General features: G+C 38.0%; 61 protein-coding genes (2 of these 61 running past the window's edge). 46 read left to right on the top strand and 15 right to left on the bottom strand.

Translation table 11 applies throughout. From position 1 onward, the window contains the following. A protein-coding gene (locus NXS11_RS04020; RefSeq protein ID WP_259199161.1) for a Na+/H+ antiporter NhaC family protein crosses the window boundary here: on the top strand, window positions 1–324 show its 3' portion. The gene continues 975 nt to the left of window position 1, outside the view; 324 of the gene's 1,299 nt are visible here — the last part of the coding sequence; the start codon falls outside the window, past its left edge; the stop codon is at window positions 322–324. Window positions 325–406: 82 nt separating this feature from the next. Next, the gene (locus tag NXS11_RS04015; protein ID WP_259199159.1) at window positions 407–913 is read left to right on the top strand and encodes an SRPBCC family protein; all 507 of its coding nucleotides are present in this window, start codon (window positions 407–409) and stop codon (window positions 911–913) included. 36 nt (window positions 914–949) lie between these two features. Here NXS11_RS04015 and NXS11_RS04010 read toward each other — a convergent pair whose 3' ends face one another. Then, window positions 950–1,477 (bottom strand): hypothetical protein, encoded by a 528-nt coding sequence (locus NXS11_RS04010; RefSeq protein WP_259199157.1) that lies wholly within the window; start codon window positions 1,475–1,477, stop codon window positions 950–952. A gap of 215 nt (window positions 1,478–1,692) precedes the next feature. On the opposite strand from NXS11_RS04010, the gene NXS11_RS04005 reads away from it, so the two are divergent. From NXS11_RS04005 to NXS11_RS03985, 5 genes are all read left to right on the top strand, one after another. After that, window positions 1,693–2,643: a bile acid:sodium symporter family protein gene (locus NXS11_RS04005; RefSeq protein ID WP_259199156.1), complete on the top strand. Its 951-nt coding sequence runs from the start codon at window positions 1,693–1,695 to the stop codon at window positions 2,641–2,643. A 281-nt stretch (window positions 2,644–2,924) separates the two neighbouring features. Further along, complete coding sequence (locus NXS11_RS04000) at window positions 2,925–3,197, top strand: hypothetical protein (RefSeq protein ID WP_259199154.1); 273 nt, start codon at window positions 2,925–2,927, stop codon at window positions 3,195–3,197. Between the two features lie 71 nt (window positions 3,198–3,268). Next, window positions 3,269–4,111: a VOC family protein gene (locus NXS11_RS03995; protein ID WP_259199152.1), complete on the top strand. Its 843-nt coding sequence runs from the start codon at window positions 3,269–3,271 to the stop codon at window positions 4,109–4,111. Window positions 4,112–4,546: 435 nt separating this feature from the next. Further along, window positions 4,547–5,191: an HAD family hydrolase gene (locus tag NXS11_RS03990; protein ID WP_259199151.1), complete on the top strand. Its 645-nt coding sequence runs from the start codon at window positions 4,547–4,549 to the stop codon at window positions 5,189–5,191. Further along, complete coding sequence (locus NXS11_RS03985) at window positions 5,188–5,367, top strand: hypothetical protein (RefSeq protein ID WP_259199149.1); 180 nt, start codon at window positions 5,188–5,190, stop codon at window positions 5,365–5,367. The genes NXS11_RS03990 and NXS11_RS03985 overlap by 4 nt, the downstream gene beginning before the upstream one ends. A gap of 55 nt (window positions 5,368–5,422) precedes the next feature. Here the strand turns inward: NXS11_RS03985 and NXS11_RS03980 are convergent, their stop codons facing one another. From NXS11_RS03980 to NXS11_RS03970, 3 genes are read right to left on the bottom strand one after another with little or no spacing between them, the layout of a single operon-like run. After that, window positions 5,423–5,599, bottom strand: a complete 177-nt coding sequence (locus tag NXS11_RS03980; protein WP_259199364.1) for a hypothetical protein — start codon at window positions 5,597–5,599, stop codon at window positions 5,423–5,425. A gap of 1 nt (window position 5,600) precedes the next feature. Then, the gene (locus NXS11_RS03975) at window positions 5,601–5,939 is read right to left on the bottom strand and encodes a hypothetical protein (RefSeq protein ID WP_259199148.1); all 339 of its coding nucleotides are present in this window, start codon (window positions 5,937–5,939) and stop codon (window positions 5,601–5,603) included. A 56-nt stretch (window positions 5,940–5,995) separates the two neighbouring features. After that, the gene (locus NXS11_RS03970) at window positions 5,996–6,850 is read right to left on the bottom strand and encodes a formate/nitrite transporter family protein (protein WP_259199147.1); all 855 of its coding nucleotides are present in this window, start codon (window positions 6,848–6,850) and stop codon (window positions 5,996–5,998) included. A 379-nt stretch (window positions 6,851–7,229) separates the two neighbouring features. Between NXS11_RS03970 and NXS11_RS03965 the strand changes: the two genes are divergently transcribed. Further along, window positions 7,230–8,618, top strand: coding sequence for an amino acid permease (locus NXS11_RS03965; protein ID WP_259199146.1), 1,389 nt, complete (start codon window positions 7,230–7,232; stop codon window positions 8,616–8,618). Window positions 8,619–8,683: 65 nt separating this feature from the next. On the opposite strand, the gene NXS11_RS03960 is transcribed toward NXS11_RS03965, so the two are convergent. Continuing rightward, the gene (locus NXS11_RS03960; protein ID WP_259199144.1) at window positions 8,684–9,028 is read right to left on the bottom strand and encodes a hypothetical protein; all 345 of its coding nucleotides are present in this window, start codon (window positions 9,026–9,028) and stop codon (window positions 8,684–8,686) included. Between the two features lie 135 nt (window positions 9,029–9,163). On the opposite strand from NXS11_RS03960, the gene NXS11_RS03955 reads away from it, so the two are divergent. The 9 genes from NXS11_RS03955 to NXS11_RS03915 all read left to right on the top strand — a co-directional run bounded on the left by NXS11_RS03955 (window position 9,164) and on the right by NXS11_RS03915 (window position 18,976). Next, window positions 9,164–9,910, top strand: coding sequence for a CPBP family intramembrane glutamic endopeptidase (locus NXS11_RS03955; protein ID WP_259199143.1), 747 nt, complete (start codon window positions 9,164–9,166; stop codon window positions 9,908–9,910). Window positions 9,911–10,274: 364 nt separating this feature from the next. Further along, window positions 10,275–10,964: a helix-turn-helix transcriptional regulator gene (locus NXS11_RS03950; RefSeq protein ID WP_259199142.1), complete on the top strand. Its 690-nt coding sequence runs from the start codon at window positions 10,275–10,277 to the stop codon at window positions 10,962–10,964. A 14-nt stretch (window positions 10,965–10,978) separates the two neighbouring features. After that, window positions 10,979–11,770, top strand: coding sequence for an inositol monophosphatase family protein (locus NXS11_RS03945; protein WP_259199358.1), 792 nt, complete (start codon window positions 10,979–10,981; stop codon window positions 11,768–11,770). A gap of 188 nt (window positions 11,771–11,958) precedes the next feature. After that, window positions 11,959–12,873 carry an LCP family glycopolymer transferase gene (locus NXS11_RS03940; protein ID WP_259199349.1) on the top strand — a complete coding sequence of 305 codons (915 nt, stop codon included), beginning with the start codon at window positions 11,959–11,961 and terminating at the stop codon, window positions 12,871–12,873. A gap of 378 nt (window positions 12,874–13,251) precedes the next feature. Beyond that, on the top strand, window positions 13,252–16,188 hold the full coding sequence (fdhF, locus tag NXS11_RS03935) for a formate dehydrogenase subunit alpha (RefSeq protein WP_259199141.1): 2,937 nt from the start codon (window positions 13,252–13,254) through the stop codon (window positions 16,186–16,188). After that, a complete protein-coding gene (locus tag NXS11_RS03930) occupies window positions 16,188–16,652 on the top strand; it encodes a helical membrane plugin domain-containing protein (protein WP_259199139.1) in 465 nt (154 codons plus the stop codon). The genes fdhF and NXS11_RS03930 overlap by 1 nt, the downstream gene beginning before the upstream one ends. 133 nt (window positions 16,653–16,785) lie before the next feature. Continuing rightward, on the top strand, window positions 16,786–17,037 hold the full coding sequence (locus NXS11_RS03925) for a hypothetical protein (protein WP_259199138.1): 252 nt from the start codon (window positions 16,786–16,788) through the stop codon (window positions 17,035–17,037). A gap of 18 nt (window positions 17,038–17,055) precedes the next feature. Further along, window positions 17,056–17,838, top strand: coding sequence for an N-acetylglucosaminidase (locus NXS11_RS03920; protein WP_259199137.1), 783 nt, complete (start codon window positions 17,056–17,058; stop codon window positions 17,836–17,838). 10 nt (window positions 17,839–17,848) lie between these two features. Next, the gene (locus NXS11_RS03915; protein WP_259199136.1) at window positions 17,849–18,976 is read left to right on the top strand and encodes an FAD-dependent monooxygenase; all 1,128 of its coding nucleotides are present in this window, start codon (window positions 17,849–17,851) and stop codon (window positions 18,974–18,976) included. 92 nt (window positions 18,977–19,068) lie between these two features. Here NXS11_RS03915 and NXS11_RS03910 read toward each other — a convergent pair whose 3' ends face one another. Together NXS11_RS03910 and NXS11_RS03905 are read right to left on the bottom strand one after the other, a co-directional pair. Next, on the bottom strand, window positions 19,069–20,022 hold the full coding sequence (locus NXS11_RS03910; RefSeq protein WP_259199135.1) for a 2-hydroxyacid dehydrogenase family protein: 954 nt from the start codon (window positions 20,020–20,022) through the stop codon (window positions 19,069–19,071). Between the two features lie 157 nt (window positions 20,023–20,179). Next, complete coding sequence (locus NXS11_RS03905; RefSeq protein WP_259199134.1) at window positions 20,180–20,545, bottom strand: DUF4870 domain-containing protein; 366 nt, start codon at window positions 20,543–20,545, stop codon at window positions 20,180–20,182. 219 nt (window positions 20,546–20,764) lie between these two features. Between NXS11_RS03905 and NXS11_RS03900 the strand changes: the two genes are divergently transcribed. The 7 genes from NXS11_RS03900 to NXS11_RS03870 all read left to right on the top strand — a co-directional run bounded on the left by NXS11_RS03900 (window position 20,765) and on the right by NXS11_RS03870 (window position 28,224). Further along, window positions 20,765–21,841: an NAD/NADP-dependent octopine/nopaline dehydrogenase family protein gene (locus NXS11_RS03900; protein ID WP_259199133.1), complete on the top strand. Its 1,077-nt coding sequence runs from the start codon at window positions 20,765–20,767 to the stop codon at window positions 21,839–21,841. Window positions 21,842–22,054: 213 nt separating this feature from the next. After that, window positions 22,055–22,393 (top strand): PH domain-containing protein, encoded by a 339-nt coding sequence (locus NXS11_RS03895; protein WP_259199132.1) that lies wholly within the window; start codon window positions 22,055–22,057, stop codon window positions 22,391–22,393. 472 nt (window positions 22,394–22,865) lie between these two features. Continuing rightward, window positions 22,866–23,918 (top strand): LLM class flavin-dependent oxidoreductase, encoded by a 1,053-nt coding sequence (locus NXS11_RS03890; RefSeq protein ID WP_259199131.1) that lies wholly within the window; start codon window positions 22,866–22,868, stop codon window positions 23,916–23,918. A 528-nt stretch (window positions 23,919–24,446) separates the two neighbouring features. After that, window positions 24,447–24,794: a transcriptional regulator, SarA/Rot family gene (locus NXS11_RS03885; protein ID WP_259199130.1), complete on the top strand. Its 348-nt coding sequence runs from the start codon at window positions 24,447–24,449 to the stop codon at window positions 24,792–24,794. Between the two features lie 410 nt (window positions 24,795–25,204). Further along, window positions 25,205–26,362 (top strand): acyl-CoA dehydrogenase family protein, encoded by a 1,158-nt coding sequence (locus tag NXS11_RS03880; protein ID WP_259199129.1) that lies wholly within the window; start codon window positions 25,205–25,207, stop codon window positions 26,360–26,362. Window positions 26,363–26,735: 373 nt separating this feature from the next. Then, a complete protein-coding gene (locus NXS11_RS03875; protein ID WP_259199128.1) occupies window positions 26,736–27,116 on the top strand; it encodes a YbaN family protein in 381 nt (126 codons plus the stop codon). A 190-nt stretch (window positions 27,117–27,306) separates the two neighbouring features. Beyond that, window positions 27,307–28,224 (top strand): ABC transporter substrate-binding protein, encoded by a 918-nt coding sequence (locus NXS11_RS03870; RefSeq protein WP_259199127.1) that lies wholly within the window; start codon window positions 27,307–27,309, stop codon window positions 28,222–28,224. Window positions 28,225–28,840: 616 nt separating this feature from the next. Here the strand turns inward: NXS11_RS03870 and NXS11_RS03865 are convergent. Further along, window positions 28,841–30,358: a sodium:solute symporter family protein gene (locus NXS11_RS03865; protein WP_259199126.1), complete on the bottom strand. Its 1,518-nt coding sequence runs from the start codon at window positions 30,356–30,358 to the stop codon at window positions 28,841–28,843. Window positions 30,359–30,542: 184 nt separating this feature from the next. Further along, window positions 30,543–31,424, bottom strand: coding sequence for an N-acetylneuraminate lyase (locus NXS11_RS03860; RefSeq protein WP_259199125.1), 882 nt, complete (start codon window positions 31,422–31,424; stop codon window positions 30,543–30,545). 256 nt (window positions 31,425–31,680) lie between these two features. On the opposite strand from NXS11_RS03860, the gene NXS11_RS03855 reads away from it, so the two are divergent. The 4 genes from NXS11_RS03855 to NXS11_RS03840 all read left to right on the top strand — a co-directional run bounded on the left by NXS11_RS03855 (window position 31,681) and on the right by NXS11_RS03840 (window position 34,634). Continuing rightward, window positions 31,681–32,355 (top strand): FadR/GntR family transcriptional regulator, encoded by a 675-nt coding sequence (locus NXS11_RS03855; RefSeq protein ID WP_259199124.1) that lies wholly within the window; start codon window positions 31,681–31,683, stop codon window positions 32,353–32,355. After that, window positions 32,336–33,199, top strand: a complete 864-nt coding sequence (locus NXS11_RS03850; protein WP_259199123.1) for an ROK family protein — start codon at window positions 32,336–32,338, stop codon at window positions 33,197–33,199. The genes NXS11_RS03855 and NXS11_RS03850 overlap by 20 nt, the downstream gene beginning before the upstream one ends. Before the next feature lie 102 nt (window positions 33,200–33,301). Next, window positions 33,302–33,862, top strand: a complete 561-nt coding sequence (locus tag NXS11_RS03845) for a biotin transporter BioY (protein WP_259199122.1) — start codon at window positions 33,302–33,304, stop codon at window positions 33,860–33,862. A 19-nt stretch (window positions 33,863–33,881) separates the two neighbouring features. Further along, window positions 33,882–34,634, top strand: coding sequence for a GNAT family N-acetyltransferase (locus tag NXS11_RS03840; RefSeq protein WP_259199120.1), 753 nt, complete (start codon window positions 33,882–33,884; stop codon window positions 34,632–34,634). A 58-nt stretch (window positions 34,635–34,692) separates the two neighbouring features. Here NXS11_RS03840 and fdhD read toward each other — a convergent pair whose 3' ends face one another. Continuing rightward, window positions 34,693–35,520 (bottom strand): formate dehydrogenase accessory sulfurtransferase FdhD, encoded by an 828-nt coding sequence (fdhD, locus tag NXS11_RS03835; RefSeq protein ID WP_259199119.1) that lies wholly within the window; start codon window positions 35,518–35,520, stop codon window positions 34,693–34,695. A 342-nt stretch (window positions 35,521–35,862) separates the two neighbouring features. Between fdhD and modA the strand changes: the two genes are divergently transcribed. The 5 genes from modA (at window position 35,863) to NXS11_RS03810 (ending at window position 39,830) form a co-directional block, all read left to right on the top strand. After that, window positions 35,863–36,627: a molybdate ABC transporter substrate-binding protein gene (modA, locus tag NXS11_RS03830; protein ID WP_259199117.1), complete on the top strand. Its 765-nt coding sequence runs from the start codon at window positions 35,863–35,865 to the stop codon at window positions 36,625–36,627. Window positions 36,628–36,638: 11 nt separating this feature from the next. Further along, a complete protein-coding gene (gene modB, locus NXS11_RS03825; protein WP_259199116.1) occupies window positions 36,639–37,310 on the top strand; it encodes a molybdate ABC transporter permease subunit in 672 nt (223 codons plus the stop codon). Beyond that, complete coding sequence (locus NXS11_RS03820; protein WP_259199115.1) at window positions 37,311–37,916, top strand: ATP-binding cassette domain-containing protein; 606 nt, start codon at window positions 37,311–37,313, stop codon at window positions 37,914–37,916. Between the two features lie 387 nt (window positions 37,917–38,303). Beyond that, on the top strand, window positions 38,304–39,308 hold the full coding sequence (locus tag NXS11_RS03815) for a ThiF family adenylyltransferase (RefSeq protein ID WP_259199114.1): 1,005 nt from the start codon (window positions 38,304–38,306) through the stop codon (window positions 39,306–39,308). A 21-nt stretch (window positions 39,309–39,329) separates the two neighbouring features. Then, window positions 39,330–39,830, top strand: coding sequence for a MogA/MoaB family molybdenum cofactor biosynthesis protein (locus tag NXS11_RS03810; protein WP_259199112.1), 501 nt, complete (start codon window positions 39,330–39,332; stop codon window positions 39,828–39,830). Between the two features lie 109 nt (window positions 39,831–39,939). On the opposite strand, the gene moaC is transcribed toward NXS11_RS03810, so the two are convergent. After that, complete coding sequence (gene moaC / locus NXS11_RS03805; RefSeq protein ID WP_259199110.1) at window positions 39,940–40,416, bottom strand: cyclic pyranopterin monophosphate synthase MoaC; 477 nt, start codon at window positions 40,414–40,416, stop codon at window positions 39,940–39,942. Between the two features lie 68 nt (window positions 40,417–40,484). On the opposite strand from moaC, the gene NXS11_RS03800 reads away from it, so the two are divergent. From NXS11_RS03800 to moaA, 6 genes are read left to right on the top strand one after another with little or no spacing between them, the layout of a single operon-like run. Next, window positions 40,485–41,744, top strand: coding sequence for a molybdopterin molybdotransferase MoeA (locus tag NXS11_RS03800; protein ID WP_259199109.1), 1,260 nt, complete (start codon window positions 40,485–40,487; stop codon window positions 41,742–41,744). Beyond that, window positions 41,741–42,211, top strand: coding sequence for a molybdopterin-guanine dinucleotide biosynthesis protein B (gene mobB / locus NXS11_RS03795; RefSeq protein ID WP_259199108.1), 471 nt, complete (start codon window positions 41,741–41,743; stop codon window positions 42,209–42,211). Before NXS11_RS03800 ends, mobB begins: the two co-directional genes overlap by 4 nt. 10 nt (window positions 42,212–42,221) lie before the next feature. Further along, a complete protein-coding gene (locus tag NXS11_RS03790; protein WP_259199107.1) occupies window positions 42,222–42,677 on the top strand; it encodes a molybdenum cofactor biosynthesis protein MoaE in 456 nt (151 codons plus the stop codon). Beyond that, window positions 42,674–42,907, top strand: coding sequence for a molybdopterin converting factor subunit 1 (gene moaD, locus NXS11_RS03785; RefSeq protein WP_259199106.1), 234 nt, complete (start codon window positions 42,674–42,676; stop codon window positions 42,905–42,907). The genes NXS11_RS03790 and moaD overlap by 4 nt, the downstream gene beginning before the upstream one ends. 8 nt (window positions 42,908–42,915) lie before the next feature. Next, on the top strand, window positions 42,916–43,518 hold the full coding sequence (mobA, locus tag NXS11_RS03780) for a molybdenum cofactor guanylyltransferase MobA (RefSeq protein WP_259199104.1): 603 nt from the start codon (window positions 42,916–42,918) through the stop codon (window positions 43,516–43,518). 21 nt (window positions 43,519–43,539) lie between these two features. Continuing rightward, window positions 43,540–44,562, top strand: a complete 1,023-nt coding sequence (moaA, locus tag NXS11_RS03775; RefSeq protein WP_259199103.1) for a GTP 3',8-cyclase MoaA — start codon at window positions 43,540–43,542, stop codon at window positions 44,560–44,562. Between the two features lie 54 nt (window positions 44,563–44,616). Here moaA and NXS11_RS03770 read toward each other — a convergent pair whose 3' ends face one another. Then, window positions 44,617–45,060, bottom strand: a complete 444-nt coding sequence (locus NXS11_RS03770; RefSeq protein ID WP_259199101.1) for a MarR family winged helix-turn-helix transcriptional regulator — start codon at window positions 45,058–45,060, stop codon at window positions 44,617–44,619. Window positions 45,061–45,199: 139 nt separating this feature from the next. Between NXS11_RS03770 and NXS11_RS03765 the strand changes: the two genes are divergently transcribed. The 4 genes from NXS11_RS03765 to NXS11_RS03750 all read left to right on the top strand — a co-directional run bounded on the left by NXS11_RS03765 (window position 45,200) and on the right by NXS11_RS03750 (window position 51,926). Continuing rightward, window positions 45,200–45,967 (top strand): VOC family protein, encoded by a 768-nt coding sequence (locus NXS11_RS03765; RefSeq protein WP_259199099.1) that lies wholly within the window; start codon window positions 45,200–45,202, stop codon window positions 45,965–45,967. 158 nt (window positions 45,968–46,125) lie between these two features. Beyond that, a complete protein-coding gene (locus NXS11_RS03760) occupies window positions 46,126–47,385 on the top strand; it encodes a lipid II:glycine glycyltransferase FemX (RefSeq protein WP_259199098.1) in 1,260 nt (419 codons plus the stop codon). Window positions 47,386–47,540: 155 nt separating this feature from the next. Then, complete coding sequence (locus NXS11_RS03755; RefSeq protein ID WP_259199097.1) at window positions 47,541–50,666, top strand: efflux RND transporter permease subunit; 3,126 nt, start codon at window positions 47,541–47,543, stop codon at window positions 50,664–50,666. 105 nt (window positions 50,667–50,771) lie between these two features. Next, window positions 50,772–51,926: an aminotransferase class I/II-fold pyridoxal phosphate-dependent enzyme gene (locus NXS11_RS03750; RefSeq protein WP_259199096.1), complete on the top strand. Its 1,155-nt coding sequence runs from the start codon at window positions 50,772–50,774 to the stop codon at window positions 51,924–51,926. Between the two features lie 63 nt (window positions 51,927–51,989). On the opposite strand, the gene mspA is transcribed toward NXS11_RS03750, so the two are convergent. Both mspA and NXS11_RS03740 read right to left on the bottom strand, forming a co-directional pair. Continuing rightward, window positions 51,990–52,307 (bottom strand): membrane stabilizing protein MspA, encoded by a 318-nt coding sequence (gene mspA / locus NXS11_RS03745; protein WP_259199095.1) that lies wholly within the window; start codon window positions 52,305–52,307, stop codon window positions 51,990–51,992. A gap of 144 nt (window positions 52,308–52,451) precedes the next feature. Then, window positions 52,452–52,637: an SE1832 family protein gene (locus NXS11_RS03740; protein ID WP_259199094.1), complete on the bottom strand. Its 186-nt coding sequence runs from the start codon at window positions 52,635–52,637 to the stop codon at window positions 52,452–52,454. Window positions 52,638–52,746: 109 nt separating this feature from the next. On the opposite strand from NXS11_RS03740, the gene NXS11_RS03735 reads away from it, so the two are divergent. The 3 genes from NXS11_RS03735 (at window position 52,747) to NXS11_RS03725 (ending at window position 57,486) form a co-directional block, all read left to right on the top strand. Beyond that, a complete protein-coding gene (locus tag NXS11_RS03735) occupies window positions 52,747–53,661 on the top strand; it encodes an AEC family transporter (RefSeq protein WP_259199091.1) in 915 nt (304 codons plus the stop codon). 240 nt (window positions 53,662–53,901) lie between these two features. Continuing rightward, window positions 53,902–56,034, top strand: a complete 2,133-nt coding sequence (locus NXS11_RS03730) for a DNA topoisomerase III (protein ID WP_259199090.1) — start codon at window positions 53,902–53,904, stop codon at window positions 56,032–56,034. A 117-nt stretch (window positions 56,035–56,151) separates the two neighbouring features. Continuing rightward, complete coding sequence (locus tag NXS11_RS03725; RefSeq protein WP_259199089.1) at window positions 56,152–57,486, top strand: NCS2 family permease; 1,335 nt, start codon at window positions 56,152–56,154, stop codon at window positions 57,484–57,486. A gap of 72 nt (window positions 57,487–57,558) precedes the next feature. On the opposite strand, the gene NXS11_RS03720 is transcribed toward NXS11_RS03725, so the two are convergent. Then, window positions 57,559–57,671 carry the 3' end of a hypothetical protein gene (locus NXS11_RS03720; protein ID WP_259199088.1) on the bottom strand. It continues 283 nt past the right edge of the window, so only the last 113 of its 396 coding nucleotides appear in the window; its start codon lies off the right edge, out of view; it ends in the stop codon at window positions 57,559–57,561.

Raw genomic sequence — 57,671 nt, 5'->3', positions numbered from 1 at the left:
CTGGGTATTGCTGGATTGGTAAGTCTTGCAGATATTTCAACAGCGAATAATACTATTTCGATTATTATGGCAGGTCCTTTAGCTAAAGATATTGCAGATGAGTATGATATTGATTCTCGCAAATCGGCGAGTATTTTGGATATTTTTGGTAGTGCTTTTCAAGGGATTTTGCCATATAGTCCACAGTTGATTGCTGCGGCAGGGGTCGCAGGTATATCACCTATGATGTTATTGCCATATTCTATTTATCCAATGATGTTGGCTTTATGTGGTATCGTAGCTATTATGTTCAACTTGCCCCGTTTACCAAAAAAAGATAAGTAGTAGAAGTATGAAATGGCAAGGTTATCTTGTAAAATAGAGAAGAATGAACCTTGGCATTAGTAGCTAGAACGGAAGTGAGAAGATGCAAAATGAATCTGTTGAAATAGAGCTTGTGCGGTTGATGAAGACCACACCGGAAAAAGCTTATGATGCATGGGTGGAACCGGATCAGATGAAGCAGTGGCTGATGACGACACCACGAACAAATGTATCTGTGTATAGTGATGCGACAGAGGGTGGTACGTATGAAATTCGCGATGTGCGTCAAGGCAAAGAACGTGAAGTGACGGGCACGTATGAACGACTCGTGCCACATGAACATATTTGTCTAACGATACAAATGCCTGCATTAAGTGATGAAGCTGATGTGATTCATGTCAATTTTGAAGAGCGCAGTCCGGGCATTACACAGATGACATTTCACTATACAAGTGTTTTAAAGAAATTACGCAGTGTTTCTACCTTAGCGTATAAGCAAGAGAAGAAAGCATATCACGATCATACAGCGCATGGATTTGAATTGATGTTCGATACGCTGCAAGCATACTTAGAGCGTGATAATGACTCATACCAAAAGCACCTTGGTTAGAAAGTGGCCAAGGTGCTTTTGAATGTGAACAGATATCTATGAGATACGTGAATGCTGATGTGTGCGTTGTGGTAAGCTGGCATAATAGATATCAACATGGCGTGTGGCAAGAGATCGTATTAAAGCCATCATCACTTTTGGTGTTGTTGTTACTTTTAAGCGATGACGCGAAAAGTTATACATAATGCGTTCTGATTGAAAGGTTGATAAAACGTCAATCACTTTGTCTTTGATAAACGGATCTGACAGACCATCGATAACGAGTTCATAGTGCTGCTCATTCGATATTGCTTGTTGAAGGGGTGTCAGTGTATGCGCATCTCGAGTTAGAACAAGTTGATAAATTGAAAAATTATGAAAGCTTATTAAACTCACGAAGTAAGGAAGTGCTTGCTTAGGCAATTGTACGCGTAAAAAATAAGTGCTTTGTTCTTTGATGATATGGTATTGAAACGGTGTTGGAAATGTGACTATAGCAAGTAGTTTTTTCAATTGACGTCGTACTGAATGGCGTTCAAGGTCTTTGATGTTAAAAGTATAAGATTCTATTTTATCAATCATCATGATAGTTCTCCGTTTGAAAATATTTGTTAATACTATTTTAGCATGAGTTAATTAGAAAAGAAGTAGGACTTCAGTTGTAAAGTGAAATGACGTCAACAAGTGATATAAGTATACTAAAATGTAAAAGAGAATCAAGAAAAACTAAAAGAAGTATTGTAGTCTAACGTTGGATGTGCTAATATTCTGACTATTAAAATATTTAAGGGGTGTCATTAATGTTACAGCGTATTGGTCATTTTGCATCAAAAACATTTTTAATTTGGGTACTGCTCGTCAGTGTGATTGCATTTACAGTACCAGGATTATTTTCGGGGGTCGGGAACTGGATTCCGTATTTATTAGGTATTGTTATGTTAGGGATGGGTTTGACGATTAAAGTAAGTGATTTTAAGTTGGTTTTTAAATATCCTAAGCCAGTTATAGCAGGTGTTGTTTTGCAATATACAATTATGCCATTATTAGCTTACTGTATTGTTAAAGCATTTCATTTACCGCCTGATATTGCTATAGGTGTTTTACTTGTTGGTTGTTGTCCAGGTGGAACAACGAGTAATGTAATGAGCTATATTGCTAAAGCGAATGTTGCATTATCAGTGACGATTACATCGATTTCAACCATTTTAGCACCGGTTTTAACACCAAGTTTTATGTATTTGTTTGCAAGAGAATGGATGGACGTATCATTTTTAAGTATGTTTGCATCAGTTACAAAAGTGGTATTGATACCAATCTTATTAGGTCTATTAATTCAAAGATTCTTTAAAAGCTTCTCAGAAAAAAGTGAAGATATTTTGCCACTTGTTTCTGTTATAGCAATTGCTATCATTTTAGGTGCAGTTGTAGCGGGAAGTCGTGAATTGATTATTGAAACGGGGCTTTTAATCTTTACAGTAGTAATTGCACATAATGTTTTAGGTTATGCTTTAGGTTACTTCTTAGCTAATGTTCTAAAATTGAATTATCCAGATAAAAAAGCTGTATCCATTGAAGTGGGCATGCAGAATTCTGCACTAGCGACATCACTAGCGACAGTGCACTTCAATCCACTTGCAGCTGTACCAGGGGCGGTATTTAGTTTCGTTCACTGTGTCACAGGACCTATACTTGCGCGATACTGGGCAAAGCGCGCGGAACGTTTTGACAAGGCAAAGCGCAGTCTTGCATAAAAGATAACAGCGCAATTGAATGCTAAGTAGTCAGCTGTAGAGAATGTTTTTTACTCATACGAGTCGGGTTAGGTGGTATGGAATCCTTAAAAATGAGGATCCCATACCATCTTTTTTAGGTAATGGTTTGGGTGGTATGTTTGTTGTTTACATCTTTAATACATATTTGTCATTCAACACTTTTTTATTGGTTTACAAAATTATTAGGTTGTGCGAAAATGATATTTAACATAGGTTATCTATTATTTTTGAATTGATAGTAACCAAAGGACGTGACAAAGATGGTAAATGTTTTACAACGCTATTTTATTACATTAGTTCTGTTATTTATGATGTTGGTGTTAGCATTTGGTTTTCTAGCACAATATCAAAATGGTGGACAATTATTGCTTGCGATGACACTCAGTGTAACAGCTTTTAGTGTGGCTTTAGAAACGTGGTTGGCACAATCACACTTGTCATCAAGTAAAGTGCGTTTTATTCAAACGCTTGCTTTCCCTTCTGCAATTATCATTATAGGAATGGTATGCTTCATATTACTACCAACAGTCTAGCTCAAACGTTTGTACAATGATTAATTAGGGTATGCTGATAATAGAACGGAGAAATGATGGAGGCGAATAAGATGTCATTGATTCAAGGTCATCATCATGTTTCAATGTATACCAAAGATAAAAATGCGAATAAACGTTTTTATACAGAAGTGCTTGGCTTGAAACTTGTCAAAGAAACAGTCAATCAAGATAATCACGACATGGTACACTTATTTTATGGCAATAATCTAGGGTCAGTTGGGACACTGCTGACCTTTTTTGAATTGCCTAACGCTGGACAAATGCGTAAAGGAACAGACATGATTGCCCGTATTGGACTGTTAGTAGAAGGCGAAGAGAGTCTTGATTATTTTGAAGAGCGTATACGTCAAGCAGGAATCGCAGTATCACGTGGGTCGTATTTAGGGCACGCCGCACGCTTTTTTGATGATCCGGAACATTTATCATTTGTGTTGATGGATAATGAACAACAAACAATTCCCGATAATTGGCAGCATTCAGTGGATAATGACATTCCGACACCCTATCAAATTATTGGTTTAGGGCCTATTGAGATTCATGTACAAGACGCAGTTAAGACAGTTACTTACTTGCGTGATGAATTAGGTTATAGTGAATATAAAGAATCAGAAGGTAGCGTGTTGTCATTAGATGAGAGCGGTCATTATACGGATATCGTTGTTGTTGAGAAAGGCGGTCCAGTGGTGAAACCTGGCCGTGGCTATGTACATCATCATGCGCTGAGTGTCGCAGATCATGTAGCTTTGGAACAAATGACGGCTTTGCACGATACTTTGCAAGCGCAGCATTCGGGTATTATCAATCGTAAATGGTTTGAAGCATTGTATTATCGACAAAACGGTATTATGTATGAATTTGCGACGGCAGAAGTGAGTCATGACTTTGTAGAATAAAATGAGAGAAGACACATCTTGTTCGATGTCATAGCATTAAGAACAGATGTGTTTTTTTATATGAAAAATACAGATATGACATTTATGCGTTATCAATAGCAAATAAAATTTTTAGTGAGAGGATATGATAATGATATATTTGTTGGGAATTGACACATGTGCTGGATTCAGATAAAGGCGTCTTGTATTGAGGATATGCGATAAGGTATTTGATATTGTATATGGTCAATAAATCAGATGATATGGAATGTTTTAAATCAATTGCGCGTGCAGGAGAAAGTAACCCGATTGTAGAGAGATAAATCATGGTAGAAGTGCATGCAATGATTATTGAAAAATTAGATGTGACTAGTGCGTTATTTAGCCTATCGATGATTTATGTGGCTGTATCTGATACACTAAATGCAATAGAGTGATTGAGGAGGCTTTAAATACATGTATCGAGCAGTGATATTTGACTTTGATGGAACGATGATTGATACAGAGCAGCATCTGTATGAAGTCATTAACAAATATTTAGTTGCAGAAGGGCATTCCCCTGTAACATTGGCATTCTATCGTGAAAACATTGGTGGTCGTGCATTAGCGTTACATGAACATATTGTGGCGTTATTGGGCGAAGAGAAGGTTGAACAACTTTATCATGAACATCATGAAGGTGCGGCACAGTTAATGTTGCGTCCAGGAATTGAAACATTATTACAACAGTTGAAGCAACGTCACATTCCAATGGCGATTGCGACGAGTAGTGTGCGCAAGTCGATTTTACCAATTATTGAATCACTTGGGTTAAATGATTATATTTCGGTTGTTGTTGGTCGAGAAGATGTTGAAGCGGTGAAACCTGAGCCAGATTTATATTTAAGGGCAGTACAAGCACTCAATCATAATCCAGCTTATTGTTTGGCGATTGAAGATTCTGTGAGAGGTGCGACTGCAGCTGTACGTGCGGGTCTAGATGTTATTGTGAATACGAATCAGATGACTCAGACGAGTGATTTTAGTCATTTGCCTTTGACAGATCAAGATATCGATTTGACGACACTCATTGAACGTTACTTTGAAGGAAAACGCCTATGACATTTGAACAAGTGATGTTATTTGTTGTTGTCCCTTTATGTTTTATAGTCGGTAATTTAGTCATTGCACCTAGAAGACAGCGTCATATTCCAATGCGTATACACCTCTTGTCTTGTGCAGTTGGTTTAGTAATCTATGCCATGGGTATGACGATATTGTATCTGTTTTTTATTTAAATAAAACCCGTGTTTATAAGGCTCAGTAAAGCCTTACAGACACGGGTTTTTACGTTTATGATAGCAATAATACTGCTGCGAGAAGTAAGACAACAAGAAGTGCATCAATACCAACCATCAATTTGACACGTGGACTGTCAGTGCCGTCTTTTTTCGTCTTATATAGCATATAGATATTTGGTAAAAAACTAACAATCAGCAGAACAATGAGAATGATGCCGAGTTTTGACATATTAGCGACCTCCTTTGATGTGACCATAGACAAAACCAGCAAGCAAGGCGACAGCAATGCCAATGAGCGTACAAATGATAGGTTGTTCGAACCTCATACCAACCAAGGCGCCAAGTGCAACGCCGATTACGAGTGGAACACCATATTGTAAACGACGTTGCTCAGACGCGAGTAGGCTGAAAGTTAGTGTGTAGAGAATGCCGAATGTTAATGCTACAAGGAGCGACTTGAAAATAATCACGCTGACAGGTGCTGTGTGAGACATGAAGTTGACGCCAAAGAACAGAATGCCAAGAAATAATGAGATAATCAAACCTCTATACCATTGTGTGCGTTCCATGATAGCCTCCGTATACTAAAATAATTATAGTTTAGTATAACATAAGGCTATAAAAACTACTTAGTGAGTTTTTGAGATTTATTGGCTTTTTTGATTGTTTCAAATTGACCATGATCATTTAAATAAGCATAGAACAGCCCGATAATGAGTCCACCACCGATATAGTTACCGATAAAGGCTGCCGCAATATTTTTGATAGCGCCCAATGCATGAATTGACGTAGGGTTATAAAATAATTGACCAACAAAAAGTGATGCATTGTAGACAACGTGTTCAAAGCCCATAAAGGCAAAGATTGTTACCCCGAACATCATGACAAACATTTTAGCAAAAACGTCTTCTATTTGCATGGCAATAACCAGTGCAATATTGATGAAGAAGTTGGCAAAAATTGCACGTACAAGTATATTTTGGAAGTTATAGGTTTCCGTTTTTGTATGTACCATGTGATCCAACATTGCAATCATATCCGGTGACATAACATCACTACAGCGTAAAATTGCAAAGAAGATGAAAGCACCAGCAATATTTCCAAAAAAGCAAAGTAGAAAAATATTTAATACGCGCATAGGACGAATGAGGTGATAATATAAGCCGACTGTAAAGTACATAAAGTTACTGGTCAGTAGCTCTGAATTGGTGAATAAGATGAGCACCAGTGCAAAGCTGAAAGTGATTGAGCCAATCATATTAACGACACCCATTGGAACGTCTGGAGCAAAGGTAGTTTTGACCATGAGGACAAAGGCGGAAATAATACTAATAATAAATCCAGCCATCATGGCACGCATTAAATACCTTTTGAGGTAGAAACTATGAAGTATATCTTTCTTTTGAATGGTCTCTATAATATTGGAGACCCATTTACGACCGTAAAAAATCGTATCCCATTTAATATTTGTATCATTCATGTGACACGGTTCCTTTCTCTCTATAATAAAAACTAGTATAACCTTTTACAGCGTTAATGTGAATCAATTCACAAAAACATTCTGTGTCAAACCAATGACATTTATCTTTAAAATAATATTTATGTTCAAATAAATAATATTGAGTCAATGCTATATAAAGAGAGAAGTATCCATATAAATGAAAAGATGGGCATGAATGTCTAAATAAAAGAAAAATGTATCTATTGATGGGATTTTTATATGTAAATGAAAAGTTATTAAAAGATAATTGACTCACAATTTAAAATTTTCCTTTAACCATTAAGAAAATATAGTATAATAACGGAGAAAAGTTTACACACTTTCAAAATTAGGGGTTATCAAGGAGATGGTGATTGTCATGGAAGATAATCAATTACACAGAGGGTTAAGCTCTCGACAAATTCAAATGATTGCACTAGGTGGAACAATCGGTGTGGGCTTGTTTATGGGGGCATCGAGTACGATTGCATGGACAGGACCTTCTGTTATTTTTGCCTATTTATTAGCTGGGTTGTTTTTATTTCTAGTTATGCGTGCAATGGGTGAAATGGTCTATTTATATCCAACAACTGGCTCATTTGCGAACTATGCGACAGATTACTTACATCCTGTAGCAGGTTATGTTACAGCGTGGGCAAATATTTTCCAATGGCTTGTTGTAGGGATGTCCGAAGTTATCGCAGTTGGTGAATACATGAAGTTTTGGTGGCCAGAATTGCCATCATGGATTCCAGGTATTATTGTTATTGTTATTTTAACTGCAGCCAATGCTATATCAGTTAAGGCCTTTGGTGAATTTGAATTCTGGTTTGCAATGATTAAGATTGTCACAATTATCTTAATGATTATCGCAGGGTTCGGATTAATCTTCTTCGGTTTAGGGAATGGAGGAGAGCCAATTGGTTTGGGTAACTTAACGAAACATGGCGGCTTCTTCCCGAATGGTTGGTTAGGCTTTTTCTTTGCTTTATCTATCGTTATCGGTTCATATCAGGGTGTTGAATTGATTGGTATTACAGCAGGGGAAACGAAAGATCCTCAAAAGAATATTAAGAAAGCAGTCAATGGTGTCATTTGGCGTATTTTAATTTTCTATATCGGTGCGATTTTTGTTATCGTAACAGTGTATCCATGGGACGAATTGCACGGCATTGGTTCACCGTTCGTAGCAACATTTGCGAAGGTAGGGATTACGATTGCGGCTGGTTTGATTAACTTTGTTGTTATTACCGCAGCAATGTCAGGCTGTAACTCAGGTATCTTTAGTTCAAGTCGTATGATTTTTACATTGGCACAACAAGGTCAGCTGCCAAAAGTTTTCACAAAAGTAATGCGTAACGGTGTGCCATTTTATACCGTATTAGCCGTATCAATTGGTATTTTTATCGGTGTTATTTTAAACGTTTTACTGCCTCTAGTTATCGAAGGCTCTGAAAGTATTTTCGTTTATGTGTACAGTGCATCAATTTTACCAGGGATGATTCCATGGTTTATGATTTTATTTAGTCATATTCAATTCCGTAAGAAGTTCCCTGAAAAGGTTGAAAATCATCCTTTCAAAATGCCACTTGCACCATTTACGAACTATTTAACAATTGGCTTTTTATTATTGGTGTTGTTAGGAATGTTAATCAATGGTGAAACACGCGTTTCTGTTATTATTGGTTTTCTATTCCTAGGCTTTATGGGACTACTCTTCTTTATGCGTGGGTATCATAAGCTAGACAAAGATGAATTGAAACTATAAAAATCAAACACACCTTGTTCGATATATCGTTCGAATAAGGTGTGTTTTTTGAGCTGTAATGACGATTATGAGAAATGTTCAAGGCGATAGATAGCGCGTAAGATGATTGTGAGATAGCCACTGTTGATGACCTCTTGACATCCGATATCAACATGAATGAGTGGGTTGTGGTATAGGTTGTCTAAACAGATATAATAAGCATCATAACTTGAGAAAGGAAATGATGTCAGATGGTCGGGATGTGCTAGTGCAGTATAGTATGTGGAGACTTGTTTTTTTAGTTTTTCAAGGTGAGGTTCAACATCAGCATTTTTTTGTGCGCGTGATAAGTCATAATGATCGACTAATGTGAGCAGTGTTTGTAGATTGGCAAATGCCCGTGTGAGTGTTAGTTTTTGAGAATGTTTCATAGTTTTTCACCCTTTGGTTTATAATATGATAAAGTACAATGTAAAGAATTGGATGACAGCATCTCAAAGCAAACTGAGATTGTTGAGCGCTTCCCATTGATTACTTGCAATGATGCTACATAGAGGAGGAATAAAATGTCGAAATACAGATGGGGAGATATTGCGTGGCGTGATTTTTGGACGATACCCTTATATATGTTTGGACCGCTGTTGATCGGATATATCATGGTGATATTGATATTTGGCATGTTTTTTATGAATTTGAATCCGCCAGAATGGTTAACAGATGTGGATTTTTATGATGCGATAGGCGTACTATCAGAGGTCGCATCAAATATTTTAATTATTATATGCTTTTGGTTGATGCATTATCGTACAATGCCAGAGCGTTTTCAATTAGGTTTACAAGGGATTCGATCTAACTGGTTATGGATTATTATCGGCTATATTGCTATGACAGTGCTATCTGAATTGAATGTTTATCTCATACAGTTTTTGCCAGAAGTGTATCAATATGATACCCCGCAAAATGAAATGGCGATTGAAGAATCATTGGATTGGAATGTATTACTGCCTTTTAATTTTCTACTGATTGCTATTTTAGCGCCGATTGTAGAGGAAATATTGTTCCGTCACTTATTGATCGGAGAATTAGGTAAGAAATTTAACTTTTATGTGATGGCAGTGATTTCAACATTGGCTTTTGCAGGTGTCCATGTGATATTTGCAACGTCACCATTTGAGATAATTGATTATTTGATACTAGCGGTACCACTGGTGTGGGTTTATATGAAGAGTGGGCGCAACTTAGGCGTATCAATTGCATTGCACATTCTAAATAATACAGTCGCAATGGTAATAGATATCATATATTTAATGTAGGTCAAAGAGATAGAAGGAAAACCAAAAGAAACCGGACGGTGTATGTACACTGTCCGGATAGAAAGGAAAGTAAGTAATAAATATTGAAGATGTTCAATCTAGTGTAGAACAAGTACAACATATCATGTTTCAAACTTTACTATTGACGAAATAGTTACCCCTCATTTGAAAGATGTGTTCGTACCCATCCCCCCTCTAGTAGCTAAGTTAAATAATAGCATAGTTCACATAAAATTGTAAGCGTTTTCTATAAAAAATATTGGTAAATTTTACACTTTTAGATAATTGATGACCTTTTATTTGATATGAACAGTACCATGCTATAATAAGGATAAGATGAAGACGGTATAATGGGGCGATGTGAATGAAAAAAGAAGAAAGACAACAAAAGTTAGTATATTTAATCCAACAACTCGAGCATGTAACTGCCGCAGAACTTGCTGAGCATTTAAATGTATCCAAGCGTACTGTACAAAGAGATATTCAAGAGATTGAGTCAAAAGGGGTTCACTTGCAAACGCATCTGGGGAAAAAAGGTGGTTATCGCATACAGTCTTTGATGAATAATAATGATTTAACATTATCAGACGGTGAAGTGTATGCTTTATATTTAGTTTTAAAAGAAAGTGTATCGCTATCAACGTTACCCTATCAACAAGAAATCTCAGCTATTCTTGACAAGCTGTTAAGACATCCTAATGTGGCCTTGCGTCAAACGATACAACATATGAATCGTTATATTCGTATCGAGCAACATACACCGATGTTATTGCCAAGCTTGTTCAGTGCGATTGTGGTGTATTGTCAAGAGCGCAAAGTGATGGCATTGGAATATCGTTCGGACTCATCACAGCAATTATTAGTGGAGAATGTTGTGTTTATTGGTTTGATTGTAGAATTAGGCATGTGGTATGCGATTGTTTATCACATTGGGGGTGGTTATACGAAAAAGGTGAAAGTTTCAGAGATAGTTGATATTTCTTATTCTTTCTATAAAACAATTCACACCCAAGACATCACCTTAGATAATTACCATTTGTATTTACAGCAATAGGAGTGAGAATGAGATTGATAATGGAACAATTACAACAGATAGATCATTATGTCATGCAATGGTTCAATGAGCTCAAATATAGTTTGCCAACAATGTTGAAGAAAATGGATTTACAAACGAAGACAAGTCGATTTGATTTAGTAACGAATGTCGATAAGGCGATTGAGCAAAGCTTCGAACAATTGATGATTACCAAATTTCCAGGACATCAGTTGTATGGGGAAGAAGCACATCATGATACACAGCGTTTAAGAGAAGGATTTACATGGGTGTTGGATCCAATTGATGGGACAGCCAATCTCGTGAAGCAACAAGATGATTTCTGCGTGATTTTAGCATTGTTTTATAATAGTGAACCTGTTTTGTCGTATATCTATGATTATCCTAGACAAAAGTTGTTTCAAGCTGTGAAAGGAAAGGGCGTTTATTTGAATGGCGTGCATTTGCCATCACCCCCTACAATGCCCTTAGAAGATAGCCTGATTTCTTTTAACAACAAGGTACTTAATGATGTGACGATGCATGATTTGTTGGATGCATCGTTTGGCTATCGCTTGATTGGTGCATGTGGATTGGATTCAGCTAAAGTTTTTACGGGTCAATTTGGTGTCCATATCCATACAAATGCTAAGCCTTGGGATATTGGCGCACAGTTTTTATTTGCAGAAATGCTTGGCTTGAAGATGACAGATTTTCACGAACAACCTATTGATTTCATATATGGTGGCCCGTTCATTATTAGCAACCCAGGTTGTTATGAAGAGACTTTACGCATCTTGTTACAAAAAGGTGGCTATCAAAAATAAAGGCTGCGACTCAGGATGTATTGTGAATTTTTGTTAGTACGCTATAATCAATATAAACAACTAAAGTTAGTAGTGAGTAGTTCGCTAGAAAAATTTATCGAAAGCGACAAAGATGCTTTAGATGGCAGAATGGAAATGGAGTGAGTGTGTTGACTTATACACGATCTAAAAAAAGAAAAAATCCAGTCATGAAGTGGATGATACGCATTATAGCAATCTTGTTCATACTGGCAGTCATTGCTGTGGCTTACTTAGCGATTAAGCTATTTGCTGTTGGCGGTGCGATTCATAATCCACTTAATCGCGAGCATTCAGAATTGCGATCAAGTACAGTGGATTTGAGTAAAGGTGAGCCTTTTACAATAGCGTTATTCGGAGTTGACTCGAATGAAGAACGTGCCAGTGCCGGTGGTGGCGAACGCAGTGATACAATTATGTTGCTATCTATCAACCCAGATAAAAAAACAACAGAAATGGTAAGTATTCCGCGTGACACACAAACAGAAATAGTGGGACATGACACAATTGAAAAGATTAATCATGCTTATGCATATGGTGGTGCGGATATGGCTGTTAAGACGCTTGAAAATTTGGTAAATGTACCAGTTGACCATTATGCGACGATTAATATGGACGGTTTGCAAGACACTATCGACACAGTAGGTGGCATTGATGTGGTGAGCAATGCGACTTTTACAGCTGAAGGTCATCAATTTACACAGGGTGAGAAGACACATTTAGATGGTGAAACTGCAATGGCATTCATTCGCAGCAGAAAAGAAGACGGTGCCGGTGGTGATTTTGGGCGACAAGAACGTCAGCAATTGGTGTTACAAGGGCTTGCTAACAAACTGACAAGCGTGTCATCATTGGCAAACTTTAATGGCTTAATGAATCAATTGAGCGACAATGTTCAAACGGATTTGAGCTTGTCAGAGTTGAATCAGATACGCAGTAATTATTCAGATGCCAACGACAATGTGAATCGTCATCAACTTGAAGGATCAGATGGTATACAAGATGATGGTTTGTACTACTTTGTGCCGGATAGTGATAGCTTAGCGCAGTTGACAGAAGTGTTGCGTTCAAATCTGGGACTGTAGCTGAAACATAAAAAATGAATAGATGGTTTAAATACGCTCCTTGAATGTTTGGTGTTCAAGGAGCTTTTTAGGTGCGCCCGGCATGGATAAAAACGTGATGGCGAAAAGCCGTTACGGGCTGGGTAGTAGGAACTGAGATATTAAGGGTTTTACTTTTAGGCATTGTTATAGACATAAAATCATCCTTTTAAAAATGTAATTGTATGATGAGTAGAATAGAAATATTATTTTTGCTAAAAAGTTTTCAATGTCTCACTTTAGTCAGTAACTGTTGAAGTGTGAAATTAATAGAAAACGTTAACATTTTGTTGTAAAAAGGGTAGAATAGAAGTACTAAGTATGTGGGGGCATCTTAGATAATTTTTAGGAGGGGATATTATGCAAAAACATCTTGTTTTAACCTTAGATGGTAAAGAGTACCTCGTTGAACCGGGTACGAATTTACTTGAATTCATTAAAACGCAACACACCTTTGTACCTTCTATTTGCTATAACGAATCTTTGGGGCCAATAGAAACTTGTGATACATGTGCTGTTGAAATTGATGGGCATATCGAACGTGCATGTAGTACAGTTATAGATCGCCCGATGATTGTGAATACGCAAGGTAATCATGTACAAGCGAGCCAAAAGGAAGCATTGGATCGCATCTTAGAAAAGCATCAATTGTATTGTACAGTGTGTGATTATAACAATGGAAATTGTGAAATTCATAATACGATGGATCAATGGGGCTTGGAGCATCAAACATATGAATACAAGCCGAAACCATACGAGGTTGACTTTGGTCCTTTCTATCGATATGATCCGAATCAATGTATTTTATGTGGCCGCTGTGTGGAAGTATGTCAAGATGTCCAAGTGAATGAGACATTGTCTATCGATTGGGAGCGAGAACACCCACGTGTTATTTGGGATAACGATGTCGCAATTAATGACTCTTCTTGCGTAGGTTGTGGGCAATGTTCAACAGTATGTCCATGTAACGCAATGATGGAGAATAACATGGTCGGTAATGCAGGCTATATGACGGATATTGAACCGGGATCGTTGGCATCTATGATTGACTTGACGAAGAAAGCTGAAACAGGTTACGGTCCGCTGTTTGCAATCTCAGACTCTGAAGCAGCAATGCGTGAAGAACGTATTAAAAAGACGAAAACAGTATGTACATATTGTGGTGTCGGCTGTAGCTTTGAAGTGTGGACGAAAGATCGCGAAATTTTAAAAGTGCAACCATCGCATGATTCACCAGCTAACAAAATTTCAACATGTGTAAAAGGAAAGTTCGGTTGGGATTACGTGAATTCTGAAGAGCGCTTGACGAAACCATTAATTCGTCGCAACGGTCAATTTGAAGAAGTGGAATGGGACGAGGCAATTCCATATGTTGCCAAACGTATGCAAGCCATTAAGGATGAATACGGTCCATCTGCGTTGACATTCATTTCGTCATCAAAAGCAACGAACGAAGAGTCTTACTTGATGCAAAAATTTGCGCGACAAGTCATCGGAACGAATAATATCGACAACTGTTCACGTTATTGTCAAGCACCTGCCACTAAAGGTTTATTCCGAACAGTAGGTCATGGTGGTGACTCAGGTTCTATTGATGATATCGGTAGTGCTGAAATGGTCATTACTATTGGTACGAATACGGCAGAAGCGCATCCTGTTATTGCGTCACGTATTAAACGAGCGCATAAATTATTCGGACAAAAGCTTTATGTCTTTGATATTCGTAAACATGAGATGGCGCAACGTGCGGACGAATTTTTCCAACCACTTCCAGGTACAGACTTAGTATGGTTATCAGCTGTGACGAAATATATCATTGACCATGACTTACATGACCAAGCGTTTATTGATCAATGGGTAGATCATTTCGACACATATTATAAATCACTCGAGCCGTACACAATGGACTTTGCAGAAGAAACAACAGGCATTTCAAAAGAGCGTCTTGTGAAATTGGCACACGACATTGCAAGTGTAAACAGCGTGTCTATTTGCTGGGCGATGGGTGTGACACAACAAGAAACAGGTTCTGATACAAGTACCGCGATTTCTAACTTATTATTAATCACTGGTAACTATATGAAACCAGGTGCGGGTTCTTATCCATTGCGTGGTCATAATAACGTACAAGGATGTTCTGACTTTGGTAGTATGCCGGACAAATTACCTGGCTACTTAGGTGTACAAGATGACGAAGCACGCGGCCGATTTGAAGAGGCTTGGGGTGTTGAGCTGCCAAAAGAGCCTGGTTACGATAACCACCAAATGATGGATCATATCCATGCAGGTGATGTGCATAGTTTGTTTATTTTAGGTGAAGATACAGGTATTACAGATTCAAATATTAATTATGTACAAGCGGCACTAGAAAAAGTAGATTTCTTGGTCGTACAAGATGAGTTTTTAACTTTTACAGCCGAGTATGCAGATGTTGTTTTACCAGCATCACCATCACTTGAAAAAGACGGTACGTTCACTAATACAGAACGTCGTTTCCAACGTTTATATCAAGTGTTAGAACCGTTAGGCGACTCAAAACCAGACTGGCAAATTACACAAATGCTTGCCAAGGAGATGGGTTACGATTGGGGTTACACACATCCTTCAGAAATTATGGACGAAGCATCTGACTTAACACCAATGTTTGCAGGTGTGAAATACCATAGATTGGAAGGTTACAATAGCTTACAATGGCCAGTAGCTGCAGATGGTACAGATACACCATTGCTCTTTACAGAAGGCTTTAACTTTGACAATGGTAAAGCGAAGTTGTTTGCGGTGGACTTTAATAACTTCTACAAAACAAATGAAACGTATGATTTACATTTCAATAATGGTCGTTTATTAGAGCACTTCCACGAAGGAAATATGACGTATAAAGTGCCAGGACTTAAATATAAAATGCCAACAACATTTATTGAAATTTCACCAGAACTTGCAGAAGATCGTGGTATTCACGAAGGAGCAGCTGTGAAGTTGATTTCTGAAACGGGTGAGGCGACAGGTCACGTACACATCACAGAGCGCGTAAAAGGCAAACAAATTTACATGCCATTGAATGATAACGCAGCAGGTGCCATCAACTATTTAACAAGTAGTTTGACAGATCCAGAAACACATACACCTGCTTATAAAGCGACATGTTGCCGTATGGAAGTGTTGAGTAAGCGTGGTAAGTCACCGTTGAATCCAACAAACTTCCGCAACAAGCATCGCAATCCGCAGTTGAGTGTGCGTGTAGATAAAAAATGGGAGCGTCCAGATTATGTCTTCCCAGGGAATCAGGTGAGGAAATAATGGCAGAGAGAATCACAAAAATTAAACGCATTGAAAAGTCGGAAACGGAGATTAAGGCAGAAAACATTGCAGAAGTGACAGATAAGATTGCTGAGAATAAAGAAAGTATTTTAAAAGTCATTGATCTTGTGAAAACCTTAGATGATGCCAAAATTTTAGATGCGCTGAATGGTGCGGTGAAACAACGGGGCACTATTACTGAAAAGTTGGTTACTGAATTGAACAAAGATCAGTATGCAGGATTTTTGCACAATATTGGTCAGATGGTCTTTATTTTAGGTGACCTTGATACAGATGAGTTACGTGTCCTACTTAATAAAGTTAATAAAGGTATTCGTGTGGCGAACCAAGCAAGTCCAAATGCTAGAACATCTATCAAGGGGCTTATGGGTGTGCTGAAAGATGACGATATGAATCAAAGTTTAACGTATTTCTTAAACATGTTAAAAGGCATGTCACGATAAGTGCATGTAAAATATAAGCAATAAAAGAAGCGGCTGAGGCTGCTTCTTTTATTTGGAAGTAAAGTGATGTAACTCATCCGTCATTTGGAGATAATTCATGATAAAATAAAATGAAAGATGAAGGAGGTCGCTTATGCATCAGGAACATAAAATCTTATTGCTTGCCGTGATATCCAATGTTATATTGCTCGCTGGCATTGTCTTATTTATATTTGTAGGACCTATATGGGCGTTAGGTTGTTTCTTACTTACTTTGACAATTACGATTGTTTTATTTAATATGCTATTCAAAGGAAGACCGAAGTTAAGACGTACTGCTAATATTATTTATGCCATTGTCATTTTATTTGTTGCATTTATGATTTGGCATTATTTCAATCAATAGAATAAGAGAGGTTTTGATATGAAGCAATGGCTGAAGTCACACCCGTCAGCCTTTTTCGTATGTGTGATACTTCTTGTGTTTGTTGGATTGCTCATCGTCAATGAGACGTCCATATTCAGAAATCATAAAGTATATACATTTGAAGAAGCGTATGAACAACAGCTTCAAAATGGTGTGTTACATACCAAATCAGGGGAAGCGGGTTTTGTTGAAGCGACCCATGAAGATATTAAACATTCAATGAAGATAAAGCATACAGACTCTGATTTGATGTATATGGATTTATCAGAACCTGTGAATATGTCAGAAGCAGAAGTGAATGAGATGTTGAAAGGTAGCGGTATTCTTGAAGGTCAGGGGAAAGTCTTTTTAGAAGCGCAAAAACGTTACGAGGTGAATGTCATTTATTTAGTGAGTCATGCACAGCTCGAAACAGGACAAGGGCAATCTGAACTAGCACAAGGTATCCAAAAAGGGAATCAGCGCTATTATAACTTTTTTGGGATTGGTGCATTTGATCGTGATGCCATAAAGACTGGGACAAGTTATGCAATGAAAGCGAAGTGGACGTCTCCAGAAAAAGCCATTATGGGTGGCGCTGAATTTGTAAGACAGCAATATTTTGAGAATGGTCAACTAACGCTTTATCAAATGCGTTGGAATCCCCAAGCGCCTGGAACGCATCAATATGCTAGTGATGTTGATTGGGCAACTCGAATTGCGCAACAAATGGCACATTATTATAAGTCTTATGGAATAAAAAAAGAACGTGTGCTGAAAGATTATTATGTGAAAAATTGAGGTGAATGCTATGAAAATAGGGATTGTCGGTGCAGGCATTGGTGGCTTGACTTTAGCAGCATTATTGCGTGAACAACAGCATGAAGTACATGTTTTCGAGCAGCAATCGAGCATTAAAGAAGTCGGTGCAGGCATTGGAATCGGTGGCAATGTGATTGAAAAACTAGGAGATCGTGATCTAGCAAAAGGAATTAAGAACATAGGACATCTGTTGCAAACGACTCGTATGCTCGATGCCCATGGGAATGTGCTTTGCGAGGTGCCGTTTGACAAGAAAACAACGAATGTGACAGTGCTACGTCAAACACTTGTTGATACGATTGCGAGCTATGTATCAGATGAGATGTTACATTTTAATCATGAAGTCACGTCGGTAGAAGGCAGTGAAACGATGGCACGTATTCATTTTCGTAAGCAAGCGAGCCAAACTTTTGATTTAGTCATAGGTGCAGATGGCATTCGTTCTGTAGTACGTCAATCAATGTTTCCCAAAGCTAAGGTGCTATATCAAGGCTATACATGCTTTAGAGGGATGGTCTCAGATATGCCTGATTTGGGCAACGTTGCGGATGAGTATTGGGGTGCCAAAGGGCGTTTTGGTATTGTTCCACTGCTGAATGGTGACGCATACTGGTTTGCTGCGATTAATTCAAATGAAAATGATTTGCATTATAAGCGTTTTAACAAACCTTATTTGCAAGCATATTTTAACCAATATCCAGAACCTGTACGTCGAGTGTTAGATCAACAGCCAGAAACTGAAATTTTACATCATGATATTTATGATTTGAAACCATTGAAAACATTTGTTTATCAACAGCGCGTTGTATTACTCGGAGATGCGGCACATGCAACGACACCTAATATGGGACAAGGTGCAGGGCAAGCGATGGAAGATGCGATTGTCCTTGCGAATACATTAGACAAATATGATACATTGGTGACAGCATTGAAACGCTACGACAGATTACGTGTGAACCATACAGCGAAAGTTATTAAGCGTTCGCGCAAAATTGGACGTATAGCACAGAAGCAAGGGCGTATCAGTATGCGTGTGCGTAATCGTTTTGTACACCAATTGCCAACATGGCTTATTGCACGCCAATTGAAGTTTTTATACAAAGCGAAAAGTGAGTAAATAAAATAAGTTCTACTTTGTTTTCACCTCTGTAGAGCCCAAAGATAAACCGTGATATGAAGTTTGAGCGCTTCACATCACGGTTTTTATCATTAGTTAACAATAAAGTCAGGTGTTTCACCTTGTGATTGTTTAATTAAGTTTTGTGCGACGATTTTCGCCATCATGTCGCGTGCTTCATATGTCGCATTACCGATATGTGGTGTAATAACAACATTGTTCAATGCTTTAAGCCCTTCTGTAATCTCTGGTTCAAACTCGTAAACATCGAGGGCTGCACCTTCAATTGTTTTATTTTGTAATGCTTCTAATAATGCTTGTTCATGTACAATCGGACCACGTGCTGCATTAATCAAGTAAGCTGTTGATTTCATCAATGCAAGTTGTTCGGCATCAATCATATGATGGAGCGCTGGGTTATAAGCTGCATTAATAACAACAAAGTCCGCTTGTTTTAATAATGTTTCTAGATCAACGTATGTTGCATCAAGTTCTTGTTCGCGCTGTTCTTTACGGTTTGGTCCAGTGTATAAAATAGACATGTCGAATCCTTTAGCACGGCGCGCTACCGCACTGCCTATTTCACCTAAGCCGATAATTCCAATTGTTTTTCCTGATACTTCACGTCCTCTGAAGAAGAGTGGTGCCCATCCGTTGAAACCTTCATGGCGCATGAGTTGGTCCCCTTCAGGAATACGACGTGCAACTGCTAATAAAATACCCATTGTAAGTTCAGCTGTCGCATTAGTAGAAGCCTTTGGTGTGTTCGATACAGAAATACCTTGTTGTCTTGCATAGTCAACATCGACATTGTTAAAACCAGCGCCATAGTTGGCAATGAATTCAAGATTTTTACCGCTATCAATCACTTCTTGGTCTACTTCTGTGGATAATAAGCTGACAAGGCCAAATGCGTCTGAAACCCCTTGTTTTAATGTTTCTTTATCAATAATACCTTGACCGTCATACACATCCACTTCAAAATGTGCTTGTAATAGTTCGAGCCCTGCTTCTGGAATAGGGCCTGCAACAAAAACTTTTTTCATCGTAAATTCCCACCTTTCTCTTTAAGTATAGAAAACCATACGCGAGAATACAAGGAATGGGCTATCTCAGTGGAAGAAGATGGAGCGCCTATATAAAAAATACCATAGCGCTATTTAATATGTAGCACTATGGTATAGTTCATCTTACTTTATGCGATTAAGAGAAAAAGCGTATAGATAAAGGGGGTAAGTAGTCTTCGCCATGATATGCTTTAACAATTGCAACGATATGGAATATAAATACTAATAAGCTTATGATAGGTAAAATAATCAAGCCAACGAGTACCAAAACTAATAGTAATCCAATGGCGCTCCAGATCGTATAAGATAAAATAAAATTGATATAGTTTTTGCCTGTAACATCTATAAAGCGTGAATCATCACGTTTTACTAGCCAAATGATGAGGGGTAAAATAATCGTTGTGAAAAAGCTTGTAACATAGATTAGTACAGCCATCAAACGTTCGTCATCAGAAGGTTTTAACGGATAGACAGATTCAGTCGTTGTATTTGATGCTTCCATATGGACACCTCCTTATTTTCATATTATCATTATCTTTCTCTATAGTTTACATGAGATTGATAAAAAACTTCAATATATAACATAATTATAGGTGGAAGAGGGTAAAAATAAATATAAAACGACGAATCATTTATTTTTGGATATTAATTTGATACGATGCTATTAAATATACGGATGAAGAATATCAACCAAATTTTAAAAATCGAAAGAAGGGTATATATGAAAATTGCAATTGTAGGTTCGGGAAATGGTGCTGTGACAGCAGCAGTTGACATGGTAGATCAAGGTCATGAAGTGAAATTGTATTGTCGTAATCAATCGATTGATAAGTTCGATAAAGCCATAGCACAAGGGGGATTTCATTACAATAATGAAGGTAAGGAAAGCTTTGTCGAGTTCACATCGGTAAGTGATAATATGGCATACGTTTTAGAAGATGCAGAAGTTGTAATGCTTGTTATTCCATCTTCATTTATTGAATATTATGCTGAATTGATGGCACATTATTTGAAAGATGATCAGATTGTCTTCTTTAATATGGCAGCAGCAATGGGGTCAGCGCGCTTTATTAAAGTACTGAAGGAATACAATCTCGAGACACGTCCCGTTTTTGCTGAAGCGAATACTTTAACATATGGCACACGTGTTGATTTTGAAGCAGGGAAAGTAGATTTATCGTTAAAAGTGCGTAAAGTCTATTTTTCAACGTTTGACGAAAAAGACTTAGTTGATGCATTCAATAAAGTAGAACAGCTATATCCATATATCGTGAAAGAAGAGTGTTTATGGCGTACAAATCTTGAAAATGGTAATCCAGAAGTGCATCCAGGGCCAGTATTATTAAATGTAGGACGTATTGATTACAGTGACCACTTCGCATTGTACAAAGAAGGGATTACGAAACACACGGTGCGTCTATTACATGCTGTAGAACAAGAGCGCTTATCGTTAGGTCGAAAATTAGGCTTTGAACTTGAGACTGCCAAAGAAGCGCGTATTGAACGTGGGTACTTAGAGCGTGAAATGGAAGATGAGCCATTAAATAAAATTTTTAATCACAGTCCAGTATTTTCCCAAATTCCAGGACCACATAAAGTAAATAATCGTTATTTAACGGAAGATATCGCTTATGGACTCGTATTGTGGTCTAGTCTAGGACGTGAGATAGGCGTGCCTACACCAAATATTGACGCGATTATTACTATTGCCTCTACAATATTAGATCGAGACCTCTACAATGAAGGCCTAACGATTGATTATTTAGGACGTGAAAATATCGGTCTTATTTCGTATTAGTGAGTAATAGGTACGTCAATAGAAACACTGTTCAAAGTTAGAAAAGGCAATCGTTGGCTAGAGTGGAAATATATTTTTCAAACTTTGTCGCTCACGTGCAGCTTTGCCAGGAGGGGACAATGGGGAACCTTTTTAGAAAATGAGGTTCCTTACTCCCCGTAATAGACTGCATATCATCAAGTAATTTTGTAAGGAAAAGGAGATGGGACGCGAATGATTCTAGATAGAGTTAATCCAGAAGACTTATTCCCAACTGAAAAAACAGGACCTACAGTATTGGGGAAAATTGAATATCAAGTAAACGGTCAGCGTGAATTTGAGGGAGCTTATATAGCAACCAATGAGCGTTTAATTATGAATGTGGATATGAATGGACAATTTTATTATCGCAATATCCCATACAATGAAATTTCTAGTATTACATTAGAAGATGACGTATTATGGATAGGATTTGAAATAGGTAATGTAGCAATGCGTCAAATTAACAAAGGTGACATTAATGACTTTGTTGATTATGTCCAACAACAAATTAATAAATATACGAAAGCATAATATTGAGCATAGGTGTGGAGAAGCAGGGGGTTCCATAACATTTGGGAGCACGACAGAATTTAAAATATTTTGTAGCAGTGTGTCTGTAAGGATATTAAGATATGTGCCATGCTGAAAATATTGTCACATATCGATAAGCTACTGCTCAGTTTTGGTCGAGTTAAAGATTGATTTTGCATAGTGTTCTGGTGTTTAAGACCTAATTGAGTCTCTCACCACTTCATTTCATCTTTGTCAGAGTGGGATAATGGAATCTTTTTTGAAAATGAGATTTCTGTCTCACTCTTTTTTGGCTGTTTAGCACTATTGCGCATAGTTTGGATTTAGTAAGACAGACGAATAGGTTCCCTGTGTTACTTGTAAAAGAAAATGTCAGTACTTATCGCCAACCAAAAGCACGCATGTTGACAAGTATAGAAAGTCGAGGTATTATTCAAGTATAAAAATTATACTTGAAAGTGAGGTCAGTACAATGCGTGTAGAATTAGGTATAACATCATTTGCAGACAATCAAGAAATATTTACAGAAAATGGACAGTTCCCAGCATTATCCAATGGCGAACGAATTCGTCATATCGTTGAAGAAATAAAATTGGCAGACCAGTTAGGTTTGGACGTTTACGGGCTGGGTGAACATCATAGAGAAGACTATGCGGTATCGGATCCAGGAACAGTACTTGCAGCCGCTGCATCTGTGACAGAAAATATTAAATTGACTTCAGCAGTGACGGTTCTCTCATCGAATGATCCTGTTCGTGTTTATCAACAATTTGCGACAATTGATGGTCTTTCTGATGGTCGTGCAGAGATTATGGTAGGACGAGGTTCATTTATTGAATCGTTTCCACTATTTGGCTACGATTTGAATTATTATCAACAATTGTTCGATGAGAAGTTAGAGTTATTGATGACAATTAACCGACATGAGATTGTGCATTGGGAAGGTCATCTGCGACCAAGTATTAATGGTTTAGGGGTATATCCACGTGCAGTACAATCTGAATTACCGATTTGGTTAGCAACTGGGGGTACGCCAGAGTCTTCAATTAAAGCAGGGCGTCTCGGTTTACCGATTACTTATGCGATTATTGGTGGGAATCCAAAACGCTTTGCACGCAACATTGCAATGTACAGAGCTACAGCTGAATCAGAAGGGCATGATTCAAGTAAAATCCAAGTTGCATCACATTCTTGGGGCTACATTGCTGAAACAGATGAACAGGCGCAGCGTGAGTTTTATCTCCCAACAGAACGATATCACAACATCTTAGCACAAGAGCGTGGTTGGCCACCATTTACAGTTGAACATTTTCAAAGAGAGGTTGGCCCGAACGGTGCGATGTATGTTGGTAGTCCACAAACGGTTGCACAGAAAATTATCGATACCGTTGAAGCGCTAGGTATTACGCGTTTTATGATGCATTTACCAATAGGCTCTATGCCACATGATCGTACAATGAATGCGATTCGTTTGTTCGGTGAGGAAGTCAAACCGATTGTTGACGAGTATTTTGCAAACAAATAACATAGAAAAATAGAAAGTTCACAATACAGTAAATGTATAAGTAGTAAAAGAGATATTTTAAGTAACACAACGGAAGTTAGAAAGTGATGAAGTCATAAAACAGCCGGCGGTATGAGTCGAAAATAGATGTGATAGAGAACAGACATTATTAAATATGTACAAGATATGATAGATATTGCTAAACTTGCAGGTTATAGCTTGGTAAATATAATTGTTTTCAAAACAACTTAATTGAACGTTTTGAAGGTTAGGGTAGTTGATACTCTAGCCTTTTTGTGTTTTTCAGAAAGACATTTCGTTCAAACTAAGCTAATATCTAAAAAAAGAATTATAACGCTAAATGTAATAAAAGTGAAGTGGAATTGAAAATGAAAAAAAGTGAAAAATAAATGAGAAAAGATTGCTAACTAAGTGAATGAATTTTAAAATATAGTAACAAACTATTTAAACTTATATCTTTATATAGTTTGAATGTATATTTAATGTATCTGTAAATTACTTAGAGATGCATGTATAGGGGGGAACTGTATGGAAAAGTTTGCAGTTAAGGATATGAAAGAACTCATGGTCATTAGTTATACGTCTAAGTACTTACAATCAACAATTAAACGTGAGTATAATTTGACGTATGAAGAATTATTCATTTTGACATTTATTCATGATAGCCGCAGACCATCTTATAATGTAAAAGATATTATTCGAGCATCCGAGTTTAAACCGTATTATATTACCAAGGCACTACAAAAATTAAAAGAATTAGGATTTTTATCGAAAAAGAGAAATGAACAGGATGAAAGAACAGTCATTGTTGAAGTGAGTAAACCACAATATCGTAAAATGGATGCGTTGTTTGAAAAGATAGAGAAGTTATTTTAACTTAGTTTAGTGAAGTGTATGATAGACGAGACATCGATGATAATATCAATATTTTGGCTGAAGGTCTGTGCATAAAACCACGAGATATTCTAGTAAATAAGAGACATTGGTGTTAATAAAGAATAAAATAAACTATCAAATATGTGCTTTTTCAAGAAGTTTCTACATTAAACGATAAAACTATTGGTTTAGTTAAGTGATGAGTCGTTTGCTATTACGAAAGTATAAATACAATATTGAAACCATGTTGAAAAGCTGATAGTTACACAATTTTTTGAGCGTGTAACTATCAGCTTTTTTGTCTTTAAATTATGGCAATTACGTGTCATTTGAAGGTGGTATATGAATTCTTGGCAAAATATATTATAATGTCGAGTAGATAACTAAGAATAAAAGGTGTGAGCAAAATCATGAGATCAGTTTTAATTGAAACAGAGATTCAACGGAAATGGATTCAGAAGTTAGAGAGTCAGCGAAGTCAATTTCAGTCATATGCACAATTGAATGATGAACAAAGTCGCTTTCCGTATGAAAACATTCAGTGGCTTGTCGATTCAGGATACACACAATTAACCTTGCCCAAAGAATATGGTGGTGCAGGGGCAACAATTGAAGACATGGTCGTATTACAATCTGTGTTAGGGTCTATAGATGGTGCAACAGCTTTATCAATTGGATGGCATGTTGGTTTAGTAGGAGAAATTTTTGAAAGACAAGCATGGGATAGTGAAGTAATAGAAGAATTTGCCAAGGCGGTGAAAGAAGGGGCATTGATTAATCGTGCTGTGAGTGAGGCTGAAACAGGTAGCCCAACACGCGGTGGTAGACCTAGCACAAATGCAATCTTGGATGGCGAGACATATATTTTAAATGGTGTCAAAACATTTACATCCATGAGTCGTGCTTTAACGCATGTAATTGTGGCTGCATATATACCTGACAAAGAGACGGTAGGCTTTTTCTATATCCCAAAAGAAGCTGAAGGATTAGAAGTTGCGGATAATTGGAATGTTGTCGGAATGAGAGCAACAGAAAGTCATGATTTAATATTAAATGATGTTAGGGTACATCAAAAATATTTGGTGGAAATAAAAGGAGAAGGACCTAAGTTTCAAAATGGCTGGTTACTTCATATTCCGAGTACGTATTTAGGAATTGCGCAGGCAGCACGTGACTATGCGTTTGATTTCAGCTTAACGCATAGCCCTAATAGCATTGAAGGGACAATCAGTGATTTGCCTGTTGTGCAACAAAATTTAGGTAAAATGGAGACTAAGCTATTAGCAGCACGTCATATGCTTTGGAGTACAGCACGTGCGTACCAACAGTTGGGTGAGACAGATGATATTGCAGCAGAGACAGCGGCTAGTAAAGTCATTGTTATGAATGAGGGACTAGAAGTCGTTGATTTGGCAATGCGAATTGTAGGCGCTAAAAGTCTAGAAATGGATCGCCCATTACAGCGTTATTATCGTGATATGCGCGCGGGACTTCATAATCCACCTATGGAGGATTTGACGTACACAAATATTGCACTTGGGGCATTGGATGAGCGTAGACATTCGTAGGAAATAAAAGTTAAACATCATATGGTGTTGAAATGAGGATACTAACATTTAGGGGAGTGAGCGCAAACCATCCAACCCGCATGAAATATACATTTTCTAGCAGTTCTTCAGTAAATGATTAAAGTGAAAGGAATTTATTACATTTTAGTCACTTACTGACTTTAACATAGATGATTTCATTGCGTTTGAAAGCTTTTATGCATGTCTTATCCTCGAGTGATACCTTTTTGATACCATTTTTGTGAATATCTTAAATATTCATGTACAACGAATATTATTGAAAACGTCTCAAAATATCATTTCTGTTTTTTTAGATTGAAAGTTATTAATACTGTATATATAATTGACTTATTCTAACAAGGGAGAATCGTATATGCGGTATATATTAATTCCCGTCGGCGTTATCTTTACTTTATTAGGATTTGCCGGTGCAGTGTTACCATTATTACCTACAACACCCTTCTTGTTAGTTGCTGTGATTTGTTTTGCTAAAAGTTCAGATCGCCTGCATGCGCGCCTTGTGAAAACACATATTTATCAAGCGTATGTGGAAGATTTTCGTAAATATAGAGGTTACACGATGCGCAAGAAGATACAGTTGCTCATTAGCCTTTATATTGTAGTAGGTTTTTCAATTTGGATGGTTGATATGTTCTGGATACGTATAGGTTTAGTCGTTATGTTAATTATCCAGACAGTCGTGCTGTTCACATGGGTAAGAACATTACCGAAAAGTCATGATTTGAAACGCTAAATTGGCGTATTTAACAAGAAGGTGTTTATATAAAAAAGCTAGATGATCCAGTGAATCGTCTAGCTTTTTCTCTGCGGTGCGCCAAACAGAAAAAATAATTGTCCATAATTTGAAAAAAAGATTGCATTTGATTCAAAAACACAATACAATAATGATAATCATTATCAATTAAAAAATGGGAGATGTAATGATGAAGAGATTACTATTATCTATAATAGCACTTGTATTTGTATTGGCTGCGTGCGGTCAAAGTGGGGATAGCAGCTCGTCTAAAGGCGAAATGAAAGAACTCACACTTAAAACTGCAAATGGTACGGAAAAGGTAGAAATTCCTAAAGATCCAAAACGTATCGTTGTATTAGCACCAACTTATGCAGGGGGCTTAAAATATTTAGACGCTAATATTGCGGGTGTGGTTGAAAGTGTTGACCAAAGTCCAGTATTAACGAAAAAGTTTAAAAATGTTACAAAAGTCGGTGCTGAAGATGTTGAAAAAGTTGCGTCTTTAAAGCCAGATTTGATTTTGACGTACAACACAGATAAGAATGTGAAAAAACTTAAGAAGATTGCACCAACACTTGCAATCGACTATGGTCAATACAACTATCTTGAACAACAAGAATTACTCGGTAAGATTGTTGGTAAAGAAGATGAAGTACAAAAATGGAAAAAAGATTGGGAGAAACAGACATCACAAGATGGTAAAGAGATTAAAAAACAACTTGGTGATGATGTAACAGTATCAATCTTTGAAGACTTCGACAAAAAAATCTATGCATATGGTAAAAACTGGGGACGCGGTAGTGAAGTCATCTATCAAGCATTCGATTTAAACATGCCTAGTGAGTTAGAGAAAGCAACTGAAAAAGAAGGTTGGACAGAAATCTCTAAAGAAGAAATTGCCAAATATGCTGGAGATATTATTGTAAGTGCTCAAACGAAAGATGCAGCTGAGCCAGAATTCCAACAAACAGATATGTGGAAAAACTTACCAGCTGTTCAAAAAGATCGCGTTATCAAAGTAGACTCTAACGTTTACTGGTACAATGATCCTTACACATTAGAAGTTATGCGTAAAGGTTTAAAAGAAAAATTAATGAGTAAGTAATAAGAAAACATACTAAGGTTAAGCCACTAATTAATCTTAGTATGTTTTTACTGTTTCAAGAATATCTATAAATACAGCTGTTCAGCTTCCATGGTGGCAAGATAATGTTCAGTATCTTGTAGTGCCAGCTAAGTTGAAATAGCTGTCTTCATTTTAGCGTACAGTCCGTTGTGATTGTGCGCTTTTTGAATATCATCGTTTCTTGTTCGTGATTCATAAAGAGAAAAGTACATGTTTCATGTGCTTAAACGATCCATAGATATGTGTCGAGGTAAGCTTGACAAAGGTTTTAACAGATAATAATTTTATAGCTTTTGTGTATGCATATATAGTCGTATAGACTGTAGAAAGCTGACCACGCACTTCCACAGCTTCATCAAGATGATGTGATTGAATATTTTCATTTTTAATTTTGAGTTGTTTTAAGATAGCATTATATATAAGCGCATCATGTCTCCGTTAATTTGGATTTTGGCACTTAAAGTGATAGAGGTATGAGCGCTTTTGCATGTTAATAAAGAAAAAGGCAGAATGGCTCATCATGCCATCCCACCACAAAAGGTATAGAACTATAAACCGCTACATATCGAGACGAGGACATGTAGCGGTCTATTTTTTATGATTTTGATTTATATGTGACTTCACCGTGCTTGTCGTAAATTGTAAGACCAGCGATATCTTTGCTAGGTTGTGGAATAATTAAGCTTGCAACATAAGCGACAATGAAAGCAATTGCAAAGGCTAAAATAGAAACATAGAATGGTGAACCTGCACCGCCGATACCTTGTAAGAAATAGCTTGCGATAACAGCGACAACAATACCGATAATAACACCTACACCATGCGTACGTTTTGTAAAGATACCGACTGCAAAGATCCCAGCGATTGGGACACCGAATAGTCCTGTAATTAATAAGAATAAGTCCCATACATCACTTGAATCAGCAGCAATTAAGTAAAGTGATACGAGCATACTGAAGAGACCTACGATGACAGTTGCAAGTCTTGCAAAACGCACTTCTGCTTTTTCGCTCTTTTTGCCAAAGAAACGCTGTTTGATATCGACTGACAAACATGCAGCGATAGAGTTTAAGCTAGATGAAATAGTTGATTGTGCCGCTGCAAAGATTGCCGCAATCAATAATCCTGCAACAAAAGGTGGCATTTCAGTCAATATAAAGTATGGCACGATAGATGACGTATTGAAGCCTTCAGGTAAAGTTTGGTGTTGTGCATAAAAGGCATATAGTACTGTACCCATACCGTAGAATAAAGGTGCAGAGATCAGTGCTAAGATACCATTTGTCCAAATAGATTGAGATGTTTCTTTTAATGATTCAGAGGCCTGATAACGTTGAACAACATCTTGACTGGCAGTATATTGTTGTAAGTTATTGAAAACACTACCTAAAAAGATGACAGGAATTGCTGCAGCAGTGGCATTAAGTTTCCAGTTATCAATGCTGATAAATTTTTTATTAGCTACGGCATCTTGAACAACTGTAGAGAGACCACCGTCGATATGTGAAATTCCCATAACAATGATAACAAATGCACCGCCTAATAAGATGACACCTTGGATAAAGTCACTCCAAACAACACCTTCAAAACCACCCAAGAATGTATAGAGAATACATAAGAGTCCTACAAGGCTGGCAACAATATAAGGGTTAATGTCTGATACAGATGTGATAGCCAGTGTTGGTAAATAGATTACGATTGCAATACGTCCTAAGTGGAAGAATACGAAGAGTAATGAACCAATCACACGCACTGCTGGATTGAAACGTGCTTCCAAATATTCGTATGCAGATGTAACACGTAATTTTTTGAAAAATGGAATATAAAAATATATTAATAATGGAATAATCGCAACAATGGCGATATTCCCAGCAATATAAGACCAGTCAGTTAAAAACGACTTTTCTGGTGTTGACATAAATGTAATGGCACTCAAAGTTGTGGCATAGATTGAAAAGCCAACGACCCATGCTGGAAGGCGTCCACTTGCTGTAAAGAAGCTATCTGTATCTTGTCCAGCACGTTTGGTAAAATAGGCACCGATGATTAGCATAAGTATTAAATAGAGAACAAGTGCTACCCAGTTCCAAAATCCAAATCCTACTGTTTCCATATAAAATCTCCTCTCATTTTGGGAAAGTGATTCACCACAATGACACAACATTTGTCATTGTACATATCCCAACTATTCATGTAAGCGTTAACATACAATGGTTAAGAAAAGGAAAGAGATCGCTAGGTATTGTATACGTCAATCCTATGAAACCGTGCGTATCTCGTTCCTCAACATGCGTTTACTATAAGTTATATTTTTCAACGATGGCTTTAAGTTCCGGACGATATTTTTCATCGAACGGATGGAAAGGTGCTTTCGGTAAGCCGGTATCAATCCCTTTCTCTACTAATAAAGCTTTCAATGTTGGATAAAGTCCCATTTTTAAGACCGCTTCAATAATGTCATTCGTCTCGTGTTGTAATTCATAAGCACGAGCGATATCACCATTCTGTGCAGCTTCGAATGTTTCGCGTGCACGAATACCATTGACGTTATATGTTGAACCAATGGCACCATCAACGCCTGAAATGGCAGCTTGTACAAGCATTTCATCGAATCCTGAAAAGATTAATTTATCAGGGAATGCTTTACGTAAGCGCTCAAGCAAGTAGAAATCAGGTGCTGTATATTTTACTCCGATGATGTTTTTATTTTCGAATAATGACTCAAATTGCTGAATTGAAATGTTTACACCAGTTAATCCAGGAATTGAGTAGATAATCATCTTGTTATTAGTTGCTTCAATAATTTTGAAGTAATAGTCTCTAATTTCTTCAAAAGTAAATGGGTAGTAAAAAGGTGTGACTGCTGATAAAGCGTCATAGCCAAGTTCAGTAGCGTATTTACCAAGCTCGATAGCTTCATTTAAGTCGAGCGCACCGACTTGAGCGATGAGGTGGATTTCATCTTGTGCTTCATCTTTAGCAATGCGGAAAACTTCTTTTTTCTGTTCAGTGTTCATCAAGAAGTTTTCTCCTGAACTACCGTTTACATATAAGCCGTCTAACTTTTGAACATCTATGGCATTTCGAACAATTTCTCGGAGTCCTGTTTCTTTGATTTGACCATGTTCATCAAAGGGTACGAGTAGTGCTGCATATAAACCTTTTAACTCATTATCCACAAAAAGCCCTCCAAATTAGTTTTTATTTGTCATATTGGTCTGACCAATTTATAATTTAATTGTAAGCGTTATCAAATGATAGGTCAACTAAAATTTTATAATTTCTAAAGATATTGTCACAATAATTGATAAGTAATCTTTTGAGTGTTTTCAAATACTTGACTAATTGATACGATGAGATTTAAGAAAGTTACTGTGTTAGTAAAAAAGAATGTAAACATCAAGATGACTGAGTTGATGGAGAGGGATGTGAACAGTGGAATCTATCAATAAAATGACAGAGCGTCAAAGTTTGAAACAAATTGTAGTTGGAAAGATTAAAGACTATATTCTAAAAGAGCAGTTACAAGTGGGGGATAAATTGCCAACAGAACGTCAATTGGCTGAAGATTATCAAGTTAGTCGTTCTGTTGTACGAGAGGCTTTGAGCTATCTTGAGAATACAGGTGTAACGGAAAGTATTCAAGGGCGAGGTACATTGGTCAAAGCGCAAGACATTCGCCCACTAATAGAAGGATTTTTATTTAGCTTTCAAGTCTCTCAAGGCAATCTGAAAGACTTGATGATGTTGCGTTTGACATTTGAATTAGCAGCGATTGATGTTATTGAACGTGAGCAATCATCATTAGAAGGTATTGCGAATGCACTGGTGGACGATGCAACGTTATTTGATAGCAAAGTGGACCAAGCATTTCATGCACAATTGTTAATGGCGGTTGATTCCGAATTATTCAAACAAATGAGCGCGGTGGTACATGCGTATTTTTACCGTACACCGATTGAGACTTCTATAGAACAAAATGAGATGGTTATACAGGAGCACCGCGAGATTTATCGGGCTTTAAGAGACAAAAATTATGATCAAGCTAAAGCATTGTTGACAGAACATTTAATGAAAGGGGCGGCATATTATGACAAAAATTGCTTTTGATATCGGGGGAACTTATATTAAGTCGGCAATTGTAGAACAGGATGGTACTTTGAAGGATTATCAAAAAGTACAGACGCCTGTGAATGAGGGAGATGCAATTGTAAATGTTATAAAATTACAATTGCAACAGTATATTGAAAAGCATGACATTCAAGAAGTTCATGTGGGGATTTCGACAGCAGGTGCCGTTGATCGAGACGCATGTAGAATTGCTTATGCGAACCCGAACATTCGAGATTATACAGGAACAGATTTTGCGGCACACCTAGCGCCTTATATTGATGAATTGCGTGTATATAATGACGTAGATGCCGCTTTATTAGGGGAATTAACGGTAATGCCCAAGCCTGTGGAGAGTCTTTTTTGTTTAACGCTTGGAACGGGCATAGGTGGGAGCTACTATAACAGTGATTTAGGATTGATGACAGGTGCACGTCATCGCCCTAATCAAATTGGGAACTTATTGTATGATCCACTAACGAAGACGAACTATGAACAACGAGCATCAACAAATGGACTTAAACGATTTTTAACAGGTAAGGGGTATGCATATCATTCTATTGCAGAATGGTTTGACCTTGCGAGTAAAGGTGACGAACACGCGAAAGCCTCTCTACAACAGTGGGGAGAAGAGGTAGCGCGTGGTATTGCAGAAATACAAATTATCTATGACCCAGCTGAGATTGTTATTGGCGGTGGCGTATCTGCACAAGGGGCAAATTTACTACAGTTCATTGTACCGCAAGTTGAGAAATATTTACCCGAGGGTTATGGACATGCCACAATAAGAACAGCACAATTGCAAAATCATGCGGCGTTAATCGGTGCAGTTTCTGAAGTGTAAACATTTGTAGACCTAAAGTTTACAATGGTGGTATAATACGTTATGGAATCTTGCAAAGAGACTCAGATTCTGATTTTTCGTATTTATTAGGAGGAACAACAATTGAATACTAAACATTTAGTCTATGCGGCCTTGATGACAGCAATCATTGCTGTTATGGGATTAGTCCCAGCGATACCATTACCATTTTTACCGGTCCCTATTGTTTTACAAAATATCGGTATTTTCTTGGCGGGCATATTACTTGGGCGCAAATATGGCCTTTTAAGTGTTATTGTCTTTTTATTACTTGTTATGGTAGGAGCACCTTTATTATCAGGAGGCCGTGGTGGCTTCGGTGTCTTTTTAGGCCCTTCAGCTGGGTACCTCGTTATGTACGGTGTGTCAGCATTTTTAATTGGTTGGGCACGCGATCGTCAGTATGATAAACTTAACTTTGGACGCACATTGGCAATTATTGTTGGATTTGGCGTAATTTTATTAGATACAGTTGGTGGTATCGTGATGGCATTCATAATTCATATGCCGATCAGTAAAGCTTTATATTTATCATTAACATTCTTGCCAGGTGACTTGATTAAAGCAGTTATTGCAACTTTCATTGCAGTGGCACTGTACAACAATCCAGTGACTTCACGTATTATGAAACAAATGGCTGCGTAATAATATAAGGCAGGTGGTAATGGTGCAGATTACAATGGATGATATCTATGTTGATGGGGCTTTTTTTGAAGAAGATGCTAGGCTGAAATATTATAGAACACCAGAAAGGCCTTTGAAGTATGATGGCAACAAATGGTGCTATAAGGTGATGCCAGACAAGTTAACGTTTCAAAGTGATATGCTGAAGCAACGTAAAATTCATGCATCACAGGGGTCATCGCATTTGAACTTTGATTTTCCACAAGATGAAAAACCACCTGTCGAATTGTTGCAGTATTTACGTGCTGAAGGTTTTACGCTCGGATGTGTTGAACTTTATATGATTGAAGGCGCACAGCTGCGTGCGTTAACAGATCAAGCGATTGATATGAAGCGCGTAACGTCAAACAATCTTGAAGATTACTTTGCGGTATTTCGACCCGATAGTCTTGAATATGGTGAAGCGTATATAACTGAATGTGAAGTGTATATGCAATCTGTGATACGAGATGAGCAACATCCTCTTCATTACTATGTAGCTTATGAAGAGGAGCGACCTGTTGGAATTCTCAATATCATATCGAATAAGGACTATATCGAGTTGGATGGTTTTGCAGTTTTGTCAGATTATCGTCATCAAGGTATTGGTACGCGGATGCAAGCGGTTGTCGGCGCACTTGCACAGAATCGCCCGGTCATTTTGGTTGCAGATGCAGAAGATACAGCTAAAGATATGTATGTCAAACAAGGCTATACATATGTTGGATTTCAATATTCGGCATTACATGAATAGAAACAAGAAAAGGTCAATGAATCGTATGCTAGAAACATGATTCATTGACCTTATTGTTTTATTGAGCGGTTTTATTGTTATATGTTCTGCTAGATGAAGTATCAGTGACACGCTCGGGATGGCTATAAATATTAAAGCGGTCTTCACGTACGAAGCCAACAGCGGTAATATTCAAGTCTTTTGCAAGTTGGACGGCTAATGTTGTAGGTGCTGATTTTGAGATAATAATACCGACCCCAATTTTGGCTGCTTTAATTAATATTTCAGACGAGATACGACCACTGAATATTAAGATTTTGTTACGCACAGAGATGTGGCGCTGTATACAGTAGCCATAAAGCTTATCTAGAGCGTTATGGCGGCCGATATCTTGGCGGTGTACGTAAAAGTCTTTGCCATCACTAATGGCTGCATTGTGTAAACCACCTGTTGCTTTAAAAGTCTCACTATGTGCCTGTAATTGTGCCATCATATGTAATATCTGTTGTGGCGTTACACGGATTGTAGTCATAGAAGTTTTAGCAATGGCTGCGTCATTTTGGAAATAAAATTCTCGGCTTTTGCCACAACAAGAAGCGACAAGGCGTTTGGTGGAGAGATAGTTCAATTGTTGAATATCTTTATTTATCTTAACATAGGCGTAACCACGTTGTTCATCAAGTTCGAGTTGTAACAAATCGTCTCGTTTCATGATGACACCTTCAGATGCTAAGAAACCTAGAATCAGTTCTTCAATATGATTCGGACTACAGATAACTGTCGCAAATTCATGTGCATTTACATTCACTGTCAAAGGGAACTCCGTTACATAATCATCTGTCATTTCAATCAGTTGACCACCTTGATAGCGAATAATGGGTTGGTTATATCGAATATCTTGTTCCATAAGCCGATCCCCCTTATATTCATTCATGTATATAGTGTAAGTGTTTTCTAACAAATAAGGAAGAGGGGACATCGCTATTTTGAAGATGCCAAGATTTTGTAGAGGCTGGGATTAATGAAAAAGCTTAGTGAAAGTGAGACAATCAGTGGGAACTGTTTATCTGTGTATCAATTCATCATGACTCAGCTTTTGTCACGCGTCTAGGGCAAGTTTATGAGTATGGGAAATATGTGTTTAGATTATATTGAGTGTTTTGAAAATTATTGCTGACATAGTCGTGCATTTTGTTAAAATAAAGAGTAAGGTAAGTTTGACAATATCATTCCAAAGGAGCGAGATTATATGAAATTTAAGTACTTATTGTTATTGTGCTTATCATTAGTATTAGTGTTAAGTGCATGTGGTCAGTCTCAGTCGAATGAAACATCTAAGAATAATAAAGAGGAGATTACTGTATCTGCGGCTGCAAGTTTAACAGATGTTACGAAAGAGTTGGAACAAGCTTTTAGCAAGACACATAAGGATGTTAAGGTATCATTTAACTATGGCGGTTCAGGAGCGCTAAGACAGCAAATTGAAAAAGGGGCGCCTGCAGATGTGTTTATGTCTGCCAATACGAAAGACGTAGATGCATTAAAAGAGCATGATCAAATTAAAGATACATATGATTATGCGCACAATAAGTTAGTGTTGATTAAGCAGCAAGGGAGCACGATTGATGAAGTGACAGCATTGACAGGCGATGATAAGTTAGCCATTGGTGAGGTTGAATCAGTACCGGCTGGAAAGTATGCGAAGATGTATCTTGAGGATCATAATCTGTGGCAAAGTGTTGAGTCGCATGTAGTATATGCCAAAGATGTGAGAGAAGTGTTGAATTATGTTGATAAAGGCAATGCACAACTTGGCTTTGTATATGAGACAGATCTATATGCGGGTGGCAAAGAACAACAAGGTGTGACTAAAGTATCAGATGCTGATCTGAAAAAGCCGATTACTTATCGTATGGGTGTAGTGACAGATAAGAAAGCAGCAAAAGAATGGATGACATTTATGAAATCAGATGAAGCGAAAAAAATCTTGAAAAAATATCATTTTGAGGTTTAGGTGACAATATGATGCCAGAACTTACGCCTTTTTGGATTTCTTTGCGAGTTGCACTCATCAGCACAGTGATTGTTGTATTGTTTGCAACAGTTGCTGCCAAGTTGTTATACAATAAGCAAGGGAAGCTGGTTAAGTTTTGTGAGAGTTTGGTTCTTTTACCTATTGTATTGCCGCCAACTGTGATGGGATTTTTATTGCTCATTGTCTTTTCGGTTAATGGGGTGATAGGTCACTTCATAACAGATATATTAGGACTTAAAGTCGTTTTTACCTTAACAGGCGCAGTGATTGCATCTGTTATTGTAAGTTTTCCATTGATGTATCAACATGCGGTACAAGGGTTTCGAAATATTGATACTAAGATGTTGAATACAGCTAGAACAATGGGGGCTTCAGAATGGAAAATCTTTTATCGATTGATTTTACCGTTATCCAAACGTGCCTTGATCTCTGGCGCAATGATGGCTTTTGCACGTGCAATTGGTGAGTTTGGTGCAACATTAATGGTAGCAGGTTATATTCCTGGGAAGACCAATACTTTACCACTTGAAATATATTTCCTTGTTCAGCAAGGTAAAGAGCATCAAGCATGGTTGTGGGTGCTTGTACTTGTCGCATTTGCAGTGACTGTGATGGGAACTATGAATATGTTGAATAAGGACCATTATCGCGAGGTGAAATAAGTGCTAGAGATACAACTGGACAAAGTCATTAATGACAACCGCATTTCGTTTCATATATCGGCAAAAGCACCTAAGATTTATGCGTTACAAGGCGCATCAGGTATTGGCAAAACGACATGTCTTAACATGATTGCAGGTATTCAAGCACCAGATGTAGGATATGTACGCATACATCAACGAACGCTTGTTGATATAAGTAATCAAGTGATGATACCGATTCGAGATCGACGTATTGGTTATCTTTTTCAAGATTATCAGCTTTTCCCGCATATGACGATTCGTCAAAATATTACTTTTATGACGGCGTGGAATGATCATATTGAGGCATTGACAGAAGCGTTGAAAATTACACATATACTTGATGCATATCCTATCCGCTGTTCAGGTGGAGAGAAGCAACGTGCCGCATTAGCAAGAGCACTGAGTACAAAACCAGACTTGTTATTGTTGGATGAACCGTTTTCGAGTTTAGATGATATATCAAAACAAGAAAGTATGACACTTGTGCAACAGATTTTTGAAACGTGGCGTATACCGATTATTTTTGTGACACACTCTCAGCAAGAAGCACAGCAACTTGCACATGAGGTAATTACAATTGCATAAAAATGAGATAGATGCATGCTGGTTATAAGGCATGTGTCTATTTTTTAATGTACACATTATCTGTGAATCGATTGTTTTATTGATTGGAGAAGGGGGCATTAATAAAATGACTGTTCAAAGAGGAGAGATGATATAGAAGTAAGTACCTTCCCAGAGTGAAAATACGTTTTTCAAGTTTTTTATTTTTACTCAACCTTTCTCACTTTCAATGATTACTCGAATCTGTGCAAGTTCTAACCGATTGATTAAAAGATAGGGAAAATACGCAATGAAAGTATTGAAATGCCTAATTGTCAGGTAGGATATTATACGTTTAAATGATTGAGAGTAGAACTACAACACCGTATAATGGTAAGAGATTATAAAATGTAAGAAAGGTTCAGAACAATGACACAAAATCGCTATTCACGGCAGATATTATTTGACGGCATTGGACAAAAAGGACAACAGAAGATTAATCGTAAAGCTGTACTGATAGTGGGTATGGGTGCATTGGGAACACATCTAGCTGAAGGATTAGTGCGCGCAGGTATTGGAACACTGTATATCGTTGATCGCGATTATATTGAATATTCAAATTTGCAACGACAAACATTGTTTAATGAAAGAGATGCTGAACGTCAAGTGCCTAAAGTCATTGCAGCACAAAAAGCTTTACAGGCTATTCGTCGTGATGTTGTTATCACTGCATTTGTTGAACATGTGGATGGTACATTTTTAGAGCAATACGTGCCACAAGTCGACCTTATTTTAGATGCGACAGATAACTTTGAAACACGTATGATGATTAACGATGCTGCCTATGCACATGGCAAACCTTGGATTTATGGCGGAGTAGTCCGGAGTACGTATGTTGAAGCACCTTTCATTCCTGGGCAAACGCCATGTTTTCAATGCTTAATACCACAGATTCCAGCGATGAACTTAACTTGTGATACAGTAGGGGTGATTCAACCAGCTGTGACGATGACAACGAGTTTACAATTAAGAGATGCGTTGAAAGTTTTAACAGATACTTCTGTGATGCCTAAGCTAACGTATGGCGATTTATGGGATGGTACACATCAGACATTTGGCTTTGGTCGTATGCAGCGAGAAGCTTGTTCGACATGTGGGAAGCATCCAGAATATCCTTATTTACAGCAGCGTCCAACTAATTATGCGTCATTATGTGGTCGAGATACAGTGCAATATCAGCATGAAGGGTTAACGTATGAACAATTAGAAGCGTATTTGAAGTCATGTCATATGGCATATCATACGAACGGTTACTTATTGCAATTTGAATATAAAGGTCATCGTATTGTTGCCTTTCAAAATGGACGTTTACTCATCCATGGTATGCGTGAAGTGCAGCAAGCGAAGAAGTTGATACATCAATTATTTGGCTAAGCCTCAATAAGGAGAGATATCATGCATACTAATGTGAAGTTAGATAGAATCATACGCTGTGCCGTACTGACGGTTTCTGATACACGTACACTTGAAACGGATAAAGGCGGTCAATTAGTTAAAACGTTGCTCGAAACGATAAACACGGAAATTCAAGCCGATCATTATCGAATTGTAAAAGATGACAAGACAGAGATTCAGTCACAATTATATACGTGGTTAACTGAAGATATTGATGTGATTATTACAACGGGTGGGACAGGCATTGCGCCTAGAGATGTCACAATAGAGTCCGTCACGCCCTTTTTGACGAAAGAAATAGAAGGATTTGGGGAGCTATTTCGATATTTAAGTTATGCCGAAGATGTGGGGACACGTGCTTTGTTATCCCGTGCAGTTGGTGGCACAATTGGCAATAAGTTGATTTTTTGTTTACCGGGTTCTACTGGAGCAGTGAAACTTGGTATGAATCGACTGATATTGCCAGAATTGAATCATCTTGTACATGAATTAAATAAGTGAATGATCAAAAAGTGGAAATATGACGCCTGAACATGGACGTCCGGAGTGAAAAAGCTTAAAAAGCGTATTTACACTCCGGTCAGTTGCAATCTTTTACATTTTTTGTCAATTAGCGTTGAAAATCAGACTTTCCGCCAGTTTTTTTGATGAGATAGGTTTCACCAATAATCATCCCTTTATCAACCGCTTTGCACATATCGTAGACTGTCAATGCAGTAGCAGAGGCAGCTGTTAATGCTTCCATTTCAACCCCTGTTTGCCCTGTTGTTGAGACAGTTGTTTCTATTTGTAAGATAAATTGGTCATTGGCTGTATCCCAATCAAAGGAGACATCGACGCCTGATATTGGAAGAGGGTGGCACATGGGGATGATTGAAGCGGTATTTTTCGCTGCCATAATCCCAGCAATTTGTGCGGTGTTCAGGACGTTGCCTTTTTTGTTTGTATTATCTGTGATTTGTTGATAGATTGTTTGATTGACTATAATGCTTGAACGTGCGATAGCCGTCCTTTTTGTAATAGATTTGTTAGAGACGTCTACCATTTTGGCATTGCCTTGTTGATTCAAATGTGTGAATTCAGACATGTTATTCCTCCTTTAAGATGCAAGGTAAGTATAGCATGATTCAAAATTTTTGTTAGGAGTGGAAGAGTATGCCTGTTGAAAAAAGACATCCAATCCCAGTGAAGGAAGCGATACATCGTGTATTGCAACAAGATATTTATACAGAGCAGACGCGTGTGAGTTTATATGAGAGTGAAGGTTATATTTTGGCTGAGGATATTGTTGCAACACATGATATTCCACGTTTTGATAAGTCACCCTATGATGGTTTCGCTATTCGCAGTGAAGATTCACAAGGTGCGAGTACTAATAATCGTATTGCGTTCGAAGTCATTGATCATATCGGTGCGGGAAGCGTATCGAAAAAAACAATACAGCCAGGACAAGCGGTGCGTATTATGACAGGTGCGCAGTTGCCAGAGGGAGCCGATGCAGTAGTTATGTTGGAACAAACGGTTGAAACGGCAAAAGGGTTCACATTGCGCAAAGCATTTGAAAGATTAGAAAATGTGTCAGTGAAAGGTGAAGAGACAGCAACCGGAGACGTTGTACTACATAGAGGACAACGCATTAATGCAGGTGCTGTTGCAGTGCTGGCGACGTTTGGTTATGCTGAAGTTCCTGTTTATCGTAAGCCTACTGTTGCAATTATTGCGACAGGCAGTGAGTTGTTAGATGTAGAAGACGATTTAGAGCCGGGCAAAATACGTAACTCTAATGGGCCAATGATTGCTGCTTTACTACAAAAAGAAGGCATAGATGTGGTACGCTACAACATACAAATGGATGATTATGATAGTAGTTTGTCAGTGATTTCTTCAGCGCTCGAACAACATGATATGGTCATTACAACAGGTGGCGTATCAGTTGGGGACTTCGATTATTTACCAGACATCTATCAAGCGCTAGAAGCGGAGGTATTATTCAACAAAATTGCAATGCGTCCCGGAAGTGTGACAACGGTTGCTGTGGCACAAGGGAAATACCTGTTCGGATTATCTGGGAACCCATCCGCATGCTATTCAGGCTATGAATTACTTACTAAACCAGCTATTTATCATATGATGGGAGCGTTGTGTTGCTATCCGGCAATCGTACGTGCGACATTGATGACAGATTTCAAAAAAGCGAACCCATTTACACGGTTTGTACGTGCCAATGTAACACTGACAGGACGAGAGGCAACTGTACGCCCTTCAGGATTTAACAAATCAGGCGCAGTGGTTGCTATTGCACATAGCAATGGCATAATGATGTTACCTGGAGGCACAAGAGGCTATCATGCGGGACATCAAGTGGATGTATTGTTAACATCAGTTGAAATGTATCAACAGGAGTTATATATATGATTTTGCAGATTGTTGGGTATAAAAATAGCGGTAAAACAACTTTGATGACACATGCAGTGAAAAGTTTAAAAGCAGCAGGGCATTCAGTTGTAACGGTGAAGCATCATGGGCATATTGGCGAAGAAATTGTATTGCCAGAGCGTCAAGTCGACCATATGCGCCATTTTGAGGCTGGAGCTGACCAAAGCATTGTGCAAGGACATGATTATGTTGAAAGTATTGAGCGCAACCGCTACTCAACATTAGAGGACTTGTTGGCAGAATGTGTGACGATTGCGCATAGTGTGATTTTAGTGGAAGGTTATAAAGAAGCATTATATCCCAAGGTCATTGTTTATCGAGATGAAGCTGAGTTGCTCGCATTACAACAGCTATACAATGTACAATATGCGATACAACGAACGATAGATGGATTCGATTATAAACAATTCGACGCATGGCTTACACAGTGGATTAAAGAAAGCTAGGAGAGATAAGATGAAGCAATATGAAGTAACAACGGCGCCAATTGAACCAGAACAATATCGCCAGTGGACATTGAATGAGAAGCAAGGTGCAGTGGTTGTATTTACCGGTCACGTTCGAGAGTGGACGAAAGGGATTCGTACGGAATATCTCGAATATGAGGCGTATGTACCAATGGCTGAGAAAAAACTTGCGCAGATTGGCGAGGAAATCAGCGCACGTTGGCCGGGAACGATTACGGCGATGGTTCATCGTATTGGTGCATTGGCGATATCAGATATTGCGGTATGCATCAGTGTCTCTTCACCGCACCGCAAAGATGCTTATGCAGCGAATGAGTATGCGATAGAGCGGATTAAAGAAATCGTCCCAATATGGAAAAAAGAAATATGGGAAGATGGTGCAGAATGGCAGGGGCATCAACGTGGTTATCATGAAAATGCTATCGTGAGAGGAGAGTCGTCGTGAAAATACTATATTTTGCCGAAATAAAAGAAAAACTGAATCGCGCAGAAGATACATTGCATTTTGATTATGAGATAACAGTTGCCGAATTAAAAAAACATTTGTATGGGACGTATCCAGTGATTCAAGGCAAGTCTTTTCAAGTAGCTGTTAACGAAGAGTTTGTTCATGAAGATGCAATTGTAAAGCCGAATGATGTAGTAGCACTCATTCCACCAGTCAGTGGAGGTTAATGATAGAGATGAAAGCAATTATACTAGCAGGTGGGCAGTCAAGGCGCTTTGGCGCACCAAAAGCATTAGCATCCATTCAAGGAGAATTGTTCTACCAGCGCTTAATTCAAACCTTGGAAGCAACTAATATGTTCAGTGAGATTATTATAAGTAGCAATCAACAGTTGGCAAATCATTTCACAGGGCAACGTGTTATCGTTGATTGCGAGATACATCGTGACAAAGGACCGTTGGCAGGCATTTACAGTGTCATGCAGCAAGATGAGGCAGAACTTTACTTTGTCATCTCAGTCGACACACCATTGGTCAATCAAAAAGCAATTAGTCGATTGTATCAATTTATGGTAGCCAACTTGATAGAGTCACAACTTGATATTGCAGGTTTCGCATCAGAAGGTTATCCGATACCAACGATTGCGTTCTATCATCGGAATGTTATGCCAACGATTGCTTCTGTTTTAGCATCAGATGATTTTAGTATGAAACGTGTTTATGAGCAAGTGTCGGCACAATGGTTAGATGTAGAGAAGCTTGATATGCCCCATCAGTGGTATTGCAATATTAATTATCCAGATGATTTAGAACGCTTAGAACAAGGGCTTGTAGAATAAAAGAGCGAAGGAGGGCGCAAGATGACAACACAAATATTAGATAAACTGGGACGACCGATACGTGATCTGCGCATTTCCGTTACAGACCGTTGTAACTTTCGCTGTGATTACTGCATGCCAAAAGAAATCTTTGGGGATGATTATGTATTCTTGCCTAAAAATGAATTGTTAACTTTTGAAGAAATAGTACGAGTGACGCGTATTTATGCACAGCTTGGGGTTAAAAAAGTGCGTATTACAGGCGGGGAACCCTTGTTGCGCCGTGATTTAGATCAGTTAATTAGGCAGATTAATAACATTGAAGGCATTGAGGATATTGGGCTGACAACGAATGGTCTGTTGCTTAAAAAGCATGGACAAAAATTATATGATGCTGGTTTACGTCGCATTAATGTCAGTCTAGACGCAATAGACGATCACTTATTCCAGTCCATCAATAATCGCAATATTAAAGCATCGACCATTCTAGAACAGATTGACTATGCTGTGGAAATTGGTTTGGAAGTAAAAGTTAATGTTGTTATCCAAAAAGGGATAAATGATGATCAAATCGTCCCAATGCTGTCATATTTCAGAAATCAAGACGTTACGATAAGGTTTATTGAGTTTATGGACGTAGGCAATGATAATGGTTGGGACTTCAGCAAGGTTGTGACTAAAGATGAGATGTTAACGATGATTCAACAAGCGTTTGATATTGAGCCGGTTCCACCACGCTATTATGGTGAAGTGGCGAAATATTATCGCCATGTAGGCGCCAAAGCACAATTTGGCTTGATTACAAGTGTATCTGAATCGTTTTGTTCTACATGTACAAGAGCACGTTTATCATCTGATGGTAAACTCTACGGTTGTTTATTCAGCACAGCAGAAGGATTTGATGTGAGAGTTTTGTTGAGAAGAGAGCCTTCAGATGCAAAGGTCAAAGACGAACTAGCGAAATTGTGGCATATTCGAGACGACCGATACTCAGATGAGCGCACAGAACAGACTGTTAAAAATCGACGTAAGAAGAAAATCAACATGAATTATATAGGTGGTTAACGCAAAAGTGCGTCTTGTAGGAATGAACCTTACAATACGCACTTTCTTAACGGTTTACGATTCAAGTTGTTGTACTTGGGCAATCATTCGACGATAGAGTTGATCTAGCAAGTGCATGGTTTGTTCAACTTCTGCTGATGTCATCGGTAGTGTCGCTGCAATTTCTATTTGTTTGTTTTGAATATCTGTTATTAGTTCATGGTAAACTGCTTCTCCTTCAATGGACAAGGTGAGCAGTTTTTCTCTTTTATCTTGACCAGGTTGAATAGAAAGCAATCCGCGTTCGTCTAGTACTTTGAGAATTTTACGTGCTGTTGGTTTTTCAATAGAACGTCTTTTAGAAACTTGAACAAGTGTTGTTTCTGGATGTTGGTGGATATCTTTAAGAATTAACCACTGTGCTGGATGAAGTTGATATGCATCCAAAAGTGGTTGTATTAATTTGACATATGGTCGGTATAGTTTGGTTACATGATCAAATAGATGCATCAGTTGCATACAAGACGCTCCTTTCTAAAGCATAGATAAAGACATTATAACATTTTGATATATGATACGTGCATATAGAACTCATTCGAGCGTTAATGGCCAATTTTTGGTAAAATATATACAACGAATCGTAGTCGGGAGTGGTAACATGGTAGATATCGAATTTGATCATATGATACATTATATAGATGGTTTACAACATTTTGAGTTTCCCGGGAAATATTTGGAGATTCAAAAAGGTGGGCGTCATGAAAATCTAGGAACATTTAATCGTCTCGTCCAGATTGATTTGAGCTATATTGAGTTATTAGATGTTTTTAATCAAGGCAAGATGAAGCAACAATCCAAAACACAAGAAGGTAAATATTCATTTGCGACTTCTATTATTAACCATGGCTACAAGCAAGGCTTCAAAAAAGTATGTTTTAGAACGCATAATATTCAGAAGTTAAAAGAACAATTTTTGGCGCGTGGTCTAGAAGTTGTAGGTCCTGTGCACATGACACGTGAGAATAAAAAGGGACATGAAATTCATTGGCAATTGCTTTACGTTAACAATCATCATTTCGATGTGATGATGCCATTTTTCATTCAATGGGATAAGTCAGATGAAGCGAGAGAGGCAGATTTGAAAGATGCCTTTCAAAGTCAACTATCTATTGATATGATTGAATTTCATTCGCATCAGCGTCAAACAATGGTTGAAAATTGGCAACAGTGGTTTGATATGGAAATCGTTGAAACAGCGGATAAGTATACGATTCTTGAAAGTCCTGCGAAGAAAGTGAAGTTTAAAATTGTAGAGGGTAAAGATGATATGATTGAGGGCGTGCATTTTATAGATACGACAATTCATGCGCCATTGCTCATTAGAACACGTGGTGCAAGTTATCATTTCAAACCTGCACAATCATAATTATATATGAGCAGATAATATATTGAACAACAACGACATCAAGTTGTAAGCTGAGGTATATAGAATTAAGTAAGGCTTAGGTAAGATATGTCTATGCCACTGGTGCCTTGGTTTCATCTAGATACTAAAAGAATGAAAATTTAAAGGAGCTTTATATCATGAAATTGATGAACATAACTGATCAAGCGCATGATGCGTTTGTAAAGTCACACCCTAATGGTGACCTTTTGCAGTTAACACAATGGGGTGAAACAAAAAAACTCACAGGTTGGTATACTAAACGAATCGCAGTGGGAGAAAATAATGAGATTCATGGTGTTGCACAATTATTATTCAAGAAAATTCCACACACACCTTTTACGTTGTGCTATGCTTCAAGAGGTTTTGTTGTCGATTATGCAGATCAACGTGCAGTTAAGACACTGCTAGTCGAGGCAATCCATATTGCTAAACAAGAAAAAGCCTACACAATTAAAATAGACCCAGATGTTGAAGTGGAACAAGGGATGACAGTCGTTCAAGACTTAAAAGGGCTAGGTTTTCGACACAAAGGATTCAAAGATGGATTGTCTAAAGATTATATTCAACCGCGTATGACAATGATTACACCTATTGACAAATCTGATGAAGAACTGATTAAAAGCTTTTCAACGAATAACCGTACAAAAGTTCGTGCAGCGATGAAGAGAGGGACAGTAGTAGAACGTGCTGGTCGTGAACAATTGGGTATCTTTGCTGATTTGATGAAAGAAACAGGTGAACGTGATGGTTTCTTAACGCGTGATATTTCTTATTTTGAGACAATATATGATGCACTTCATCCTGATGGTGATGCAGAGCTGTTTTTAGTGAAGTTAAACCCAGTGCATGTACTAGAAGTGTTGCGTGCGGAAAAGGAACAGTTAAAATCAGAAGAAGCAGCATTATTGAACAAAAATCAAGAAAACAAAAAAGTGCGCAATAAGCTGAAAGATGTACAATTGCAATTGCCTAAAAAACAAGAGGCGATTACAGAAATGGAAGCATTAGCTCAAAAGCATCCAGAAGGTGTATATTTATCCGGTGCGCTGCTTATGTTTTGTGGTAAAAAAGCATATTATTTGTACGGTGCGTCTTCAAACCATTACCGTAAGTTTTTACCAAACCATCATATGCAATTTGAAATGATGAAATATGCACGTGGAAAAGGTGCGACAACTTTTGACTTTGGTGGGACAGACAATGCACCTGATGAAGATTCTGAGCACTATGGATTATGGCAATTCAAACGCATGTGGGGAACATATTTAAGTGAGAAAATAGGAGAATTTGATTATGTCTTAAATCCAATCCTTTATCGTGCGATTGAGCAGTTTAAGCCGCAATTAACAAAATTCAAAATCAAAGTGGTTCGTAAAATTAAAGCGCATAAAAAGTAATTGATAATAGTATGTCCAGCTATGTTGAATCTGAAAAGAAACAATAATGAGCTGGACATTTTTATAGCGTGATACATGATGAACCGTTACAATAGTGTAGGTTACAATAAAATAGACATTGATATATACACTACATATGGGAGGGGTAATAAAGAGTGGTAAAAAAGCTGATTGATTTTTCATTATCCAACAAATTTGCCATTATGTTGATGGTATTGCTAGTGATACTAGGTGGTGTATTTGCAAGCTTTAAGATGAAGTTAGAGCTTTTGCCAGACACGGAACCACCGATGTTGACGATTACAACGACCATGCCAGGGGCAACACCTGAAACAGTTATGAAAGAGGTAAGCAACCCAATCGATGAAGCAATTCGTGGCATGTCTGATGTCTCAAGTGTGAAGACCGAATCACTTGCTAATGCATCGTTGATAACCGTCAAGTTTAATGAACAAACAGACATGGATCGTGCTGAACAGGATATTGATAAGGTATTGAAGAAACTTGAATTTGCTGAAGGGGTTGAAAAGCCTGAGATTCAGCGAAATTCACTTTATGCGTTTCCAGTTGTAGCATATTCAATATTGCATGATAATAATGATATTAAACAAAGTACTAAAGATGTAGAAAACAATTTAATACCGAAATTACAAGAAATTGACGGTGTCCAACGTGCAACAGTTAACGGTCAAACAAGTCGTCGTGTAAAAGTTGAATTTGATGACAAAAAGTTAGGCGCTGCTGGGCTTAGTCAAAAACAGGTCATTGATTACATCGAAGCGGCAACAAAAGAAGTGCCACTTGGTTTGTTCCAATTTGGTGACACTGAAAAGTCTGTCGTGGTAGATGGTCAATTCTCCTCTGTAGATGCACTTAAAAATATGGAAATCCCGCTGTCGATTGCGCAACAACAAAGTGAAGGACAGCAAATGACTTTTGCGCAATCACAAGCAACTCAAACACCCAAGACACAACAATCTGTGGCGTTAAAAGATGTCGCCCAAGTTACGTTAGCAGATGAACGGGAGTCTATTTCACGCACTAACGGTAAAGATGCTGTTGATATCCAAGTGATTAAAGCACAGGATGCTAATACAGTAGCGGTTGCAAAAGAAGTCGATAAAACAATCAAACAGTTCGTAAGTGAGCGTAAACATCTAAAAGCGGTTCAAATTATGGACACAGCAAAACCTATTCAGGATTCATTAAACACGATGATTGAAAAAGCACTCATCGGTTCAATTGTAGCGGTGATTGTTATCATGCTCTTTTTGCGTAACTTCCGTATGACAGCCATCTCAATTGTATCTATTCCATTGTCTCTGCTCATTGCAATGACAGCACTTAAGTTAACTGATGTTTCATTAAATATCTTAACTTTAGGTGCACTTACTGTAGCGATAGGACGTGTGATTGATGATTCTATTGTTGTTATCGAAAATATATACCGTCGATTAACGCGATCAGATGAACGGCTATCAGGAGATAACTTAATTGTTTCAGCAACAAAAGAAGTTTTCATTCCAATCATGTCATCAACTATTGTAACAATTGTGGTATTCGCCCCCCTTGCTTTTGTGACAGGCATGGTAGGGCAGATGTTCCGTCCATTTGCATATGCCATTACATTTAGTTTACTGGCGTCATTGCTCGTATCTATTACAATTGTACCAGTTCTGGGTTCGGTCTTTTTTAAACACGGACTTTCAAAAAAGGCGACAGAGAAGACCGGCTTTGTTAGTCAGCACTATAAGCGTATCTTGAACTGGAGTTTAGATCATAAATGGATTGTCATGTTGCTTAGTACGGTCTTGTTAATTGGCAGTATCGGTTTAGGCATGATGAAAATAGGGACAAGTTTTATTTCTACAGGTGACAACAAATTTATGGCACTCACGTATTCTCCAAAAGCTGGAGAGACTGAAGAGAACGTTTTAAAGCATGCAGAAGCGGTTGAACGCTATTTGCAGAAAAATAAATATGTTGAAAATGTACAATACTCTGTCGGCGGTGCTTCTCCTGTCGATCCAACTGGCAGTACGAATAGTATGGCACTGATGGTACAATATGACACAGAAACACCAAACTTTGATAAAGAGCCACAACGCGTCCTAAACTATATTAAGACATTAAAACATCCAGGAGATTGGAAAAATCTTGATATGAGCACAGGCGCTACGTCTAATGAATTGAACGTTCAAGTTTCAGGCCCTTCACCAGAGCGTCTTGAAGATACAGTAGATAAAGTAACGAAAATGATGCAAGATGTGGATGGTTTAACAAATGTGAAATCGGATCTTGCCGAAACATATGAGCAATATCAGGTTAAAGTGGACACAGATAAAGCAGGAGAATATGGGGTGACTGCAGGCCAACTTGCACAGATGCTGAATGCCAACATTCCTGACATGACAGTGTCAAAAGTTAAAGATCAAGATCAAACATACGATGTAATTGTGAAACAGAAAAAAGAGACAGAATGGACACAACAAAAGTTAGCACAAACACCTATTCCTACAGCAACAGGCAATGTAGTGACGCTCAGTGAAATCGCCACGTTAGAGAAGTCATCAACACCTAACAAGTTGATTAAAGAGGGTGGCGATTATACCACAACTGTAACAGGCAAAATATCTGGTGATGATGTAGGTGCTATATCTCAAGAAGTCATGAAAGGTCTTAACAAAATTGATAAACCTGCTGATATAAAAACGTCATTAGGTGGTACTAATGAAGATATCTCATCTGCCTTTACACAGTTGATGTATGCAATGTTAGCAGCGATTCTTATTGTATATCTCGTCCTTGTGTTGACATTCAAAGGCGGCTTAGCACCATTTACTATCTTATTCTCATTACCTTACACGGTGATTGGTGTTGTGTTCGCATTAATTCTTACAGGTGAGACATTATCTGTTCCGAGCATGATTGGAATGTTAATGTTGATTGGTATAGTTGTAACTAATGCCATCGTGTTGATTGACAGGGTGATTAACAATGAAGCAGCCGGTATGTCAATGAAAGAAGCTTTATTAGAAGCAGGCGGCACGCGTATTCGACCGATTCTAATGACAGCGATTGCTACAATAGGCGCCTTGATTCCGATGTTATTCGGTCAAGACAGTTCTGTACTCATCTCGAAAGGTCTCGCTGCAACAGTAATCGGTGGTCTATTATCTTCAACGTTACTGACATTGATTGTTGTACCAGTTATCTATGAAGTATTATTTACCATTAAAAACAGATTGACTAAAAAGTCTGAAAACATTGACGTACGTTAATTCGTTCTGTAAGATAAAAATATTATAAAATCTCGATACATGAGATAGAGAAGCTGAGGCATACATTGAAATGTCTCAGCTTCTATTCCATACGGGGGAGATAATATGGCTTATACAAATATTTTGAAGCAGATTCCAGATAGTTATTTCGGTAAAACAATGGGAAAAAAGGTTACACATGGTTCGCTACCGTTAATTAACTTGGCGGTAGGTATACCAGATGCTGATACACCACAGCGAATATTAGATGCATTAGCCGAAGCGATTGTTAAACCAGAAAATCAGAAATATCTAGCTTTTCAAGGGAAGGCACATTTTAAGCAAGCAATCGTTGACTTTTATCATCGCCATTTTGGTGTGACGCTCGATCCAGAGACGGAAGTATGTTTATTCTATGGCACAAAGAACGGTTTGGTTGCTTTACCAACATGTGTTATTGAGCCGGGAGATGAAGTATTATTACCGGATCCTGGCTATACAGATTACGAAGCAGGTGTTCATCTTGCGCATGGTATCCCCAAACGCCTCAAGCTATCACCAGCACAACACTATTTACCTGAGTGGGAAAAGGTTGATACATCACAGACAAAGTTAATCTACTTAACCTATCCGAACAATCCAACAGGTTCTGTAGCGACACCAGAATTTTTCCAGAATACTATTGATCGTTTTCATGGTACACAGATTAAGATTGTGCACGACTTTGCATATCAAGCATTTGGCTTTGATACGCCCAACCCAAGTATCCTGGCAGCTAAAGGGGCAAAAGATGTTGCGGTAGAGGTATTTTCTTTCTCTAAAGGTTATAATATGTCAGGTTATCGTGTTGGTTTTGCAGTGGGGAATCCCGAAATAATTGCGAACTTACAAAAATATCATACCCACACCCAAGCTGGAATGTATGGTGCACTGCAAGATGCCTGTACGATAGCGCTAAATGAATGTGATGATGTATTGGTACAACAAAGAGAAGTATTTCGTAAGCGTCGAGATATGATTTCAGATGTATTGACTGAGCATCACATTCCACATGAACCGATAAGAGGGGGCATCTTTTTATGGTTACCAAGCCCACCGCATATGACGAGTGATGATTTTATTGCTTATTTATTACAAGAATTATCGATATTAGCCGCACCGGGTCATCCGTTTGGAGAAGAAGGTGAAGGTTATGTGCGTGTGTCGTTTGCAATTGATGATGAGCAGTTAGCTGAAGCACTCAACCGTTTGGCTACCCTTGAACCACTTTATCGAAAATAATATAACGCCTTTTATGGTACGTGTTATGTAACCATGAAAGGCGTTTGGTATGTCGATATGATTTTATAAGAGAATCAATGTTACTACTATATAGACAACTAAAATTAATAAAGTCATCATATTTAATATTTGCACACCTTTGTGATCATGTTTGAAATGTTTAAAGGCTGTGATTTCTACGTTACCAATTAACATCAACAACACGGCTAGTAACCACCATGTTTGAGATGGATAGTATAAGAGTGATGTTGCAACGACAATGATGAGTAAGACGGCCATTAGGAGGCGTAAAATCTTCGGTAATAAGAGATCCATCTTGAAAATACTGATATATGCTACGATGAGATACATCAGTGGTAACAGAATGAGATAAGCGAACATTAGGATACATCCTTTCTATGTGATGCGCTACTGTAGCTAGTTGCGCCAAACATAACAAATCTATATGGCAAGTGAAAGAAATGATATAGGTCATTCAATCAACGTGCATGTTAATCCGTAAAATTAAGTGAATAATGCGTGATGCTATTGGTTCTTAGCACATGGTGATGTACTGAGTTTTGCGCGCACTTCAGCTATTTGTTGCTCGATGACTTCCAGTTGCTTGATGAGTGGATCTACTTGTTGAGACGTTGACTCTCTTTTCTCTAAGTCACCTTGTAAACGGATATAATCTAATTTGAGCATTTCTAATTGCTGTGCATAGTCCATACAACACCCTCCTTGTTTCAATTGTATTAATTATAGCATGTTACCATTGCAATAATAAAACTTTTTACAGTACGATAAATAAGTACCGTTGATAATTAGGAGGAGACATATGACTGCTAAATTCGTAACCATATTATTATTGATTGCCATTGGTTATCTTTTTAAACGATTAGGATTTATTTCTGGAAAGGACAGCCGAGTCATCTCAATACTTGTACTTAACCTGACGTTGCCAGCGGTAGTTATCGTCAACTTGAACGATGTTGTTCTGACGCCATCGCTCTCCATTTTGCCGATGATGATGGTAGTCTACGGCGTGATTGCGAAAGTGCTGATTGTGTTGATGTTCCTTAAATATAACAATGAAGTGCGTGGTACGATGGCGATGATGATTGGTAGTATGAATATCGGCATTTTTGCTTATCCACTTGTACAACAAATATGGCCTGATAAAGGGCTTATTTATTTTGGAATGGCTGATATTGGTGGGGCAATCGTTATGTTTGGTATGACGTATTTTGCAGGTACGTATTTTCAAAATATCAGTGGAGGTTTAGAGCCTAAAAGAATGTTGCTAAACTTGTTAAAGTCAGTGCCTTTAATGACCTATGTCATCATGCTTTGTCTCAATCTCCTACACATTCATTTACCAAGTCCAGCGATAGACTTTTTTGATGTGATTGGCGCTGCAAATTTACCACTCTCTATGTTGTTGTTAGGCGTACTAATGGACTTTAAGTTAGATCGTCACTTCTTACCACTTACGTTAAAATATCTCGGTGTACATTATGGCTTTGGCTTTATATTCGGAACATTGGTTTATCTGTTTCTACCAGTCGATGATGAAATGATAAAAATAACACTCCAATTGATATGGCTAATGCCAATTGGAGTCGCAGCATTATCCTACGCAGTGGAATTTCGTTATCGTACATTACCTGTGATTGCCATGGCGAGTAATATTACGATTGTTATCAGTATTGTTATATTATATTTATACCAAGCTTTTTTCGTTGGAGGTTAGGACGTTTTCTGTTTCTAAAAAGATTTCATTGACACATGTTAGCGAGACTATCTAGAAGTGTGTATTCTTACTCAAATGCATTTGTATATCAGTTAATATTGCTTGCGTGACTTTAAATAGTTTTTCTGCGTATGTTTTAGTACCGCTATGTCACCCTCATGTTACAATCAACATAAATATGAAAAAACGAATCGAAATAAATGAAGAAATGTTTATAAAAGCACATAAAGGAGTTAGACAATGAAAGCATTAATTTTAGCCGAAAAGCCATCGGTAGGTAGAGATATTGCGAAAGCTTTGCATATCAATACAGCTAAGAATGGTTATTTTGAGAATAATAACTATATTGTGACGTGGGCGCTCGGTCATTTAGTGACGAATGCGACCCCTGAGCAATATGATAAAACGCTTCAACAATGGCGTATGGAAGACCTACCTATATTGCCGAAATACATGAAAACAGTCGTTATTAATAAGACGAGAAAACAATTTAATACCGTTCAACATTTGATGAAACGTGATGATGTAAAGCAAATTATTATTGCAACAGATGCTGGGCGTGAGGGAGAGCTTGTTGCGCGTTTGATTATTGATAAAGCACGTGTTCAAAAACAAATTAAGCGTTTGTGGATTAGCTCTGTTACGACTAAAGCCATACGCGATGGTTTCAAACACCTCAAGGATGGTAAACAATATGATAACTTGTATCAAGCGGCGTTAGCGAGAAGTGAAGCGGATTGGATTGTCGGTATCAATGCGACTCGTGCGCTCACAACAAAATATGATGCGCAACTATCTCTCGGGCGTGTGCAAACACCAACGATTCAACTCATCCATCTTCGTCAACAAGAGATTAAATCCTTCAAGCCACAAGACTATTTCACACTGTCTCTTACTTTGAAAGGGGTTAAGTTCGATTATCAGACTAATCAACGCATTATGAATCGCAGCCAACTAGATACACTTGTGGCACGTCTCAAAGACCAACAAGCGACTATTACATCTGTAGAAAGTAAGCAGAAAAAAACATACCCTAGCACGCTGTTCAACTTAACAGATTTACAACAAGCTGCTTATCAGCGATACCATCTTGGTGCAAAGCAGACGTTGAATACGCTACAACAACTTTATGAACGTCATAAGCTTGTGACTTATCCAAGAACGGATTCTAATTATTTAACGACTGATATGGTTGATACTTTGAAAGAACGATTACAAGCGACGATGGGTACAGACTATCGTGACGTAGCGAAGACGTTAGTCCAACAGAAGTTTGGCGTGAAGGCGAAGTATATTAACAATCAAAAGGTATCGGATCATCATGCGATTATTCCCACGGAGGTTCGCCCTAACATGTCTGATTTAACCCCTACTGAGCAGAAAGTTTATTTACTCATTGTGCAGCGCTTTTTGGAAGTGTTATCACCACCGTACCGTTATATTGAGCAAAAAGTTGTTGCGCAGGTGGGAGATGCAACATTTGTGAATCAGATGCAGCAGCCTGTAGACTTAGGTTTCAAGCGTGTTCAAACGACGGTAATGAATCATGAACAAGCACCGACATTTGAGAAAGGGGAACGTCTAAAGATACAGGCACCAGAGATTCAAACACATCAAACGACACCACCACCGTACTTTAATGAAGGAACTTTATTGAAAGCGATGGAACGACCAGACAAGTTTTTTGAGCTGCGTGACCAAAAGTCAGCCCAGACATTGAAAGCGACGGGAGGGATTGGGACAGTTGCGACTCGAGCAGACATCATTGATAAACTTTACACGATGAATGCAATAGAGAATCAAGGTGGTAACATTAAAGTGACATCTAAGGGGCGACAGATATTGGAGCTGGCTCCAGAAACATTAACTTCTCCGTTGCTGACGGCAGAGTGGGAGGATAAGCTGTTGCGCATTGAAAAGGGGCAACTGCAACGCAAGCAATTTATCGGTGAAATGAAGGAGTTCACACGAAAGATTATTCAGGAGATTAAAAGCAGTGAACAGAAATATAAACATGACAATTTAACTTCTGCAGAATGTCCGACATGTGGCAAGTTCATGTTAAGAGTTAAAACTAAGAATGGTTCAATGCTTGTTTGCCAAGATCCGAGTTGTAAGACGAAGAAAGATGTTAAGACGCAAACTAAAGCGCGTTGCCCACAATGTAAAAAGCGTTTGACAAAGTTTGGCACAGGAAAGAGAGCAACTTACCGTTGTAGCTGTGGATATACAGAGACACAAGAACAAATGGATAAGCGTTTCAAAAACAAAGGAAAAGATAAAGTTTCTAAGCGAGAAATGAAAAAATATATGAAAGATGAGCAATTGGAAAATAATCCATTCAAAGAAGCATTGAAAGGCTTAAAAGGATAAGTGTCTGAAAATCGAACAAAATCTATAAAAAAAGATATAAAGTTCGTATTTGTTATTGAAATTCTGTAGTGCCCGTATTAGAATAAATGAGTATTTTAAATAAAGGAGTCAATTACAGTGAGACGATACTTTCGCTTTGACGAGCACCAAACTAATTATAAACGAGAAATTCTCGGCGGTCTTACAACGTTTTTATCGATGGCATATATATTAGCTGTCAATCCACAAGTTTTAAGTTTAGCTGGTGTGGATGGTATACCAGCAGATCAAAAAATGGATCAAGGAGCTATTTTTGTAGCAACTGCACTGGCAGCCTTTGTAGGTTGTTTGTTCATGGGGCTGATTGCTCGTTATCCTATCGCACTTGCACCTGGTATGGGACTCAATGCATTTTTTGCTTTTACGGTTGTTTTAACAATGGGGATTCCGTGGCAAGTTGGTTTAACAGGTGTATTTTTCTCAGGACTCTTCTTTGCTATTTTAACGGCTACAGGTCTGAGAGAAATCATTATTAATGCAATTCCTTTTGAAATGAAGATGGCTGTTTCATCAGGTATTGGTTTATTTATTACTTTTGTCGGATTGCAAAGTTCAGGTATTATTGTGAACAATGATGCAACCCTCGTTACTTTAGGTAAGATTACCGACCCGTCAGTATTACTTGCAGTGTTCGGTATTGTTATTACAGTTATTTTGTATACGAAAAGAGTATCTGGCGCAATCTTTTTAGGAATGGTGATAACTGCTATCGTAGGGTTACTGACACATCAAATTGCACCGCCAACAGGTGTAATTGGCAAAATTCCTAGTATTGCTCCAACATTTGGCGCAGCATTCGAATCATTTCAAGATCCAGCACAGTTATTCACGATTCAATTCCTGATTGTTATTTTAACATTTTTATTTATCGACTTTTTTGATACAGCCGGTACAATTGTTGCCGTGGCTTCACAAGCAGGTTTCATGAAAGACAATAAGTTACCACGTGCAGGGCGTGCCTTATTTGCAGATTCACTTGCAACTATGACTGGAGCTATTTTCGGAACAACTACAACAACATCATATATTGAGTCAACATCCGGTGTAGCTGTTGGTGCACGCACAGGGCTTGCGAGTATTGTCACAGGTATTTGCTTCTTATTAGCATTGTTTTTCAGTCCATTAATGGCTGTAGTGACATCTGCTGTTACAACACCAGCACTTGTAGTCGTTGGGGTTTTAATGGCGTCTAACTTAGCGGAAATCAGCTGGAAAAAATTTGAAGTTGCAGTACCAGCCTTTGTTACAATTATTATGATGCCATTGTCATACTCTATTGCGACAGGTATAGCATGTGGATTTATTTTCTATCCAATCACAATGTTATTAACTAAACGTCATAAAGAAGTGCATCCGATTATGTACGTTTTAATGGTTATCTTCATCTTATATTTTGTTTTTGTTCATGGTTAAAAGCTAAAATAAAAGAGCCAAAAAAATTCGAAAGTGAATTTTTTTGGCTCTTTTTAAATATGCGTATAAGCTTTAGCGCAGTTTATGTTTTCTATTTTCATAATCATCATAAATGACACGAGCATGTGCGTTTGCAATATAAACAGGTGTAGCATATAGAATGAATAACATGAAAATCAGTAACG

Origin of the sequence: Staphylococcus americanisciuri, assembly GCF_024814435.1 — a bacterium.
GTDB classification, from domain to species: domain Bacteria; phylum Bacillota; class Bacilli; order Staphylococcales; family Staphylococcaceae; genus Staphylococcus; species Staphylococcus americanisciuri.
This window is presented reverse-complemented; position numbering and strand designations above follow the sequence as displayed.

Excerpts from the sequence above, each read along its gene's own strand:
- NXS11_RS03890 (WP_259199131.1), top strand. The coding sequence starts at position 22,866 with ATGCGTGTAGAATTAGGTATAACATCATTTGCAGACAATCAAGAAATA.
- NXS11_RS03790 (WP_259199107.1), top strand. The coding sequence starts at position 42,222 with ATGAAGCAATATGAAGTAACAACGGCGCCAATTGAACCAGAACAATAT.
- NXS11_RS03910 (WP_259199135.1), bottom strand. The coding sequence starts at position 20,022 with ATGAAAAAAGTTTTTGTTGCAGGCCCTATTCCAGAAGCAGGGCTCGAA.
- NXS11_RS04000 (WP_259199154.1), top strand. The coding sequence starts at position 2,925 with ATGGTAAATGTTTTACAACGCTATTTTATTACATTAGTTCTGTTATTT.
- NXS11_RS03850 (WP_259199123.1), top strand. The coding sequence starts at position 32,336 with ATGACAAAAATTGCTTTTGATATCGGGGGAACTTATATTAAGTCGGCA.
- NXS11_RS03915 (WP_259199136.1), top strand. The coding sequence starts at position 17,849 with ATGAAAATAGGGATTGTCGGTGCAGGCATTGGTGGCTTGACTTTAGCA.
- fdhF (WP_259199141.1), top strand. The coding sequence starts at position 13,252 with ATGCAAAAACATCTTGTTTTAACCTTAGATGGTAAAGAGTACCTCGTT.
- NXS11_RS03885 (WP_259199130.1), top strand. The coding sequence starts at position 24,447 with ATGGAAAAGTTTGCAGTTAAGGATATGAAAGAACTCATGGTCATTAGT.
- fdhD (WP_259199119.1), bottom strand. The coding sequence starts at position 35,520 with ATGGAACAAGATATTCGATATAACCAACCCATTATTCGCTATCAAGGT.
- modA (WP_259199117.1), top strand. The coding sequence starts at position 35,863 with ATGAAATTTAAGTACTTATTGTTATTGTGCTTATCATTAGTATTAGTG.
- NXS11_RS04005 (WP_259199156.1), top strand. The coding sequence starts at position 1,693 with ATGTTACAGCGTATTGGTCATTTTGCATCAAAAACATTTTTAATTTGG.
- NXS11_RS03955 (WP_259199143.1), top strand. The coding sequence starts at position 9,164 with ATGTCGAAATACAGATGGGGAGATATTGCGTGGCGTGATTTTTGGACG.
- NXS11_RS03975 (WP_259199148.1), bottom strand. The coding sequence starts at position 5,939 with ATGGAACGCACACAATGGTATAGAGGTTTGATTATCTCATTATTTCTT.
- NXS11_RS03735 (WP_259199091.1), top strand. The coding sequence starts at position 52,747 with ATGACTGCTAAATTCGTAACCATATTATTATTGATTGCCATTGGTTAT.
- NXS11_RS03765 (WP_259199099.1), top strand. The coding sequence starts at position 45,200 with ATGGTAGATATCGAATTTGATCATATGATACATTATATAGATGGTTTA.
- NXS11_RS03950 (WP_259199142.1), top strand. The coding sequence starts at position 10,275 with ATGAAAAAAGAAGAAAGACAACAAAAGTTAGTATATTTAATCCAACAA.
- NXS11_RS03930 (WP_259199139.1), top strand. The coding sequence starts at position 16,188 with ATGGCAGAGAGAATCACAAAAATTAAACGCATTGAAAAGTCGGAAACG.
- NXS11_RS03920 (WP_259199137.1), top strand. The coding sequence starts at position 17,056 with ATGAAGCAATGGCTGAAGTCACACCCGTCAGCCTTTTTCGTATGTGTG.
- NXS11_RS04010 (WP_259199157.1), bottom strand. The coding sequence starts at position 1,477 with ATGATGATTGATAAAATAGAATCTTATACTTTTAACATCAAAGACCTT.
- NXS11_RS03875 (WP_259199128.1), top strand. The coding sequence starts at position 26,736 with ATGCGGTATATATTAATTCCCGTCGGCGTTATCTTTACTTTATTAGGA.
- modB (WP_259199116.1), top strand. The coding sequence starts at position 36,639 with ATGCCAGAACTTACGCCTTTTTGGATTTCTTTGCGAGTTGCACTCATC.
- NXS11_RS03970 (WP_259199147.1), bottom strand. The coding sequence starts at position 6,850 with ATGAATGATACAAATATTAAATGGGATACGATTTTTTACGGTCGTAAA.
- NXS11_RS03965 (WP_259199146.1), top strand. The coding sequence starts at position 7,230 with ATGGAAGATAATCAATTACACAGAGGGTTAAGCTCTCGACAAATTCAA.
- moaC (WP_259199110.1), bottom strand. The coding sequence starts at position 40,416 with ATGTCTGAATTCACACATTTGAATCAACAAGGCAATGCCAAAATGGTA.
- NXS11_RS03980 (WP_259199364.1), bottom strand. The coding sequence starts at position 5,599 with ATGTCAAAACTCGGCATCATTCTCATTGTTCTGCTGATTGTTAGTTTT.
- NXS11_RS03800 (WP_259199109.1), top strand. The coding sequence starts at position 40,485 with ATGCCTGTTGAAAAAAGACATCCAATCCCAGTGAAGGAAGCGATACAT.
- NXS11_RS03865 (WP_259199126.1), bottom strand. The coding sequence starts at position 30,358 with ATGGAAACAGTAGGATTTGGATTTTGGAACTGGGTAGCACTTGTTCTC.
- mobB (WP_259199108.1), top strand. The coding sequence starts at position 41,741 with ATGATTTTGCAGATTGTTGGGTATAAAAATAGCGGTAAAACAACTTTG.
- NXS11_RS03900 (WP_259199133.1), top strand. The coding sequence starts at position 20,765 with ATGAAAATTGCAATTGTAGGTTCGGGAAATGGTGCTGTGACAGCAGCA.
- NXS11_RS03770 (WP_259199101.1), bottom strand. The coding sequence starts at position 45,060 with ATGCAACTGATGCATCTATTTGATCATGTAACCAAACTATACCGACCA.
- moaA (WP_259199103.1), top strand. The coding sequence starts at position 43,540 with ATGACAACACAAATATTAGATAAACTGGGACGACCGATACGTGATCTG.
- NXS11_RS03730 (WP_259199090.1), top strand. The coding sequence starts at position 53,902 with ATGAAAGCATTAATTTTAGCCGAAAAGCCATCGGTAGGTAGAGATATT.
- mobA (WP_259199104.1), top strand. The coding sequence starts at position 42,916 with ATGAAAGCAATTATACTAGCAGGTGGGCAGTCAAGGCGCTTTGGCGCA.
- NXS11_RS03940 (WP_259199349.1), top strand. The coding sequence starts at position 11,959 with ATGAAGTGGATGATACGCATTATAGCAATCTTGTTCATACTGGCAGTC.
- NXS11_RS03880 (WP_259199129.1), top strand. The coding sequence starts at position 25,205 with ATGAGATCAGTTTTAATTGAAACAGAGATTCAACGGAAATGGATTCAG.
- NXS11_RS03750 (WP_259199096.1), top strand. The coding sequence starts at position 50,772 with ATGGCTTATACAAATATTTTGAAGCAGATTCCAGATAGTTATTTCGGT.
- NXS11_RS03870 (WP_259199127.1), top strand. The coding sequence starts at position 27,307 with ATGAAGAGATTACTATTATCTATAATAGCACTTGTATTTGTATTGGCT.
- NXS11_RS03960 (WP_259199144.1), bottom strand. The coding sequence starts at position 9,028 with ATGAAACATTCTCAAAAACTAACACTCACACGGGCATTTGCCAATCTA.
- mspA (WP_259199095.1), bottom strand. The coding sequence starts at position 52,307 with ATGTTCGCTTATCTCATTCTGTTACCACTGATGTATCTCATCGTAGCA.
- NXS11_RS03760 (WP_259199098.1), top strand. The coding sequence starts at position 46,126 with ATGAAATTGATGAACATAACTGATCAAGCGCATGATGCGTTTGTAAAG.
- NXS11_RS03990 (WP_259199151.1), top strand. The coding sequence starts at position 4,547 with ATGTATCGAGCAGTGATATTTGACTTTGATGGAACGATGATTGATACA.
- NXS11_RS03925 (WP_259199138.1), top strand. The coding sequence starts at position 16,786 with ATGCATCAGGAACATAAAATCTTATTGCTTGCCGTGATATCCAATGTT.
- NXS11_RS03995 (WP_259199152.1), top strand. The coding sequence starts at position 3,269 with ATGTCATTGATTCAAGGTCATCATCATGTTTCAATGTATACCAAAGAT.
- NXS11_RS03905 (WP_259199134.1), bottom strand. The coding sequence starts at position 20,545 with ATGGAAGCATCAAATACAACGACTGAATCTGTCTATCCGTTAAAACCT.
- NXS11_RS03815 (WP_259199114.1), top strand. The coding sequence starts at position 38,304 with ATGACACAAAATCGCTATTCACGGCAGATATTATTTGACGGCATTGGA.
- NXS11_RS03895 (WP_259199132.1), top strand. The coding sequence starts at position 22,055 with ATGATTCTAGATAGAGTTAATCCAGAAGACTTATTCCCAACTGAAAAA.
- NXS11_RS04015 (WP_259199159.1), top strand. The coding sequence starts at position 407 with ATGCAAAATGAATCTGTTGAAATAGAGCTTGTGCGGTTGATGAAGACC.
- NXS11_RS03810 (WP_259199112.1), top strand. The coding sequence starts at position 39,330 with ATGCATACTAATGTGAAGTTAGATAGAATCATACGCTGTGCCGTACTG.
- NXS11_RS03985 (WP_259199149.1), top strand. The coding sequence starts at position 5,188 with ATGACATTTGAACAAGTGATGTTATTTGTTGTTGTCCCTTTATGTTTT.
- NXS11_RS03840 (WP_259199120.1), top strand. The coding sequence starts at position 33,882 with ATGGTGCAGATTACAATGGATGATATCTATGTTGATGGGGCTTTTTTT.
- NXS11_RS03740 (WP_259199094.1), bottom strand. The coding sequence starts at position 52,637 with ATGGACTATGCACAGCAATTAGAAATGCTCAAATTAGATTATATCCGT.